Source organism: Spirillospora sp. NPDC052269, assembly GCF_040679435.1.
Taxonomy (GTDB): domain Bacteria; phylum Actinomycetota; class Actinomycetes; order Streptosporangiales; family Streptosporangiaceae; genus Spirillospora.
In genome coordinates this window covers 361448-419118 of sequence record NZ_JBFAUU010000001.1, presented here as the reverse complement: position 1 = coordinate 419118, position 57671 = coordinate 361448, and the positions used below count along the sequence as shown (strand labels likewise).

General features: G+C 73.0%; 50 protein-coding genes (1 of these 50 cut by a window edge). 20 read left to right on the top strand and 30 right to left on the bottom strand.

The window, feature by feature from the left end; genetic code table 11:
• Window positions 1-761, bottom strand: the 5' end (the start) of a protein-coding gene (locus AB0L06_RS02025; protein ID WP_500229024.1) for an ABC transporter ATP-binding protein. It extends 1057 nt beyond the left edge of the window; the window shows 761 of its 1818 coding nt (coding positions 1-761); its start codon is at window positions 759-761; its stop codon lies off the left edge, out of view.
• Between the two features lie 91 nt (window positions 762-852).
• Here AB0L06_RS02025 and AB0L06_RS02020 point away from each other — a divergent pair, with 91 nt between their 5' ends.
• On the top strand, window positions 853-1284 hold the full coding sequence (locus AB0L06_RS02020) for a MarR family winged helix-turn-helix transcriptional regulator (RefSeq protein WP_500229023.1): 432 nt from the start codon (window positions 853-855) through the stop codon (window positions 1282-1284).
• A 77-nt stretch (window positions 1285-1361) separates the two neighbouring features.
• On the opposite strand, the gene AB0L06_RS02015 is transcribed toward AB0L06_RS02020, so the two are convergent.
• Window positions 1362-3020, bottom strand: a complete 1659-nt coding sequence (locus AB0L06_RS02015; protein WP_500229022.1) for a GAF domain-containing sensor histidine kinase — start codon at window positions 3018-3020, stop codon at window positions 1362-1364.
• Between the two features lie 64 nt (window positions 3021-3084).
• Here AB0L06_RS02015 and AB0L06_RS02010 point away from each other — a divergent pair, with 64 nt between their 5' ends.
• A complete protein-coding gene (locus tag AB0L06_RS02010; RefSeq protein WP_500229021.1) occupies window positions 3085-4281 on the top strand; it encodes an 8-amino-7-oxononanoate synthase in 1197 nt (398 codons plus the stop codon).
• Window positions 4282-4375: 94 nt separating this feature from the next.
• The gene (locus AB0L06_RS02005) at window positions 4376-5119 is read left to right on the top strand and encodes a GntR family transcriptional regulator (protein WP_500229299.1); all 744 of its coding nucleotides are present in this window, start codon (window positions 4376-4378) and stop codon (window positions 5117-5119) included.
• Window positions 5120-5123: 4 nt separating this feature from the next.
• Here AB0L06_RS02005 and bioB read toward each other — a convergent pair whose 3' ends face one another.
• Together bioB and bioD are read right to left on the bottom strand one after the other, a co-directional pair.
• Window positions 5124-6119 (bottom strand): biotin synthase BioB, encoded by a 996-nt coding sequence (gene bioB, locus AB0L06_RS02000; protein ID WP_500229020.1) that lies wholly within the window; start codon window positions 6117-6119, stop codon window positions 5124-5126.
• On the bottom strand, window positions 6116-6847 hold the full coding sequence (bioD, locus tag AB0L06_RS01995) for a dethiobiotin synthase (RefSeq protein ID WP_500229019.1): 732 nt from the start codon (window positions 6845-6847) through the stop codon (window positions 6116-6118). The genes bioB and bioD overlap by 4 nt, the downstream gene beginning before the upstream one ends.
• Window positions 6848-7041: 194 nt before the next feature.
• Between bioD and AB0L06_RS01990 the strand changes: the two genes are divergently transcribed.
• A complete protein-coding gene (locus AB0L06_RS01990) occupies window positions 7042-7815 on the top strand; it encodes a hypothetical protein (RefSeq protein WP_500229018.1) in 774 nt (257 codons plus the stop codon).
• A gap of 104 nt (window positions 7816-7919) precedes the next feature.
• On the opposite strand, the gene AB0L06_RS01985 is transcribed toward AB0L06_RS01990, so the two are convergent.
• The 11 genes from AB0L06_RS01985 to AB0L06_RS01935 form a co-directional block, all read right to left on the bottom strand.
• Window positions 7920-10496, bottom strand: coding sequence for a glycosyl hydrolase family 18 protein (locus tag AB0L06_RS01985; RefSeq protein ID WP_500229017.1), 2577 nt, complete (start codon window positions 10494-10496; stop codon window positions 7920-7922).
• Window positions 10497-10502: 6 nt separating this feature from the next.
• A complete protein-coding gene (locus AB0L06_RS01980) occupies window positions 10503-11093 on the bottom strand; it encodes a DUF305 domain-containing protein (protein WP_500229016.1) in 591 nt (196 codons plus the stop codon).
• Window positions 11090-11971, bottom strand: a complete 882-nt coding sequence (locus AB0L06_RS01975) for a lytic polysaccharide monooxygenase auxiliary activity family 9 protein (RefSeq protein ID WP_500229015.1) — start codon at window positions 11969-11971, stop codon at window positions 11090-11092. The genes AB0L06_RS01980 and AB0L06_RS01975 overlap by 4 nt, the downstream gene beginning before the upstream one ends.
• A 30-nt stretch (window positions 11972-12001) precedes the next feature.
• On the bottom strand, window positions 12002-13609 hold the full coding sequence (locus tag AB0L06_RS01970; protein WP_500229014.1) for a chitinase: 1608 nt from the start codon (window positions 13607-13609) through the stop codon (window positions 12002-12004).
• A gap of 287 nt (window positions 13610-13896) precedes the next feature.
• Window positions 13897-14085 (bottom strand): biotin synthase auxiliary protein BsaP, encoded by a 189-nt coding sequence (gene bsaP / locus AB0L06_RS01965; protein ID WP_500229013.1) that lies wholly within the window; start codon window positions 14083-14085, stop codon window positions 13897-13899.
• A gap of 65 nt (window positions 14086-14150) precedes the next feature.
• Window positions 14151-15497 (bottom strand): acetyl-CoA carboxylase biotin carboxylase subunit, encoded by a 1347-nt coding sequence (locus AB0L06_RS01960; protein WP_500229012.1) that lies wholly within the window; start codon window positions 15495-15497, stop codon window positions 14151-14153.
• A gap of 166 nt (window positions 15498-15663) precedes the next feature.
• Window positions 15664-17034, bottom strand: a complete 1371-nt coding sequence (locus AB0L06_RS01955) for an HD-GYP domain-containing protein (RefSeq protein ID WP_500229011.1) — start codon at window positions 17032-17034, stop codon at window positions 15664-15666.
• Window positions 17031-18485 (bottom strand): HD-GYP domain-containing protein, encoded by a 1455-nt coding sequence (locus AB0L06_RS01950; RefSeq protein ID WP_500229010.1) that lies wholly within the window; start codon window positions 18483-18485, stop codon window positions 17031-17033. Before AB0L06_RS01950 ends, AB0L06_RS01955 begins: the two co-directional genes overlap by 4 nt.
• A gap of 561 nt (window positions 18486-19046) precedes the next feature.
• Window positions 19047-19958, bottom strand: coding sequence for an NAD-dependent epimerase/dehydratase family protein (locus AB0L06_RS01945; protein ID WP_500229009.1), 912 nt, complete (start codon window positions 19956-19958; stop codon window positions 19047-19049).
• A 58-nt stretch (window positions 19959-20016) separates the two neighbouring features.
• A complete protein-coding gene (gene rsrA, locus AB0L06_RS01940) occupies window positions 20017-20304 on the bottom strand; it encodes a mycothiol system anti-sigma-R factor (RefSeq protein ID WP_500229008.1) in 288 nt (95 codons plus the stop codon).
• 49 nt (window positions 20305-20353) lie between these two features.
• Complete coding sequence (locus AB0L06_RS01935) at window positions 20354-21028, bottom strand: sigma-70 family RNA polymerase sigma factor (RefSeq protein ID WP_500229007.1); 675 nt, start codon at window positions 21026-21028, stop codon at window positions 20354-20356.
• Window positions 21029-21334: 306 nt separating this feature from the next.
• Between AB0L06_RS01935 and AB0L06_RS01930 the strand changes: the two genes are divergently transcribed.
• The gene (locus AB0L06_RS01930) at window positions 21335-22372 is read left to right on the top strand and encodes a methyltransferase domain-containing protein (RefSeq protein ID WP_500229298.1); all 1038 of its coding nucleotides are present in this window, start codon (window positions 21335-21337) and stop codon (window positions 22370-22372) included.
• Window positions 22373-22516: 144 nt separating this feature from the next.
• Here AB0L06_RS01930 and AB0L06_RS01925 read toward each other — a convergent pair whose 3' ends face one another.
• Window positions 22517-22846 carry a TraR/DksA family transcriptional regulator gene (locus AB0L06_RS01925; RefSeq protein ID WP_500229006.1) on the bottom strand — a complete coding sequence of 110 codons (330 nt, stop codon included), beginning with the start codon at window positions 22844-22846 and terminating at the stop codon, window positions 22517-22519.
• Between the two features lie 66 nt (window positions 22847-22912).
• Window positions 22913-23689, bottom strand: a complete 777-nt coding sequence (locus AB0L06_RS01920) for an SOS response-associated peptidase (RefSeq protein ID WP_500229005.1) — start codon at window positions 23687-23689, stop codon at window positions 22913-22915.
• Window positions 23690-23740: 51 nt separating this feature from the next.
• Here AB0L06_RS01920 and AB0L06_RS01915 point away from each other — a divergent pair, with 51 nt between their 5' ends.
• Complete coding sequence (locus AB0L06_RS01915) at window positions 23741-24505, top strand: DoxX family protein (protein ID WP_500229004.1); 765 nt, start codon at window positions 23741-23743, stop codon at window positions 24503-24505.
• 22 nt (window positions 24506-24527) lie between these two features.
• On the opposite strand, the gene AB0L06_RS01910 is transcribed toward AB0L06_RS01915, so the two are convergent.
• Complete coding sequence (locus tag AB0L06_RS01910) at window positions 24528-25505, bottom strand: cytochrome c oxidase assembly protein (RefSeq protein WP_500229003.1); 978 nt, start codon at window positions 25503-25505, stop codon at window positions 24528-24530.
• Between the two features lie 184 nt (window positions 25506-25689).
• Between AB0L06_RS01910 and AB0L06_RS01905 the strand changes: the two genes are divergently transcribed.
• From AB0L06_RS01905 to AB0L06_RS01890, 4 genes are all read left to right on the top strand, one after another.
• Window positions 25690-26151 carry an NUDIX domain-containing protein gene (locus AB0L06_RS01905; protein ID WP_500229002.1) on the top strand — a complete coding sequence of 154 codons (462 nt, stop codon included), beginning with the start codon at window positions 25690-25692 and terminating at the stop codon, window positions 26149-26151.
• Between the two features lie 97 nt (window positions 26152-26248).
• The gene (locus tag AB0L06_RS01900; protein WP_500229001.1) at window positions 26249-26512 is read left to right on the top strand and encodes a FeoA family protein; all 264 of its coding nucleotides are present in this window, start codon (window positions 26249-26251) and stop codon (window positions 26510-26512) included.
• Window positions 26509-28623: a ferrous iron transport protein B gene (gene feoB, locus AB0L06_RS01895; protein ID WP_500229000.1), complete on the top strand. Its 2115-nt coding sequence runs from the start codon at window positions 26509-26511 to the stop codon at window positions 28621-28623. Before AB0L06_RS01900 ends, feoB begins: the two co-directional genes overlap by 4 nt.
• Entirely contained in the window at window positions 28620-28838 is a 219-nt protein-coding gene (locus AB0L06_RS01890) for a FeoC-like transcriptional regulator (protein WP_500228999.1), read from the top strand. Before feoB ends, AB0L06_RS01890 begins: the two co-directional genes overlap by 4 nt.
• Window positions 28839-28886: 48 nt before the next feature.
• Here AB0L06_RS01890 and cydC read toward each other — a convergent pair whose 3' ends face one another.
• The 4 genes from cydC to AB0L06_RS01870 are packed head-to-tail and all read right to left on the bottom strand — an operon-like array spanning window position 28887 to window position 34584.
• Window positions 28887-30578 (bottom strand): thiol reductant ABC exporter subunit CydC, encoded by a 1692-nt coding sequence (gene cydC / locus AB0L06_RS01885; RefSeq protein ID WP_500228998.1) that lies wholly within the window; start codon window positions 30576-30578, stop codon window positions 28887-28889.
• Window positions 30575-32149 (bottom strand): thiol reductant ABC exporter subunit CydD, encoded by a 1575-nt coding sequence (gene cydD / locus AB0L06_RS01880; RefSeq protein ID WP_500228997.1) that lies wholly within the window; start codon window positions 32147-32149, stop codon window positions 30575-30577. The genes cydC and cydD overlap by 4 nt, the downstream gene beginning before the upstream one ends.
• Window positions 32150-32162: 13 nt before the next feature.
• Window positions 32163-33173: a cytochrome d ubiquinol oxidase subunit II gene (gene cydB, locus AB0L06_RS01875; protein WP_500228996.1), complete on the bottom strand. Its 1011-nt coding sequence runs from the start codon at window positions 33171-33173 to the stop codon at window positions 32163-32165.
• A 13-nt stretch (window positions 33174-33186) separates the two neighbouring features.
• On the bottom strand, window positions 33187-34584 hold the full coding sequence (locus AB0L06_RS01870; RefSeq protein ID WP_500228995.1) for a cytochrome ubiquinol oxidase subunit I: 1398 nt from the start codon (window positions 34582-34584) through the stop codon (window positions 33187-33189).
• Window positions 34585-34759: 175 nt separating this feature from the next.
• Here AB0L06_RS01870 and aroA point away from each other — a divergent pair, with 175 nt between their 5' ends.
• Genes aroA through AB0L06_RS01850 form a run of 4 tightly spaced genes read left to right on the top strand, consistent with a single transcriptional unit; the run spans window position 34760 to window position 40349 of the window.
• Entirely contained in the window at window positions 34760-36070 is a 1311-nt protein-coding gene (aroA, locus tag AB0L06_RS01865) for a 3-phosphoshikimate 1-carboxyvinyltransferase (RefSeq protein WP_500228994.1), read from the top strand.
• Between the two features lie 12 nt (window positions 36071-36082).
• Window positions 36083-37189 (top strand): ribosome small subunit-dependent GTPase A, encoded by a 1107-nt coding sequence (gene rsgA / locus AB0L06_RS01860; RefSeq protein ID WP_500229297.1) that lies wholly within the window; start codon window positions 36083-36085, stop codon window positions 37187-37189.
• 39 nt (window positions 37190-37228) lie between these two features.
• Entirely contained in the window at window positions 37229-38848 is a 1620-nt protein-coding gene (locus tag AB0L06_RS01855) for a serine/threonine-protein kinase (RefSeq protein ID WP_500228993.1), read from the top strand.
• Between the two features lie 7 nt (window positions 38849-38855).
• The gene (locus AB0L06_RS01850) at window positions 38856-40349 is read left to right on the top strand and encodes an FAD-binding oxidoreductase (RefSeq protein WP_500228992.1); all 1494 of its coding nucleotides are present in this window, start codon (window positions 38856-38858) and stop codon (window positions 40347-40349) included.
• A 9-nt stretch (window positions 40350-40358) separates the two neighbouring features.
• Here AB0L06_RS01850 and AB0L06_RS01845 read toward each other — a convergent pair whose 3' ends face one another.
• Complete coding sequence (locus AB0L06_RS01845) at window positions 40359-41213, bottom strand: hypothetical protein (protein WP_500228991.1); 855 nt, start codon at window positions 41211-41213, stop codon at window positions 40359-40361.
• A gap of 111 nt (window positions 41214-41324) precedes the next feature.
• Here AB0L06_RS01845 and hisN point away from each other — a divergent pair, with 111 nt between their 5' ends.
• The 3 genes from hisN (at window position 41325) to lhgD (ending at window position 43752) form a co-directional block, all read left to right on the top strand.
• Window positions 41325-42137: a histidinol-phosphatase gene (hisN, locus tag AB0L06_RS01840; protein WP_500228990.1), complete on the top strand. Its 813-nt coding sequence runs from the start codon at window positions 41325-41327 to the stop codon at window positions 42135-42137.
• Window positions 42138-42269: 132 nt separating this feature from the next.
• Entirely contained in the window at window positions 42270-42461 is a 192-nt protein-coding gene (locus AB0L06_RS01835) for a tail-anchor membrane protein (protein WP_500228989.1), read from the top strand.
• Window positions 42462-42573: 112 nt separating this feature from the next.
• Window positions 42574-43752, top strand: coding sequence for an L-2-hydroxyglutarate dehydrogenase (lhgD, locus tag AB0L06_RS01830; protein WP_500229296.1), 1179 nt, complete (start codon window positions 42574-42576; stop codon window positions 43750-43752).
• Window positions 43753-43826: 74 nt separating this feature from the next.
• Here the strand turns inward: lhgD and AB0L06_RS01825 are convergent, their stop codons facing one another.
• Together AB0L06_RS01825 and AB0L06_RS01820 are read right to left on the bottom strand one after the other, a co-directional pair.
• Window positions 43827-45281 (bottom strand): carboxylesterase/lipase family protein, encoded by a 1455-nt coding sequence (locus AB0L06_RS01825; protein ID WP_500228988.1) that lies wholly within the window; start codon window positions 45279-45281, stop codon window positions 43827-43829.
• Between the two features lie 60 nt (window positions 45282-45341).
• Entirely contained in the window at window positions 45342-45956 is a 615-nt protein-coding gene (locus tag AB0L06_RS01820) for a TetR/AcrR family transcriptional regulator (RefSeq protein WP_500228987.1), read from the bottom strand.
• Window positions 45957-46042: 86 nt separating this feature from the next.
• On the opposite strand from AB0L06_RS01820, the gene AB0L06_RS01815 reads away from it, so the two are divergent.
• Both AB0L06_RS01815 and AB0L06_RS01810 read left to right on the top strand, forming a co-directional pair.
• Window positions 46043-46894 (top strand): oxygenase MpaB family protein, encoded by an 852-nt coding sequence (locus AB0L06_RS01815; protein WP_500228986.1) that lies wholly within the window; start codon window positions 46043-46045, stop codon window positions 46892-46894.
• A 127-nt stretch (window positions 46895-47021) separates the two neighbouring features.
• Window positions 47022-48482 carry an aldehyde dehydrogenase family protein gene (locus tag AB0L06_RS01810; RefSeq protein WP_500228985.1) on the top strand — a complete coding sequence of 487 codons (1461 nt, stop codon included), beginning with the start codon at window positions 47022-47024 and terminating at the stop codon, window positions 48480-48482.
• Window positions 48483-48531: 49 nt separating this feature from the next.
• Here the strand turns inward: AB0L06_RS01810 and AB0L06_RS01805 are convergent, their stop codons facing one another.
• On the bottom strand, window positions 48532-49335 hold the full coding sequence (locus AB0L06_RS01805) for an SDR family oxidoreductase (RefSeq protein WP_500228984.1): 804 nt from the start codon (window positions 49333-49335) through the stop codon (window positions 48532-48534).
• Between the two features lie 31 nt (window positions 49336-49366).
• Window positions 49367-50719: a cytochrome P450 gene (locus AB0L06_RS01800; RefSeq protein WP_500228983.1), complete on the bottom strand. Its 1353-nt coding sequence runs from the start codon at window positions 50717-50719 to the stop codon at window positions 49367-49369.
• A 711-nt stretch (window positions 50720-51430) separates the two neighbouring features.
• On the opposite strand from AB0L06_RS01800, the gene AB0L06_RS01795 reads away from it, so the two are divergent.
• A complete protein-coding gene (locus AB0L06_RS01795; protein ID WP_500228982.1) occupies window positions 51431-52054 on the top strand; it encodes a L,D-transpeptidase family protein in 624 nt (207 codons plus the stop codon).
• Between the two features lie 59 nt (window positions 52055-52113).
• On the opposite strand, the gene AB0L06_RS01790 is transcribed toward AB0L06_RS01795, so the two are convergent.
• The 3 genes from AB0L06_RS01790 to AB0L06_RS01780 form a co-directional block, all read right to left on the bottom strand.
• Window positions 52114-55068 (bottom strand): AMP-binding protein, encoded by a 2955-nt coding sequence (locus AB0L06_RS01790; protein WP_500228981.1) that lies wholly within the window; start codon window positions 55066-55068, stop codon window positions 52114-52116.
• A 239-nt stretch (window positions 55069-55307) separates the two neighbouring features.
• Window positions 55308-56993 (bottom strand): AMP-binding protein, encoded by a 1686-nt coding sequence (locus AB0L06_RS01785; RefSeq protein WP_500228980.1) that lies wholly within the window; start codon window positions 56991-56993, stop codon window positions 55308-55310.
• 217 nt (window positions 56994-57210) lie between these two features.
• Window positions 57211-57576, bottom strand: a complete 366-nt coding sequence (locus tag AB0L06_RS01780) for a DUF3054 domain-containing protein (protein WP_500228979.1) — start codon at window positions 57574-57576, stop codon at window positions 57211-57213.
• Between the last annotated feature and the right edge of the window lie 95 nt (window positions 57577-57671).

Here is a 57671-nt window from a genome sequence, read left to right as displayed (position 1 = left end):
ACCAGGCCCTCGGACTCGGCGGCGAACCGGTCGGTCTGCGCGCGGGAGCGGCCCATGGTGCGGCCGAGCAGGACGCCGCTGACCGACAGGGACTCCTCGACGATCGCCGACATCGCGGCGAGCTGCCTCTGCCGGACCGAGGTGATCCGGCGGCGCTCGTTGCCGACCCGGCGGCTGATCCACACGAAGACCGGCAGGACGAGCAGCGAGACGAGGGTGAGCCGCCAGTCCAGCGCGAGCATGGCGATCAGGCTGGCGACGACCGTGGTCAGGTTGGAGACGAGCTGGGTGGCGGTCTGGGTGACGGTGGACTGCATGCCGCCGATGTCGTTGGCGATGCGGGACTGCACCTCGCCGGTGCGGGTCCGGGTGAAGAACGCCAGCGGCATCCGCTGCAGGTGGGCGTAGACGCCGGTGCGCAGGTCGTGCATGACGCGCTGCCCGACGGCGGTCGAGATGTAGGTCTGCAGGACGCTGAACACGCTGGTCAGCACGGACACGGCGATCATGCCGAGGACGAGCAGGGTGAGCAGGCCGGTGCGGCCGCGGGGCAGCGCCACGTCCACGATCTCGCGCAGCATGAACGGCGAGGCCAGCGCGACCAGCGCGGACAGGCCGACCAGCAGGCCGACGACGGCGAGCCTGGCCCGGTACGGGCGGAACAGGCGGACGATCCGGAGGATCTGGAGGTGGCTCCTCGGTGTGCTCCGCGCGGCGTCCTCTGGGGCGTCCTGCGGGAGGTTCGGTGTCGGGCTCGGCACGGGCGGCTCCTCTCCGGGGGGATTCGGCGTCCCGGATAACTGAGCTTAGCTCACAATTATTCCCCTGTAACGGTGAGCTAGACTCAGAAGTATGGCGGAGAGCACCCCCGGCGACCGCGCCGAACTGGGCGAACTGTTCCTGCGCGCGGCCAAGCGCGTACGCCGCGGGATGGCCGACCGGCTCGCGCCGCTCGGGCTGACGCCCGCCCAGGGGCGTGCGCTGCGGGTGATCGGCAGGCGGGACGAGCCGCCGCGCATGGCCGAGCTGGCCGAGCGGCTCGGGATCGTGCCGCGGTCGGCCACGACGATCGTGGACGCCCTGGAAGGGGACGGCCTCGTCCGGCGCGAGCCCGACGCGGAGAACCGGCGCGCGACCCGGGTCGTCCTGACCGAGGACGGGCGCGCGGTCCTCACGCGCATGCACGAGGCGCACGTCCGCGGCGTCGAGGACCTGTTCGCGCCCCTGTCCCCGGAGCAGCGGGAGACGCTGCGCGTCCTCCTCGCCGCCATCGACTCCGACTAGGGCGTGCCTCAAGGTCGGCGCCCGTGGCGAGCGGCGGCCAGGTGGCTTGAGACGCGCTATGGCCCGCGGGCGGCGTCCTAGCGGCCGATGGGCGGGGACGGCGGGCGCTGGTGATGGTCGAGCGGGACGTCCACGACGACCTCGGTGCCGCCGCCGTCGCGGGCGTGGAACTCCAGCTTGCCGCCCAGCTCGCCGACGATCAGCGTCCGGACGATCTGGAGGCCGAGGCTGTTGCTGGCCTCCATGTCGAAGTCGTCGGGCAGCCCGACGCCGTCGTCCGAGACGGTCACGACGAGGCGGCGGCCGCTCGGCTCGGCTCCGGCGCCCTTGTCGCCGGACGGCGCTTCGGGCTCGTCGTCGGGCCAGTCGCCCCAGACCCGGATGCCGCGCTGCGCGACGTCCGGGACGCCCTCACCGTACCGGCGGACGAGCACCTCCAGCGTGCCGTAGCGGTTGGCGAGGCCGTGCTCCAGCGCGTTCTGCAGCAGTTCGGTCAGCGCCATCGCGAGCGGGGTGGCGATCTCGGCGGGCAGCACCCCGAAGCTGCCGGTGCGGCTCGGCGCGACCTTGGTCTCGGGCGTGGACACCTCCCCGGCCATCGTGATCACCCGGTCGGCGATGTCGTCGAAGTCGATCAGTTCGTCCGGGGTGTGCGACAGGGTCTCGTGGACGATCGCGATCGACCCGACCCGCCGGACGGCCTCGTCCAGCGCGGCGCGGCCCTCGGGGATGCGCAGCCGCCGGGCCTGGAGCCGCAGCAGCGCCGCTACGGTCTGGAGGTTGTTCTTCACCCGGTGGTGGATCTCCCGGATGGTGGCGTCCTTGGTCATCAGCTCGCGGTCGCGCCAGCGCAGCTCGGTGACGTCCCGGCAGAGCACGATCGCGCCGATCCGGTTGCCGCCGACGACCAGCGGGATCGTCCGCAGCTGCATGATCGAGCCGTGCGCCTCGACCTCGACCTCGCGCGGCGCCCGGCCGGACAGGACGACGGTCAGCGCCTCCTCCATCGGCTCGCCGGTGTCGCACAGGTCATGGGTGATCTTGCCGAGGGACTCGCCGACCAGGTCGGTCGCCATGCCGAGCCGCCGGAACGCCGACTGCGCGTTCGGGCTGGCGTAGGTGACGTGCCCGGACCGGTCGAGCCGGATCAGGCCGTCCCCGACCCGCGGCGACCGGACGAGGTTGGGCTCCTCCCCCGGCACCGGGAACCGGCCCTCGGCGATCATCTGGGCGAGGTCGCTGGCGCTCTGCAGGTAGGTCAGCTCGAGCCGGGACGGGGTGCGCGCGGACGACAGGTTCGTGCTGCGCTGGATCACCCCGAGCATCTTCGCGCCGCGCCGGACCGGGATGGACTCCTCCCGGACCGGGATGCCGCTGCCCCACTCCGGGTCGCCCTCCCGGACGATCCGGCGCTCGCGCCAGGCCACGTCGATCAGCCCGCGCCGTCCGGTGCGGACGACCTTGCCGACCAGGTCGTCCGGGTAGGCGGTCGGGCCGGTGGTGGGCCGCATCTGCGCGATCGCGACCCAGCCGGGCACCGATCCGGGCGGCTGCGGACGGGCCCGCCGGTCGGCCGGGGGCAGCACCGCGTCCGACCGCAGCGGCACCCACAGCACCAGGTCGGCGAAGGACAGGTCGGCGAGCAGCTGCCAGTCGGAGACCAGCGCGTGCAGCCACTCCAGGTCCTCGTCGGTCAGGTCGGTTTGATCGCGGACCAGATCGGTCAAGGTAGGCACGCACCAATCATGGCGCACCGATCCTGTGCTCCGGACCGGCCCCTGACCTGGCAGGATGCCGGACATGACCGGGGCCACCATCGAACAGGCGACCACGACCGATCCGCTGGCGCGGCTGCGCGCGGGCGCGCGGCTGCGGGACGCGGCCGGGCTGTCCCGGGCGCTGTCCCCCCGGGACGGTGATCACGACGGGCTGATCGACCTGGCGTCCAACGACTACCTGGGCCTGTGCCGGGACCCGCGGCTCGCGGCGGGCGCGGTCGCGGCCGTCCGGGAGTACGGGACGGGCGCGACCGGATCGCGCCTGGTCACCGGCACCACCGGGCTGCACGCCGAGCTGGACCGCCGCCTCGCCGCGTTCACCGGGACGGCCGCCGGGCTGGTGTACTCGTCCGGCTACCTGGCCAACCTCGGCGCGATCGCCGCGCTCGGCGGACGGGACGTCCTGGTGGTCTCCGACCGGACCAACCACGCCTCGATCGTCGACGCCTGCCGGCTCTCCCGGTCCCGCGTCGTGATCACCCCCCACCGGGACGTGGCGGCCGTCGAGCGGGCGCTCACCGAGCGTGACGAGCCGCACGCGCTGGTCGTCACCGACGCGGTCTTCTCCGTGGACGGCGACGTCGCGCCCCTCGCGGGGCTGCACCGGGTCGTCCGGGCGCACGGCGCGCTGCTGGTGATCGACGAGGCGCACGCGCTCGGCGTGGTCGGCGACGGCGGACGCGGCGCCGCGCACGCCGCCGGGATCGCCGGGGAGCCCGACGTCGTCCTCACCCTCACGCTGTCGAAGTCGCTGGCGTCCCAGGGCGGGGCGGTGCTCGGGGCGCCCGAGGTGATCGCGACGCTGGTGGACGCGAGCCGCGCGTTCATCTTCGACACCGGCCTCAACCCGGCCGCCGCGGGCGCCGCGCTCGCCGCCCTGGACGTCCTGGCGGCCGAACCCGGTCTTCCCGGACGGGCCCGCGACCGCGCCCGCCGCATCGCCGCCCTCGCGTCCGGCCTCGGCCTGGAGACGACCCCGGACCCGGCGGCGGCCGTCGTCCCGGTCGTCCTCGGCGCCCCGGAGGACGCCTTGCACGCCAGGGACCTGTGCCGCAAGAACGGGTTGAAGGTCGGCTGCTTCCGGCCACCCTCGGTGCCGGACGGCCGGTCCTGCCTGCGGCTGACCGCCCGCGCCACCCTGGAGGAGTCGGAACTCACCGCGCTCGGGGCGGCCCTGGAGATGATCGCGCGCTCTACCGGCCGTAGTCTGCACACGTAACATCGGGGACAACCGATGATGAACGTGAGGAGAGGCCGTGACGGAGGTCAGGGGCACGCCGTCCCGCCGCACGGGCGGGTACGAGCGGTCGCCGTTGAGCGACATCGGCCGTCATCATTCGGCCTCCGCCGCTCCGCGCATCCCGAAGTACTACAAGCTGAAGGAACTGCTCGTCGAGCTGATCCTCTCGCTTCCGCCCGGCAGCCCGCTGCCGCCTGAGCGGACGCTCGCCGAGAAGTACGAGACGTCCCGCACGACGGTCCGGCAGGCGCTCGCCGAGCTGGTCGTCGAGGGCCGGCTGCAGCGCATCCAGGGCAAGGGCACCTTCGTCGCCAAGCCGAAGGTCTCGCAGGAGCTCCAGCTCGTCAGTTACACCGAGGACATGCGCCATCACGGTCTGCATCCGGAGACGCGCATCCTGGACGCCGGGTACGTGAGCGCGGACGAGCGGCTCGCGGCGCTGCTGGCGATCCGCCCGGGCGGGCGCGTCCTGCGCATCCACCGGCTCCGGCTGGCGGACGGCGAGCCGATGTCGATCGACACCTCGCACCTGCCCGCCCGCCGCTTCCCCGGCCTGCGCCGCGAGTTCGCCCGGCACCGGTCGCTGTACGAGACCCTCGCCACGGCCTACGACGTGCACCTGGCCGAGGCCGAGGAGACGATCGAGACCGTCCTGGCGACGCCGCACGACGCCCAGCTGCTCGGCGTGGACGTGGGCCTGCCGATGCTGCTGCTGTCCCGGCACGCCTTCGACACCACCGGCCAACCCGTCGAGTGGGCCCAGTCCCTCTACCGCGGCGACCGGTACAAGTTCATCACCCGGCTCAAGCGCGACTGACCCTCTAGAGGGTCTTGGTCAGGGCCTTGATCGGCATCCGCAGCTCGGCGAGCAGCTCCAGGTCCCGCTCGGCCGGGCGGCCGAGGGTGGTCAGGTAGTTGCCGACGATGATCGCGTTGACGCCGCCGAGCATGCCGTCGCGGGTGCCGAGGTCGCCGAGGGTGACCTCGCGTCCGCCCGCGTAGCGCAGGATCGTGCGGGGCAGCGCGAGCCGGAACGCCGCGATCGTCTTCAGCGCCTCGGCGCCCTCGACGACCGGGTAGTCGGCGAACGGCGTGCCCGGACGCGGCGCCAGGAAGTTCAGCGGAACCTCGTCGGGCTCGATGTCTGCGAGCTGGGCGGCGAACTCGGCGCGCTGCCCGACGGTCTCGCCCATCCCGACGATGCCGCCGCAGCAGACCTCCATGCCCGCGTCCTTGACCATGCGCAGGGTGTCCCGGCGCTCCTCCCAGGTGTGGGTGGTGACGACGTCCGGGAAGTGGGAGCGGGCGGTCTCCAGGTTGTGGTTGTAGCGATGCACGCCCATCGCGGCCAGCTCGTCCACCTGCTCCTGGGTGAGCATGCCGAGCGAGCACGCGATGTTGATCTCCACCGCGTCGTTGATCGCCTTCACGCCGTCCCGGACCTGGGACATCAGCCGCTCGTCCGGACCGCGGACGGCCGCGACGATGCAGAACTCGGTCGCGCCGGTCCTCGCGGTCTCCTTCGCCGCCTCGACCAGTTCGGGGATGTTCAGCCACACCGACCGGACGGGGCTGGTGAACTGCCCGGACTGCGAGCAGAAGTGGCAGTCCTCCGGGCAGCCGCCGGTCTTCAGCGACACGATGCCCTCGACCTCGACCTCCGGCCCGCACCAGCGCATCCGGACCTCGTGCGCGAGGGCCAGGGCGTCCTGGACGCGGTCGTCCGGCAGGGTCAGCACCTGGAGGGTCTGCGCCTCGTCCAGGCCGCGCCCCTCCTCGAGGACCTGCCGCCGGGCGATGTCGAGGATGTCGGTCACGGGTTCTCCTTGGTGGGGGCGTGCTCCGCGCGGAACGCGGCGGAGTCGAACGTCCCGCCGAGCACCGGGGCGAGCCCCCGGTGCGCGGCGAGCAGGAACTCGGCGGGGTCGAGCGCGCCCGCTCCGGACGGCAGCGCCCCGGCGAGCGGGCGCGCGGCGAGCGTCTCCAGGTCCTGCAGGTTGCTGCGCATCGCCAGGTCGGGGTCGTCCGGCCAGGAGCCGATCACGACGCCCGCCAGGTTCAGGCCCCGGTGCGCCATCGCCTCCAGCGTGAGCGCGGTGTGGTTGAGCGTGCCGAGGTCCGGCCGGACGACCAGCAGGACGGACGCGCCGAGCCAGCGGGCCAGGTCGGCGACCGTGCTCCCCTCGTCGTCGTACCGGACGAGCAGCCCGCCCGCGCCCTCCACCAGCACGAGGTCGCGCTCCGCGGCGAGGTCGTTGACCCGGCCGACGACGGACGGCAGGTCCACAGGATCGACCCCGGCGCGCCGGGCGGCCGCGGCCGGGGACAGCGGATCCGGAAACCGGGCGTACTCGTGCACATCGGCCACGCCCGCGAGCCGCCGGACGTCGGCCAGGTCGCCGTCCTCGCCGGGCAGCAGGCCGGTCTGGCCCGGTTTGACCACGGCGACCGACGCGCCGCGCGCGGCGGCGAGCGACGCCACCGCCGCGGTCGCCACCGTCTTTCCCACTCCGGTGCAGGTCCCGGTCACCACGAGCACGCTCACGCTCGTGACACTAGCGCGGGGGCCTCGGCGGATCGCTCGGGGAAACCCACAGAGTCCGGACGCCCCGTTTGTATCCGACCTGCGGCGATACCGTCCCCGGCTCCGCGCGCGGGGACGTCCGGAAACTGGCGGAACCGGGCCCTGCGGCGGTGCGTCCAACCGGCATGGCGGTTCCCTCCGCACGATCGGCGGGCATGATGGCCCGCGGCGTGACAACGGTGCTGGTGGGCGCTTCCCTGCTCACCGGTTGCGGATCGAAGGCGGCCTACGTGCACGAACACCCCCCGGCCACCGCGCTCCCTCCGGGGCAGGGCGGCGACCATCTGGTCCTGCGCTGGCAGATGACGGCCGGCATCGGCGGTCTTGGCGGCCCTGGGACGATCCCCGACTTCTCCCTCTACGCGGACGGCACGGCGATCGCTTCCGAAGGTCCCGGGAAGAGCTCGCCGTTGAAGCGGTACCACCTCAAGCAGGCGGCGGCGCAGAAGCTGTTCGACGAAGCGGGAAAGGCCGGCCTCCAGCGGTCCCGGAAAATCCGGTACAACCACCTGATCGCGGACGCGAACGTCCTGGTGATCTGGATGGGCTCGGCGAGGACCGAGGTCGTCATGCCGCAGGAGCAGCACGTCGCGGCCACCGCGATGTGGAAGAAGCTCCAGCCCGAGCAGTGGCCCGCGGCCGATCAGCTGTCCCCTCCGGACGTCTACCGCCCGGAGCGGCTCGCGGCCATCGCGTCCGAGACCAGTGAGCACCCGGCGCCGCCCGGCACCGTCCCGTGGCCGCTGTCCCCGCTCGGCACGAGTCAGCGCGCCGACCAAAGATGCCAGATCTACTCGGGCAAGGACGCGACGCGCCTACGGGAACTGGCGTCGAAGCCCGATACGCGGTTCAGCATCGACGGGAAGGTCTACGTGGTCCGGATCCGTCCGCTGCTCCCGGACGAGAAGTCCTGCGATCCTCTCGGCTGAGCTCTCGGCTGAGCCGCCTCACGGAACGGAGCAGGACCCACCCGACCGCAGGGACATGACGGCCGGGCGGGAACCTCGTTTTCCCACTCTCTTGCGGCGTTCTCCTACTTCTTGGCGGCGGCCTGGTTCAGGCCGGTGTCGAGCGCGGTGGTCAGGGTGCCGGTGTCACCGGACATCTCCCAGATCATCGCGCCGAGCAGGCCCTTGCTCTTCAGCCACGCGGTCTTCTTGCCGATCGACCACGGGTCGTCGAACGACCACCACTGCCCTCCGCTGCCGGTGTAGCAGTAGGAGGCCACGGCCTGTTCGTTGTGGTAGACGGTGCAGTTCGGGACGCTGGCGATGAGGTTGCTGTAGCCGCGCGTCCCGGCCTCCTCCGCGAACTGCCCGGGCGCCGCTCCCTGCGCGGCCTGCCATTCGCCGTGGACGCCGCCGTCGGTGACGCCCTGCCAGCCGCGTCCGTAGTAGGCGAACCCGATGTCCAGCTTGCGCGGGTTCACTCCGGCGCCGAGGTAGGCGTTGACGGCGTTCTCCACGCTGAAGTGGAACGAGTACGGATCGTTGGTGTCGGTGTACAGGTTGCCCGCGTGCCCGGTCCGGTTCGGCTCCCAGGAGTTGTCGCTGCCCGAGCCGTGGAAGTCGTAGCCCTGGACGTTGAAGATGTCGATCGACTTGGCGGCGCCGGGCAGGTCCCAGCCCGCGCTGACCTTCGCGGGGTCGGCGGGCGAGAAGGCGGTGAGCAGGTAGCGCTTGCCGCCCTGCTGCCCAAGTGCGTCCAGCTGGCTGCGGAACTCGGCGAGCAGCAGGGTCAGGTTGGCCTTGTCGTTCGCGCCGACGTGGTTGCCGGGGTGGCCCTCCGCGCCGGGCCACTCCCAGTCGACGTCGATGCCGTCGAAGATCCCTGCGGCCGTGCCCGCTCCGCCCGCGCCGTTGTAGGACGGCAGGTTGCCCTTGATGTAGGTGTCGATGCAGGACGAGACGAACTTCTTGCGGGACGCGTCGGTCGCGGCGACGTCCGAGAAGTACTTGGAGTACGTCCAGCCGCCGAGCGACATCAGGATCTTCAGGTTCGGGTGCTTGGCCTTGAGCTTCCTCAGCTGGTTGAAGTTGCCGCGCAGGGGCTCGTAGCCGGTGTCGGCCTGGCCGTCGACGGACTGCGCCGCCGACATCGGCCGCGCGTAGTCGGCGTCGGCGTCGCCCGCGCCGTCCCCCTGGCTCGGGTCCTCCGGGTCGGACGTGGTGCCCTTGGTGACGCCCTCCAGGCAGGTCAGGTTGGTCGGGTCGATGTTGCCGAACGCGTAGTTGATGTGCGTGAGCTTGGCCGCGTTGCCGGTCGAGTCGAGGTTCTTCACGAAGTACTGGCGTCCGTAGATCCCCCACTGGACGAAGTAGCCGACGCGGGCGTACCCGCTGACCACGTCGTCCGTGGTGACCTGCAAGGGCGTGCTCTGGGCGGACACGTTGTCGTACTGGTCGCGGGCGAGGACGGTGAACGAGTACGCCGTGGACGGCGAGAGGCCGGTGACCGTCGCGCTCGTCCCGGTGACGGTCGTGGCGGTCTTGCCGTTCACGAGGACGTCGTAGTTCGCGACGCCGGTGTTGTCGGTGGACGCGTCCCAGGCGAGCTTGACGCTGCTGGAGTCCTTGCCGGTGCTGTGCAGGTTGCCGGGGACGGACGGCGGGGTCGTGTCGTCCGACGGGTTGTTGGTGGTGACGGACACGGCCGCGCTGGCAGCGGACGCGTTGCCCTTGCGGTCCTTGGCCTTCACGGTGAACGAGTAGGCGGTGTTCGGGGTCAGGCCGCTGACCGTCGCCGTCGTCCCGGAGACGGTCGCGGCGACCGTGGAGCCGTTGTAGATGTCGTAGGCGGTGACCGGGAGGCTCCCGGCCTGCGCCGCGTCCCAGCCGAGCGTGACGGACTTGGTGGTCTTCACGACGACCTTCAGGCCGGTCGGCGCGGACGGCGCCGTGTCCGGGGTCCCGTCGCAGTTGGCGTCGTTCACCCGGCAGGACGTCGGCTCCGCGCCGGACGAGCTGAGCGTGAACGTCGGGCTGTACGGATCGGTCGTCTTCCCCGCCGCGATCGTGGTGTTGAAGTACGCGGGCGTGAGCGTGACGGTGTTGCCGGTCTGGCTGATCGAGCCGTTGCTGGCGTTGCTCGCCGTCACGCCGGACGGGAGCGTGAAGACGACCGTCCAGCCGTTCACGGCGGCCGTGCCGTGATTGGCGACGACGAACGTGCCGGTCGAGCCGCTGACCGAATAGTCGGCGGTGACCCCGGTCAGGGTCGGCGGCGGGGCACCCGAGCCGTCGCAGTTCGCGCCGTTGAGCAGGCACGACGTCGGCTGGACGGCCTGGCTGAGGGTGAACGCCGGGCTGTACGGCTCGGTGGTCTTCCCGCCCTGGAGGGTGTCGATGTAGAAGGCGGGCTTCAGGGTGACCTTCGTGCCGTTCTGGGTGATCGTCGCGTTCTGCGGGTTGGACGCGGTCACCCCGGACGGCAGCTGGAACACCAGCGTCCAGCCGGACACGGCGGTCGTCCCGGGATTGGACACGACGTACTTCCCGGTCGTCCCGGACAGGCTGAACGCGGCGGTCAGGCGTCCGTCCGCGGCGTGCGCCGGAGCGGCGAGCGCGGCGACGAGGAACAGGGGGATGAGGGCGGCGAGCAGTCGGCGCATGGGCCGTCACCTACTTCGGGGGTCGAGGAGCGCCAGCATCGTGGCGATCTCCGCCGAGCGTGAGCGGTCGATGTTCGCGGCGAGGGAGCGCGCCCAGGCGTTCTCGCCGCGCGCGGTCTCCATCCGGGCCATCTGGACGGCGTCGTCCTGGTGGGCGATGAGCAGGTTGAGGAAGGCGCGCTCGAACCCGCCGGCCGGGGCGCGCTCGACGGACCGGACGGCGGCGGCCGAGGTCGCGGGCATCCCGCCGTGCGCGGCGTGCGAACCGGGCGCGGCGGTCGCCGGACGGTGCCAGTAGCGCAGCCGCGCCGACATCGACCGGACCTCGGTGAGCTGCGTACTGGCGATCGCCGCGGCGAGCCGCGCGACCTCCGGACGCACCGGGCGGCCCCGCGAACCGTCCGCGAGCCGGGCCAGGGTCACGCCCTGGCCCTCGTGCGGGGCCATCATCTGCAGGAACATCACGTCGGTGGGGTTGAAGCCGGGACCGCCGCGCGGCGCCGCCGGCGACGTGGAGCCACCGGCCGCCCCACATCGTCCGAGCAGGAGCAGCGCGCACGCGGCGGCCACGGCGAGGACGGCCCACCGCACGGTCACGCGGATCGCCACAACGCCGGAGCGTTCGGCGGTTCCCATCCCGCGATCGCGGTGTGGCCCTGAAGGCAGGTGTAGGTGACGCCGTCGTAGGTGACCTGGTCGCCGGCCGCGTAGGCCTTCCCGGCCGTCCAGGTGCCACCGGGCTGCTGCGTGGGCGGCGGCGTCGTGGGAGGCGGAGTCGTCGGGGGTGTTGTGGGTGGGGGTGTGGTCGGGGGCGGGGTGGGTGTCGTGGAGCCGCCGAAGTCCACGTCCGAGCAGGTGTAGAACGCCTCGTCGCTGCCGACGACCCGCTGCCAGATCGAGTAGATCAGGTGGCGGCCGGTGCGCTGCGGCAGGTTCAGCGTCCACTGCGTGTACGTGGACGGGTTCTGGTGGGTGAACGAGGCGAGCGGCACGAGGTCGGCCCAGCGGAGCGGCTGCGTCGGGTCCCAGCCGTCGCGGGTGATGTAGAACTCGAAGTTGCTGTCCTGATGCGGCGCGGTGGCGTAGTAGGTGACGGTCAGCGGCCCGGGCTGGACGGCCTTGGCGGGCCAGTCGGCGCGCTGCAGGTCCAGGCCGCGGTACTTGGCGCGGCCCGCGCTGCACAGCTGGCCGTCCGGGATGATCTCCCGGGAGTTCCCGGCCGCGTCCAGCCGGGACACCTCGTTCCAGTCGTAGAACGGCTGGGTGCCCGCGACCGCGACGGCGGCCTTGCAGGCGTCGGACGACGGGTTCTCCGGTCCCTCCTGCTTGCAGACGAACACCCGGCTGGGCGGGTCGGACATCGTGCCGTGCGCGGACGCGGTCCCTGCGGACGCGGCCAGCACGGCGACCAAGGACGCCGCGGGGACGGCGGCGACCGCGAGGGCGACCTTCGCGTGGGCAGATCGCGTGGTCATCCTTCTTTCGGGGTGGGAGACGGCGGGGGGCTAGGGAAGGGTGTCGAGGTGTGGCCGGACGGTCTTGGCGAAGCCGCCGCCGTTCGTGACGTCCCAGTTGATGGACCACGTCATCGCGCCGCGGATGTCCGGATAGGTCTGCGAGGGCTTGAACAAGCCGCAGTTCGTCCCGCGCGCGAGGCAGTCCAGTGCGCTGTTCACCAGGCCCGGCGAGACGACGCCGCCGCCCGCCGCGCCCGGCCCGGCGGGCAGACCCAGCGCGACCTGGTCGGGCCGCAGCCCGTTCTGCAGCTGGATGCAGGCGAGCGCGGTCATGAAGTCGACCGTGCCCTGCCCGTACACCTTCTGATCGCAGCCGAGCATGGAGCCGGAGTTGTAGTACTGGGTGTGGACGACGGTCAGGATGTCCTTGATCTTCAGCGCGAGCTGGAAGTAGGACGCGCCGGTGGACTGCATGTCGATGGTCTGCGGCGCCATAGTGATGATCAGATTCGCGCCGACCTGCGAGCGCAGCGCGCGCAGCGCCTGCTCCATGGAGGTCGGGTTGACGCCGTTCTCGAGGTCGATGTCGACCCCGTCGAACCCGTACGCGCTGATGAGCTGGCCCATGCTGGACGCGAAGGTCGCGGCGGACGACGCGTCCCCGACCTGGACCGTCCCGTCCTGGCCGCCGACCGACAGGATCACCTTCTTGCCCTTGGCGTGCAGCGTGGCGATGTCGGCCTTGAACTGCGCGTCCGTGTAACCGCCGAGCGCCGACGACAGGCCGGGGTCGAGGTTGAACGCGACCTCGCCGGGCTTGCTCGTCGCGTCGCCGAACGCGACGGCGACCAGGTCGTACTCGCTCGGGACGTCCGCGAGCCTGAGCGCCTTGGCGGAGTTGACGAAGTCCTGCCAGTAGCCGGTGAGGAAGTGCTTGGGCAGCGGGCCCGTCGCGCATCCGCTGGTGGTTCCGGTGGCGGCGGAGCTCGCCGCGGACTCGCCGTTGGCGTCGTACGCCTTGACCGTGTAGGTGTGCGTCGAGCAGGCGGTGAGGCCGGACAGCGTCGCGGTCGTCCCGGAGACGGTCGCCGCGAGCGTGGAGCCCTCGTAGACGTGGTAGCCGGTGGGGGTGCCGGTCCCGGCCGTCCAGGTCAGGGTGAGGGACGAGTCGGTGCGGCCGCTGACGGACGGCGTGCCGGGCGTGCCGAGCCCGCCGGGCGGGGTCGTCCCGCCGCCGGAGCAGGACGCGCCGTTCAGCGTGCAGTTCGCGGGCGCGCCGGAGCCCGCGCCGAGGAACCCGAACGTGACCGTCCCGCCGGGCGGGATGGACGCGTTGTAGTCCCGGTTCGTGAAGGTGTAGTGGGGCGGGGCCGAGGTGAGCAGGGCGTCCCAGTACGAGCCGACGGTCGTGCCCGAGGGCAGGTCGAACGCGACCTTCCACCCGCTGACGGTCTGGGACGAGCCGTTCGTGAGGGTGAACTGCCCCTGCCACCCCGAGCCCCAGTCGGAGACCTTCGCGAACGCGGCGGTGGGCGTCCCGTCGGCCCGCGCGGGCGCGGGGACGGCGGCGAGCGGCACGAGCAGGGCGGCGAGCAGGGCCGTGAGCACGCTGAGCACGGCGGGCACGCGCGGCGGTGAGCTGGTTCGAGAGCGCAAAGCGACTCCAGAGCACGGTGACGACGGACGGACGCGGACCCCGATCCCCGAACCCCGATGGCGCTGCAGCTGATCAGTTAGGAAAGTTTCTTTTCAATTACCGGGCAACGTAACCAGCCGTCCGCCGCCCGGCAAGACCCGCGCCGCGCCGCCGCCGGGCCGCCTGTCGACCACCCCAGATGGCGCACCGAACCAGCTCGGCGGCCCTTCGAACTTTGGCAGCTTCCGCCAATGCGAACGCCGCCGCCTTGGCGTGATCGCGCAAGACGGCGGCGGAGGGGACCGGGTCAGGAGGTGGTGGTGCCGTGCTCGACGCAGCGGGCCGTCCAGCCGAGCGGCGTCACCTGGACGACCATCCGGCGGCGGCAGCTCCCGCAGTAGCGCGGCGGCTCGAGGACCCGGGCCGTCCGGCACGCGGCATGGTCGCCGGCGCCGAGTTCCTCGCCGCACCGGTCGCAGTAGGCATCGCTGGTCACAGCACGCACCGTACCGTCCCGCACCACACCGTCCCCCGCCACGCCGTCCCCCACCACACCGGCCCTCAGTTCGAGGCCGGACGCATGCGCCCGACGATCCCGGTGTCGTAGCGGCCGGAGACGAACTCGGGGTTGTCCAGCAGCTCGGCCAGGAACGGCAGGTTCGTGGTCAGCGTCCCCTCGATCCGGAACGCCGCGACCGCCGCGCGCGCCCGCGCGAGCGCCGCCTCCCGCGTGTCGGCATGGACGATCAGCTTCGCGAGCAGCGGGTCGTAGTACGGCGTGACGCTGTTGCCCTCGGCGTACCCGGCGTCGATCCGGATGCCCGGCCCGACCGGCTCCTCCCAGACCCGGATCCGCCCCGGACGCGGGGCGAACCGGAACGGGTCCTCGGCGTACACGCGCAGCTCGATCGCGTGCCCCCGGGACAGGACGTTCGCGAACGACACCTGCTCCCCCGCCGCGACCCGCAGCTGCTGCTCGACCAGGTCCAGGCCGGTCAGCATCTCGGTCACCGGGTGCTCGACCTGCAGCCGCGCGTTCATCTCCACGAAATAGAACTCGCCGGACACCGGGTCGATGAGGAACTCGACCGTCCCGGCGCCGCGGTAGCCGACCGCCTCGCCCGCCAGGACCGCCGCCCGGTGCAGCCGCGCGCGCATCGCGTCCGGCAGGCCCGGCGCCGGGCCCTCCTCGACGATCTTCTGGTGCCGCCGCTGCACCGAGCACTCCCGGTCGCCGAGCGCGACGACCGACCCGTCCGGACGGCCGATGACCTGCACCTCGACATGCCGCGCGCCGCGCACGAACCGCTCCAGCAGGACGTCCCCGCTGGCGAAGAACATCTCCGCGCGCGACCGCGCCGCCGGGTACACCGCGCGCAGCCGCGCCTCGTCGTGCGCGACGCCCATCCCGATGCCGCCGCCCCCGGACGCGGCCTTCACCATGACCGGGTAGCCGATCCGGGCGGCCTCCTCCAGCGCGGTCTCGGTGTCCGGGACGGGCTCCCACACACCGGGCGCGACCGGGACCCCGGCCTCCTTCATCAAATTCCGCGCGTTGATCTTGTCTCCGAGCCGCGCGATCGTCAGCGGCGGCGGGCCCACCCAGGCCATCCCCGCCGCCTCCACGGCGCGCGCGAAGCCCGCGTCCTCCGCCAGGAACCCGTACCCCGGGTGGACGGCCCGCGCGTTGTGCCGCCGGGCCGCCTCCAGCACCGAGCGCGCGTGCAGATAGCTCTGCGCGGGGGCCGACGGGCCGATCAGCACCGCCTCGTCCGCCTCGTGCACGAACGGCAGGTCGGCGTCGGCGTCGGAGTGGACGGCGACCGCCTTGAGCCCGAGCCCGCGCACCGTGCGCGTGATCCGGCTGGCGATCTCGCCGCGGTTGGCCACAAGGACCGATTCGAACACCAGCGGACACATCCTTCTTCACTCGGTTCCGGGCCGCAGCACCCAACCTAATGGCGACACGCCCGCGGGTCCGAACCGTCCGCCGACAAATACCGGGCGCTAGGTCTGTCCGTGCGCCGCGTTGGCCTCCCGTTCACCTGCCCTTGTTCAACCAGCTCGCGGGAGGCTAGGTGCGGGGGCGGCGGTCGACGACGCGGCTGAGCGACTCGACCACGGACGGGTCGTACTCGGCGGCCGAGTCGAGCCGCAGGCGCTCCAGGACGGCCGCGCCCCGGTCCCGGTCGTTCGAGTCTCCGACCAGGTCGTCGTAGGCGTTGGCGACCTTGATGATGCGGCTGGCGAGCGGCGGGCCCGGCGGAACCTGCCGGTCGGTCTCGACCCGTCCGTCCGACGGCGGCGCGGCGGGGGCGCGGTACGGGGCCGACGACAGCCGGACGATCCGCGCCACCCCGTCCAGTACCCCGGTCTGCTCGATCACGCCCGCGCCGAGCTCGGCGATGCGCAGCTGCTGCCCCGGTGCGGCCAGGACGGTCGCGCCGCCCGGGATCGGGTCGCCGAGCGACAGCTGCCCGATGTCGTGCATCAGCGCCGCGTACTCCAGCTCCAGCAGCTCGGCCTCGGGCATGCCCAGCTCGCGGCCCATCTCGACGGCCAGCCGCGCCACCCGGCGCGAGTGGTCGCGCTCCACGTACCCGCCGACCTCGGTGACCCGCGACAGCGCCCGGACGGTCTGCAGGTAGGTCGCGCGGATCCCCGCGTACCGGCGGAACGCGACCTGCGTGACCAGGATCGGCGCGGTGAACACCGCCAGCGCCACCGGCCCCAGCGCGGTCGTCGCGACCGCGATCAGCATCGCCGTCGCCGCGGTCGCCGCGCACAGCCCGGCCTTCGCGGTGAACTCGTCCCGGATCGCGATCCCGAACCGGGCCCGGACGGCCTCGGCGCGGATCAGCGCGGCCAGCCCGAGGTCGAGGACGCAGGCCAGGACCGCCGCGACCCCCATCACGACCAGCAGGACCCGCCAGCCGAGGTGCAGGCCGAGCATCGGCCGGAAGCACAGCGCCACCACCCCGACCGAGATCAGCCGCCGCGCCACCGCGTCCGGACGGGGCGGACGCCCCACCGCCAGGTGCGGCAGCGACCCGAGCAGCGCCGCGACCGCCGTCACCGCGACCACCTGGAACGCCGAGTGCGTCGCCGGGACCCCGCCGAACGGCGCGTCCTTCGGCGCGCCGCGCGGACCGACCCCGGCGAGCAGCGCGTACCCGATCGCCCCGGCCGTCGCGATCGGCGCGACCTCCCGGTTCCCGGGCATCATCATGCGGAACAGCTCGCCGAGCGCGATCAGGACGCCGAACACGACCGCGACGTTCGGCTGCCGCAGCCCGGACGCCGCGACCTGCGTCACCGCCCCGATCACCAGCAGCACCGCCGCCGCGACCAGCAGCAGCTGACCCGGATCCACCGCCGGACGGCCCGGCCGCGCCGTCCGCGGGGTGGGCGCGCGCCGCGCCGCTCCCCGCGAGGTCGCGCTCACCGCCGCCACACCCCGTCGCCGGCCGCGGGCCGCTCGGCGCCGGTCCCACCGGTCCCGGTCCCACCGGTCCCGGTCCCACCGGCCGCAGGCCGCGCGGCGCCCTTGCCGGGGACGGGCTCGTCGCCCTCGACCCGGATGGGGACGCTCGGGTCGTCGTGGTCCTGCTGCGTGGTCTCGACGACGTCGTCGTCGGGCGGCGGCTCGGACGCCGGCGGCTCCCAGCCGTCCCGGTCGAGCGCGCGCAGGAACGCCTCGACCATGGCCGGGTCGAAGTGGTCCTCCATGCCCCGGCGCAGTTCGGCGACGGCCTCCTCGATGCTGCGCGCCGCCCGGTACGAGCGGGTGGAGGTCATGGAGTCGAACGCGTCCGCCACCGAGATCACCCGCGCGAACTCGGGGATCTCGTCCCCGGCCAGGCCCATCGGGTAGCCGCGCCCGTTCATCTTCTCGTGGTGGTGCATGATCCCGGCGAGCGCCTCGTCCAGGAACCCGATCTCCCGGACGATCTCCAGCCCGCGCATCGGGTGCAGCTGCACGGCCGCGAACTCCTCCTCGGAGAGCTTGCCGGACTTGCGCAGCACCTTGGTCGGGACGCCGAGCTTGCCGACGTCGTGCAGCATCCCGGCGTACCGGATCGCCTCCACCCGGTCCGGCCGCATCCCGATCTCCTGCGCGATCATCACCGACCCGCGTGACACCCGCTCGGAGTGGCCGCGGGTGTAGTAGTCCTTTGTCTCGACGGCCTGGCAGAGCGCCGCCAGCGTCGCCGCGTGCGCCTTGCGCTGGTCGTGCGCCTGCTCGAACGCCCACCGGGCGATGAACAGCGGCAGCAGCACCAGCACCGCGGCGAACGGCCCGACGCGCGGCCACAGCCCGGCGATGAGCAGCCCGAACATGCCGTAGCCGAGGAACCCGACCACGACCGTCCCGGACTCGCGCACCAGCTCGCGCGGCGCGGCCTGGTGGGACAGCACGAGGATCCCGGCGGTCAGCGCCATGTTCACGAACACGAACGTGACGAGAGCGCCCAGGAACGGGCCGATGACGTGCCCGGCCCACTGCGCCTGCTGAGGTTCGAAGCGGTGCCCGCCGAGGACGGTGAAGACCGTCCCGGCGGTGAACCCGCTCAGCGCGAACTGCGCGCCGTTGAACAGCCGCTTGACCGGCGCGAAGAAGCGCTGCCCGGTGATCAGGGCGGTGCCGCCGAGCAGTGCCGCCCCGGCGGGGCCCACGAGGACGACCGAGGCCAGGCTCGCGGCGAAGCTCAGCGAGACCCTGGCGCCGGCGACGTTCAGCCGCGCGGGAGCGGAGTCGCAGACCAGGAACAGCACGGCCAGCACGGCCAGCGTTCGCCAGTCCACCTCCGCGTAGGACGCCGTCCCGATGAGTCCGACCGCGAGGGCCACCACACCGCAGACGTACGCCCAGGCAGCCAGAGGTAGTCCACGCAATGCCGCCCCCTCCGGGAGTCGACGTTCCCGTCCCCCCGGCGGGGACGGAGGCCCGCGAGAGGAACATCCCCCTCAACGGGTGGGCCGGCGGGCGGGCGCCGCCCGGCCCGGGATCGCGAAGCCGCGTCCCGGGACCCGTGGCATCTTAGGCCCAGGGCGGACGGCCCCAGGGCGCTAGGCCCAGGACACGCCCTTGCGCATGGTCAGCGACGACACCTCGGCGAGCTCGACCGGGCCGTCGCCGGCCCTCTGCGGAGTTGCGCACATCGGCTTTCTTCCTCCCCCGTGATCCGGGATCCACCCGGACCGCGGTCGCGGCCCGGATCCGCCCGGGCGAGCCCGTTCCCGGTGCTTCCCGGGCGTGCACGTGCTCCCGTCGCTGTTTCCGGGCACAAGCCTAACGCGAGAGACCCAGGTCACACAGGCATGCTGAGAATCGTGAGCAAAGCGTGAACTATCTACCACGCAGCGTCGCCGAACGCCCGAGAACCCTCACCCCCAGTACACGCACGAGCCACCTGCACGTGCACGTTTCAGGGCGAGGTCATGAACTCGTGCGGATCAGGTCGAGCGGGCCCATGCGACGGTCTCCGCCAGGCCCTCCGCGAGGGTCGTCCGGGGGCGCCAGCCGAGGGTCTCGGTGGTCCGGGACGGGTCGATCGCCATCGCCGGGAGGTCGCCCAGACGGGGCGGCGCGAAGGCCGGCTCGTCGGGGGCCTCCGCGGCCCGCGCCACGAGGGCGTGCAGGTCGCGGTCGGTCGTCTGCAGGCCGGTGCCGACGTTGAGCCGCAGCCCGGACGCTTCGTGCCCGGCGGCGCGGGCGAAGGCGTCCACGACGTCCAGGACGTAGACGTAGTCGCGGGTCTGCCCACCGTCGCCGAACACCTTGGTCGGCTTCCCGGCCAGCAGGGCGTCGGTGAAGATCGAGACGACCCCGGCCTCGCCCTCGGGCGTCTGCCGCGGGCCGTAGACGTTCGCCAGCGTCAGGATCGTGTGGTCGAGGCCGTGCAGGGCCGTGTACATGCCCGCGTAGACCTCGCCCGCCACCTTGGACGCGGCGTACGGCGAGGCGGGGCGCAGCGCGGCGTCCGGCGGGACGGGGATCGCGTCCGGAACGCCGTAGACGGCGCAGCTGGAGGTGAAGACGATCTTGCGGGCGCCGGCCAGGCGGGCGGCCTCCAGCACGTTCGCGGTGCCGACCACGTTCGTGCGGGCGTCCATCTGCGGGTCGCCGACGCTCACCCGGACGCTGACCTGGGCCGCGAGATGACAGACGACCTCGGGCCGAAAGGCGGCGACCCGGTCCGCGAGGGCCGGGTCGGCGACGTCCATGCGCCACAGTTCGATGGCGTCGTTGCGGTTGCGCCCGGTGGACAGATCGTCCACCCCGGCGACCTCGTGGCCGTCGGCGAGGAGCCGATCGACCAGATGGGAGCCGATGAACCCGGCCGCGCCGGTGACCAGAACGCGCATTCCAGCACCCTACTGGGCACGGATGCCCGCGACGTCCCCGCCCGGCATCCGCCTCCCGTCAGGCGGTGGCGCCGCCGTCGGTCTCCTTGAGCTCGACGCAGATCTGCTCGATCCGGCCGAGGACCTTGGCGCGCAGGTCGTCCGGGGCGGCCTCGGACTCGCAGCCCTTCTTCACCAGGCGCTTCACGGCCTCCTCGAGGCCGTACTCGCGCAGGCAGGGGCCGCACTCGTCGAGATGCTCGCGCACCTCGCCGCACCCGCCATCGTCGAGCTCTCCGTCCAGGTAGCTGTAGACCTGGGCGAGGACCTCACTGCACGAGGTCTCGTGCTCGTCGCCGCAGCTCATCGCTCATTCACCTTCCAGGGGCGGACGCCGGTACGGTCCGGAAGGGGGATCATTTCGACCCCTCCCCCGCGCGGGTCAGGCCACGGCCCTGAGCGTAGTCCTCCAGCATGCCGCGCAGCTGGCGCCGGCCCCGGTGCAGCCGCGACATCACCGTGCCGATCGGGGTGCCCATGATCTCGGCGATCTCCTTGTAGGCGAACCCCTCGACGTCGGCGAGGTACACGGCGATCCGGAACTCCTCCGGCAGGTCCTGCAGGGCGCGCTTGACGTCGGAGTCGGGCAGGTGCTCGAGCGCCTCGGCCTCGGCCGACTTCAGGCCGGACGAGGTGTGCGACTCCGCGCGGGCGAGCTGCCAGTCCTCGATCTCCTCGGTCGCCGACTGCTGCGGCTGCCGCTGCTTCTTGCGGTAGGAGTTGATGAAGGTGTTGGTCAGGATGCGATACAGCCAGGCCTTGAGGTTCGTCCCCTCCTTGAACTGGTGGAAGGACGCGAACGCCTTCGCGAACGTCTCCTGGACGAGGTCCTCGGCATCGGCCGGGTTGCGCGTCATGCGCAGCGCGGCCGAGTACAGCTGGTCCAAGAACGGGAGAACGTCGCGCTGGAAGCGCTGCTGACGCTCCTCGACGGTCTCTGTGGAGCTCGCTACCAGACCCACCCCCTCGGCTGTGGCGACGCCTCCCCTGGCGTCGTACCCAACAGACGATATCGGTCCGGCCGTGCGCATAACGCCGTCGGGGGCCGAGCCCCGTGGCCGCGGAACGGTTTTACCGTTTCGTGCCCCGGCAACGGCTGTGGTCATCAAGCGCCCCTCCGTTGTACTACTGTGCCTCGCTCCGCGACGCGTGCGGACCGTCATGGTGCGTCACAACGCACAGAGGGTCGGTTCGATTCCCTTACCGGGGGTGACGCGGGGAACAAGTTTCCGGACGGTTCGGATCACCTTCCCTAAACCTGCACGGAGGGTGATGTCCGGGGATGGCGGGGAAGAAAGCTCATACACGGCGAGAACAGGAGCAAAGCGTTGCTACCGGTGCCGGCGCAGCCTCCAGAACCCACCATCTCCAGTCTTCGCGAGGCCCCCGGCGCCTCGGGAGAGGAGGCCGACGGCGGTGCCCTCGGCCCCTACTGGACGTTCTACTGGGCGGTAGCCGCCGCCCAGCTCGCTCGGTGGCTTCCCCGCAACCCCGCGCGAGTGCTGGACCTGTCCGGCGGCGGCGGCCGGTTCGCCCGGCAGGCCGCCCGGTCGGGGCACACCGTCCTGGAGGTCCTCGACCATCCTCCGGAGGCGCTCACCCCGGAGGCTCCGGCGTCAGGAACGCCCGCCCGGGCGGTGTCGGCCTCGGAAGTGCCGGCGTCGGAGGTGCCCGCTCCGGCCGCCCCCGCCGACGACCACCCCGCCGGCGGCCACGCCTCGGACGCCCGCGCCGCGAACGGTGTTCGCGGGGGCGGGCGGACGCTCGCGAACGGGCGGACGCTGAACGGGATCGCGCCGGGGCCGCGCAGGCCCGCCGGGCTGCCCCGCATCCCGGGGCTCGGCCCGACGCACCCGGCCCTGCCGCCGGGTGAGGTGCGGCGGGTGGTCGGCGATCCGGGCGCGGCGGCGTTCCTGGCGGACGCGTGCGTGGACGCCGTCATCGCGGAGAACCGGATGCTGTCGCGGCACCTGGTCGCCGAGTCCACGGTCGCCGAGATCGCGCGGGTGCTCCGCCCCGGCGGGCGCGTCCTGCTGACGGTCGACTCGCTGACGCTGGGCATGGCGCTGCTCGCCGAGCAGAACTGCTGGGCGCACCTGTCGGACGTGCCGCGCGCCGAGGTCGTCCTCGTCCCCTGGCCGGACGGCACGATCACGCGCTGCTTCCAGTCCGACGAGCTGCGTGAGCTGCTCACCGACGCGGGCCTGGAGGTGGAGTGGATCCGGCCGCGGACGGCGTTGTCGGCGTCCACGGTCGAGCACGTGATGGCGACGTCGCCCGGCGCGCTGCCCCGGCTCGTCCGGACGGAGCTCAACGTCCCGCCGGGCGACGAGTCGCTGGGCATCCACCTCCTGGCCAGCGCCGTCCGCGTCTGACCGGCACCCGACCACCCGCGGGCCGGTCGGCCGCGGGTGGTCCGCCCGCGTTCGGCTGTCGGCGGCCGACCATCCGTGGGACGAGCGGTCCGCGTCCTACCGTCGGCGGCCGGTCGGGTCACCGTCGGCGGCCGGGCGGCAGGGTCACCGCCTGCGGTCGTGCCTGGCCTGGCAGGGGACGCAGCGGGCGGCCTCGGGACGGGCCTCCAGGCGTCCGGGCGGGACGGGCTTTCCGCAGGTCACGCAGAGGCCGTAGCCGCCCTCGTCGATGCGCTGGAGGGCGGCCTGGACGGCGGCGCACCGGCGGCGCAGGGAGGCGAGGGCGGCCTCGACACCGCCCTCGTCGTCGGCCGAGCCCTCGGTCGAGCCGTCGGCGGCCGAGCGTTCCCCGGTCAGGATCCGAAGGGACCGGTCCAGCTCGGCGCGCTGCTCCTCAAGGCGGGCGCGGGCGGTGACGAGGTCGACGGTGTCCACGGCGCTCCGTTCTCCTTCCGGAGCCCCGGGCGCGGGGGGCCGCGCCTGAACCTCGTGGCGGGGGCGTCAGAACAGGGTTCCGGAAGCGCTGCCTGGACTATCCCCGTTCGTGGCGGGTTCTATGAGTTGCGGGCCGTTGTTTCTCACGTTGCCGACGAGCGGCGCGACCGGGTAGGCGTCCATCGTCCCGGCCATGGCCGGGGTGAGCAGGCTCCGCACCTCGTCGGGCGCGGTGAGGTCGGGGTCGAGCCAGGCGTCCCAGCGGTCCGGAGTGATGATCATCGGCATCCGGTCGTGGATGCGGCCGAGGTCGTCGGGGGCGTCGGTGGTGATGAGGGTGCAGGTCCAGACCCATTCGTCCTCGGGCGACCTCCAGAGCTCGTAGAGCCCGGCCATCGCCATGACCTCGCCGTCCTTGGGGTGGATGTAGAAGGGCTGCTTGCGCGGTTTCCTCTTCCGGCCCTTCTCGTCCACGGCCGGGTCGGCCTCGAGCGTGTACCACTCGTAGTAGCCGTCGGCGGGCAGCAGGCAGCGGCGGCGGGTGAAGGCCCGGCGGTAGGCGGGCTTCTCGGCGACCGTCTCGACGCGCGCGTTGATCATGCGCGCGCCGGCGGACAGGTCCTTGGACCAGGACGGCACCAGACCCCAGCGCAGCATGCGCAGCTGCCGCACCGCCTCCTCCTCGGCGTCCCCGCCGGGATGCCGGATCAGGACGGCCGGGACCGGGTCGGTCGGGGCGACGTTGTAGTCGGGTTCCAGGTCATCGCCGGTCTCGTCCGCCTGGATCGCGAACTGGTCGAGCAGCTCCTGGCGCGCCCTCGTCGTGGCGTAGCGTCCGCACATGGCCCCATCCTGCCGCGCTTGACCGACGAGGTGGTGGGCATGAAGCCCATCATGCGACCCATCACAAGTCCGGTCCGCACCCTGGTGGCGGCCCCTTACATCATCACCGGCCTGGAGGCGCTGCGCGATCCGCGTCCCCGCGCCGACCAGGTCGCGCCCACCGTCAAGCCCATCGCCGACCGGCTGGGCTGGCTGCCGAAGGACCCGGTGACCCTCGTGCGGATCGAGGGCGCGGTGAGCCTCGGCACGGGGGCGCTGCTGCTGAGCGGGCGGGCCCGCCGGTTCGCCACGCTGCTGGCCGCCGTCCAGCTGGTCCCGGCGCTGGCCGCCGAGCACCGCTACTGGACCGAGGACGATCCGGAGCGGCGCGCGAGCGAGCGGTCCCACCTGCTGAAGAACGCGGCGCTGTTCGGGGCGCTGCTCATGGTGTCGGGCGCGCCGTCCCGGGCGCACACCGCGGAGCTGCGCCATCAGCTCCACGATGCGCGGGCCCAGGCCGGAACGAAGACCAAGGAACTGCGCAAACAGGCGGAAGCCGAGATCAAGGCGCAGCGGCGCGAGGCCATGGCGGACGTCATGACCAGGCGCCGGGAGGCCCTCGCCGAGGTGAAGGCCGCGCGCAAGGAGTCCGCGGCCAAGGCGAAGGCGAGGCGGCGCAGGACGGCGGCCGGGCTGATGGCCGCCGCGGCCGCCGCGAAGACCGCCCAGCAGAAGGTCAGGGCCACCCGGAAGAAGGCCACGGGTTCCCAGCGGAAGAAGGCGAGCCCGCCCCAGCTGGTCCGGACCGTGCTGGCCGGCAGAAGGAACGGCCACTGAGCGCGGGACGAGCGAACGTGGATCAGGGGCCGGGGGGCGTTCGGCGTCCTCCGGTCCCGTAACGGCGGGACAGCACGGGGTCGGTCTCCCACCAGGGACGCATCATCTCCGGCTCGTCCACGACGACGCCGGTGGCCGCCTGGTCGGCGACGTGGCGCTCCTGCTCGGCGTCCAGCTCGCGGTCGACGCGTTCGGCCTCGGCGCGGTCCTGGCGCAGCATCCGGATCGCGAGGACGACCAGGAACGGCATCCCGGCGAAGTCCCCGACCATCCAGAGCAGGCCGCCGCCGATCTGCTGGTCCCGGTGGACCGACGGGCCCCACGCGCGGTGGACGCCCTCGTAGTAGGACGCCGCGATCGGGTGGTGCCGCAGCATGATCGTGAGGCCGAGCGCGCCGTCGAACATGGCCTCGGCGAACGTGATGCCCATCGACAGCAGGTGCGGGTACGAGCGCGGCATCGGGTCGACCTGGAGCCGCGCCCAGTAGTAGACGAGGCCGATCAGGACGAGCGCGATCCTGACCGCCTCGTCCGCGACGGCGTTCCGCAGCGTCAGCTCGTAGAGCGGCGTGAAGTAGAGCAGCCAGGGCGTCACGACGAGCGCGGCCGTCCCGGCGGGCGGCGAGGTCAGCACGGCGACGGCGCGGCTCGACAGGACACGCTGGACGCGGTCGCGGCGCGGGCCGTCCGGCAGGGACTCGAGAAGCAGGGTGAAGGGCGCGCCGTTGGCAAGGAAGAGCGGCGAGATCGCCAGGAGGGTGATGACCTGCAGGGCTCGCGGCCAGAAAAGTGTGTCGTCGTAGGCGCCGACGAAGGTGACCGTGACGGCGAGGACGCTGCCGAGGCCGAGGCCGAGGAAGTTCAGCGTCCGGGAGAGCGGCCAGGCGTCCGCGCGGCGGGCCGTCCGGAGGTACCAGGCGCCGAGCGCGACGACCAGGACGACCATCGCGGGGTCGAACGTCCACGCCGTGAAGGCGCTCGTGACCGTCAGCTCTCGCACCTGCCGTCCCCCACAGCAGCCGTCCCCCAGGAAGAAGCCGGGTGGCCGGGTTCCCTCACACCCGCACCGCGAACCCGGCCACCACGTGACTCGCACATTAGGACGGCGACCGTAAGCGCCAGGTGAACGTCCCAGAAACCCCCCGATAGGACATCTTCCGCCCGGGTTCCGGTTGGATGGACGGGTGCGTGCGATCGGAGTCGGGATCTGGCGGAGGTTGAGCGGGCGCTGGCAGTGGCGGCTGGTCCGCTGGCGGCATCACGGGTTCCTCGTGTACGCGGCGGGCGTCCTGCACGACGAGGACGGCCGGGTGCTGCTGCTGCGGCACCGGCTGTGGCCCGAGTCGCGCCCGTGGGGCCTGCCCGGCGGCTACGTCAACGCCGGGGAGCGGCTGGAGGACGCCGCGGCGCGGGAGATCCGCGAGGAGACCGGGCTGGAGGTCGCCGTGTCCGGCCCGCCGGTCGCGGTGTTCAGCGGCTACCGGTACCGCGTCGAGACCTACTGGACGGCCCGGCTGACCGGCGGTGACCTGCGGCTCGACCCGTCGGAGGTGCTGGAGGCCCGGTGGTTCCGGCCGGACGAGCTGCCGCCCGGGCTGTCGGAGAACCACCGCGCCCTGCTGGGCGGCGCGACCGGCCGTCCCTGACCCCGGGAGGGTGGCGCGGGTCACGCGGCCCCCGGATTCCCGCACCGCGCGAGTCGGCGTAGGTTAGCCATACCTAAGCGATTGCGCAGGAGGCGAGATGACGGTGGCGGACTGCGCTCCCGGGTCGGTGGTGCGGCTGCGGCGGATCGCCGCGCGCAACGGCCGGCTGAGGGAGCTCGGGTTCGTGCCCGGCGCGGTGCTGCGGGTGCTCGCCCGCGGCGGCACCGGCGGGCTGATCGTCGCGATCGGGGACGCCCGGATGGCGGTGGACCGCGAGATCGCGCACGTCATCCAGGTCGAGCCGGTGGCCGGCGCCACCCGCCCGGGTGGACGCGCCGCCCGTCCGGCCGCCGCCTCGTGAGCGGGGTCAAGGCGGCGAGCTGCCACGGCGGCTCGACGGCGGTCGCGTCCCCGCCCGGCACCCCGGTCGTGGCGCTCGCGGGCAACCCGAACGTCGGCAAGTCGACGGTGTTCAACGCGCTCACCGGGGCGCGGCAGCACGTCGGCAACTGGCCCGGCAAGACCGTGGACGTGGCGCGCGGCCCGTGGCGGCTGCCGGGTGACCGGCGCGCCGAGGTCGTCGACCTGCCCGGCACCTACAGCCTGGTCCCGTGCTCCCCGGACGAGGAGCTCACCCGCGAGCTGATCGTGACCGGCCAGGTGGACGCCGTCGTCGTCGCCGTGGACGCCGGGAACCTCGCCCGCAACCTGTACCTGCTCGCCCAGCTGCTGGAGACCGGCCGGCCGGTCGTGGTGGCGCTGACCATGGTCGACACGGCCGCCGCGCGCGGCCTGACCGTGGACGCGGCCGCCCTCGCGGAGCGGGCGGGCGTCCCGGTGGTGCCGATCGACGCGCGGTCCGGGCGCGGCATGGACGAGCTGGGCGCGGCCGTCGCAGGGCTGCTCGACCATCCGCACGCGCCCGTCCCGCCGTCCTTGGGACCGGCCGAGCCGATCCTGGCGGAGCTGGAGGCGGCCGTCGCGGACGTCCCGCAGCTGGACGGCCTGCCCGGCCGCTGGCTGGCGACCGCGCTGCTCAGCGGCGACCTCCCCGAGGACACGCCCGAGGCCGTCCAGGCCGCGGCGGCCCGGCTCGGCGAGCGGCTCGCCGCCGAGACCGGCGACGCCGACGACGACCTGTGGGACGCCGACGCCGCGCTCGCCGACCAGCGCTACGTGTGGGCACACGAGGTGCTGGAGGCGTCCGTCCGGCGGGACGCCGCCGCCGATGCCGACACCCGCACCGACAAGGTCGACCGCGTCCTGACCTCGCGGCTGTTCGGCCTGCCCATCCTGCTCGCCGTCATGTGGACGGTCTTCTCCGCGACGACCACCCTCGCCAAGCCGCTCCAGGACGGCCTGGCCTCGCTGTTCGACGGCCCGATCACGTCCGGCGCGAACAGCGCGCTGTCGTGGGCGCCGGGCTGGCTGGACGGGCTGATCGTCCAGGGGCTGATCGGCGGCGTCGGGCAGGTGCTGTCGTTCATCCCGCTGATGGTCATCATGTTCGTCCTGATGACGCTGCTGGAGGACTCCGGCTACCTCGCGCGCGCCGCCTTCCTCGCCGACCGGCTGATGCGGACGATGGGCCTGCCCAGCCGGGCGTTCCTGCCGCTGCTGGTCGGGTTCGGGTGCAACGTCCCGGCGCTGTCGGCGACCCGGATCCTGCCGAACGCGCGGCAGCGGCTGCTGCTCGGCCTGGTGATCCCCTACCTGTCGTGCAGCGCGCGGCTGGTCGTGTACGTCCTGATGGCGTCGATCTTCTTCGGCTCGATGGCCGGGACGGTCGTGTTCGGCATGTACGTCCTGTCGATCGTCATGGTCGTCGCGGTCGGGCTGCTGCTGCGCAAGACGATGTTCAGGGACGTCGTGCACGAGCCGCTCGTCCTGGAGCTGCCGCCGTACCGGGTGCCGACCGTCCGGGTGACGGCGGCGCAGACCTGGGTGCGGCTGCGCGGGTTCCTGCGCACGGCGTCCGGGATCATCGTCGGGACGGTCACGGCGGTGTGGCTGCTGTCGTCGATCTCGCTGAGCGGCCAGGCCTTCGGCAAGGGCCCGATCGACGACAGCGCGATGGCCGGGATCTCCCGCGCCGTCGCGCCGGTGTTCGAGCCGCTCGGCTTCGGCGACTGGCATCCGGCGGCCGCGATGGTCACCGGGTTCGTGGCGAAGGAGGCCGTGGTCGCGACGATGGCGCAGACCTACACGGTCACCGAGCCCGGCGACAACCACAGGCCGGGCGCGCTCGGCGACCGGATCAAGGCGACGTTCGAGAAGACCTCGGGCGGCCATCCGACCCCGGCCGCGCTCGCGTTCCTGGTGTTCCTGCTCGCCTACACGCCCTGCATGACGACCGTCGCGACGCAGTGGCAGACGATCGGCCGCCGCCTCACCCTCTACGGGATCGGCATGCAGCTGGTCATCGCCTGGGTGCTGGCCCTGGGCGTGTTCCAGATAGGGAGGCTCATGTGAAGACCCCTATGCGCGGCGTGATGGACGCGGTGTCCGGCGGCGCGGCGACGCCCGCCGAGATCGCCCGCACCACCGGCCTGGACCGCTCCGAGGTCGAGGCGATCCTCGACCACCTGAGCCGCCGCGGCCGGATCCAGCTGGAGACGCTCGGGTGCGGACCGTCCGCGTGCACCGGCTGCGGCCTCAAGGGCGCGTCCTGCTCCGGCAAGTCCTGATGGCCCCCTGACCGCCTGCAGATCGTTCTACGCGGCCGGGCCCGTCCGCTAGGCGGCCGGAGCCGGTTCGAGGGCCGGGGTCAGGGTGACGACCTCGTCGATGTGGCGGAGGACGGGGTCGCCGCCGGGGATGGCGTCCCGGTGGGTGATGAGGATGACCGTCCGGTCACCCGCGGCCTTCAGCAGGTCGGTCAGTACGGTGACGGCGGTGGCGTCGTCGAGGTGGGCGTCCGGTTCGTCCAGGACGAGGACGGGGACGTCGGCGAGCAGGGCGCGGGCCAGGGCGATGCGCTGGCGCTGGCCGCCGGAGACGGCCGAGCCGTGCTCGCCGACGCGGGTGGCCAGGCCCTCGGGAAGGGTTTCCAGCCAGGGGCCCAGGCCCGCGCGGCGGAGGGCGTCCGCGACGTCGTCGTCGGACGCGCCGGGGCGGGCCAGCCGGACGTTCTCGGCGAGGGTCGTGTCGAAGACGTGGGAGTCCTGGCCGCTGAGGCCGATCACGCGCCGGACGCCGTCGGACGGCAGGTCGCGCAGCTCCACACCGTCCAGGGTGACCGAGCCGTCGTAGTCGAGGAAGCGGGCGAGGACGGCGGCGAGGGTGGACTTGCCGACGCCGCTCTCCCCCATGATCGCGATGTGCCTTCCCGGGGGCAGGTCGAGCTGGAGGAGCGGTGCGCTCAGGGAGTCGGACGGGGCGCCCGGCCAACGTGCGGTCACGCCGTCGATCTGGAGGTGCGGCGGTCCGTCCGGGACGGGCGCGGGGTCGGCGGGCTCGGTGACCGGGTCCGGGAGGGAGAGGACGGCGGCGACGCGGCGGGCGTCCTCCCGCGCGCGCAGGAGGCGCTGGGCGGCCTGGGAGAGTTCGGCGACCGCCTCGAAAGCGGCCAGCGGGGTCAGGACGATCACCGCGAGCAGGACGGACGAGAGGTGCCCGTCGCGGACGGCCGGGACGCCGAGGGCCAGCGCGACCAGCACGGACGCGCCGGTCGCGAGGACGGTGAGGGCCGAGCCGAGGCCGGCCGTCCAGGCGGAGCGGGACGCGGCGCGGGTGACGGCGCGGTCGGCGTCGCCGAGGACGGCCAGACGGTTCGGGAGGGCGCCGAACGCGACGAGCTCGGGCAGGCCGTCGAGGGTCTCGGCGGTGCGCGCGGTGAGCGTGGCGCGCGCGGCGGCGGCGCGGAGCTCGGCGCGGCGGGCGCCGGACGCGGCGAGCAGCGGCGCGACCAGGCCGCCGATCAGCAGGCCTGCCAGCAGGACGGCCCCGGCGGACGGCAGCAGCCACCACTCCAGGACAACGGCCCCGCCGCACGCGATCGCGGCGGACGCCATCGGCAGGACGCCGCGCAGCCAGCGGTCCGCGACGCCCTCGGCGTTGTCGAGGACGACGCCGAGCGGCCCGCCGTCCCCGCTCGGCCGGACGGCCGGGGTCAGATCGGCGAGCCGTTCGAAGACGCGGACGCGCGTGCGCGCGAGGAGCCGCAGGGCGGCGTCGTGGGAGACGAGCCGTTCGGCGTAGCGGAGCACGCCGCGTCCCATGCCGAAGGCCCGGACGGACACGATCGCGACCATCAGGTACAGGACGGGCGGGTGCTGGGACGCGCGCGAGATCAGCCAGGCCGAGGTCGCCATGAGCGCGATGCCGCAGCTCAGGGCCCCCGCTCCGGCGAGCACGGCCAGCCCGAGCCGGAACCCCGGCCGGCGTGTGGTGGAGGGGCTGCTCATGGTGGCCTCCGGGGTGGTCATGCGGGCACCGGCACGGCGTCGAGCCGGACGAGTTGGTCGGCGCGTTCGAGGAGGGCGCTGCGGTGGGTCGTCGCGATGATCGTCCGGCCGCGCAGCGGGCCGTCGAGGAGGTCGAGGATCTCGAGTTCGGTGCGGGGGTCGAGGTGGGCGGTCGGCTCGTCCAGCAGGACGAGCGGGGTGTCGAGCAGGTCGACGCGCAGGACGGCCCGGGCGAGCGCCACGCGCTGCCGCTGGCCCGCGGAGAGCGCCGAGCCCTCGGCGTCGAGCGAGGTGAAGCGGGTGACGCCGACCGCTTCGGCGGCGCGCCGGACGGCCCCGTCGGGAGCGCCGGGGACGGCGAGCGCGATGTTCTCGGCGACGGTCCCGGCGATGAGGAACGTCCGCTGCGGGACCCAGGCGATGCCGCGCCGCCACTCGTCGCCCGGCGTGATCTCCGCGCCGTCCGCGAGGACGCGGCCGGACGCGGCGGGGGTGAACCCGAGCAGGACGTCCAGCAGGGTGGTCTTGCCGAGCCCGGACGGCCCGGCCAGGACGGTCAGCTCCCCGGCCGGGGCGGTGAAGGAGAACGGGCCGACCAGCTCGCGCCGCGCGACCGTGACGTCCTCGAAGCGGATCTCGCCGTGCGGACGCCCCGAGCCGTCCTCGGGGACGGACACGCCGGGCGCGTCCAGGGCGGCGAAGATCTTCTCGGCCGCGGCGACGCCGTCCTGCGCGGCGTGGAACTGCGCGCCCGCCGCGCGCAGCGGCAGGTAGGCCTCCGGCGCGAGGATCAGGACGAACAGGGCGGTCTCGAACGTCAGCGACCCGGACACCAGCCGCAGGCCGACCGAGACCGCGACCAGCGCGACCGACAGCGTGGCCGCGATCTCCAGGACCAGCGCCGACAGGAACGCGATCTTCAGCGTGCCCATCGTCGCCCGGCGGTGCTCGCCGGTGATCCGCTCGATCTGCGCGGCCTGCGCCTTGGCCCGCCCGAACGCCTTCAGCGTGGGCAGGCCGCTGACGACGTCGGTGAAGTGCCCGGCGAGCACCTCCAGGCTGCGCCAGCGGCGGCGCGTCCGGCCGGCGGTGTAGAGGCCGATCAGCGCGCCGAACATCGGGATCAGCGGGAGCGTCACCGCGACGATCAGCGCCGACTGCGGGTCGCTGACCAGCAGCGCGACCACCACGGTCACCGGGACGATCACCGACAGCACCAGCTGCGGCAGGTACCCGGCGAAGTAGGGGTCGAGCGCGTCGACCCCGCGGGTCACCAGGGCGGTGATCTCGCCGGACGAGCCGTCCGGGCGGTTCCGGACGACCTTGTCCAGCACCCGCGCGCGCAGTTGCGCCTTCACCCCGGCGGCGGCGCGGTGGGCGGTGACCTGCTGCCCCCACACCAGCAGCCCCCGGAACGCGACGACGCCGATCAGCGCGAGCGGGACGGTCAGCTTCGCGATCCCGTGGGCGAGGAGCGCCGCCTGCGCCAGGGCGCAGGCGGCGGCCAGACCGCCGGACACGGCGCAGGCGACCAGGAAGGGCGCGGTCGCGCGGGCCTCTCGGACGAGCCTCGGGTCAAGCGGTCTGGGCATCGGGCACCCGTCTCTAGTGGATCTCGTAGGCCGGGATGTCGCGCACGCCGATGCGCTTGCGGAACACCCAGTACGTCCAGCCCTGGTACAGCAGCACCAGCGGCAGGAAGATCACCGCGACCCAGGTCATGATGCCGAGGGTCTTGGGCGTGGCGGACGCGTTGTCCACGGTCAGGCTGTAGGCGTCGTTGATCGTGGACGGCAGCACGTTCGGGTACAGCGACACGAACAGCGTGACCACCGCGAACACGATCGCCGTGCCGGACAGCGCGAACCGCCAGCCGTCCCGGCCCTCGGCCCGGGTGAGGACCCAGGACCCGACGAGCGCGAGCGCGGCGATCACGGCGGTGATCGCGGTCGCGACCGAACCGTGGTTGACCTGCGTCCAGATCAGGAAGAGCGCCGCCAGCACGATGGTCACGACGCCGACCTTCGAGGCCAGGGCGCGGGCCCGGGCCTGGATGTCGCCGTGCGTCTTCAGGGCGGCGTAGACCGCGCCGTGGTAGGTGAACAGCAGCAGCGTGGTGAGGCCGCCGACCAGCGAGTAGACGTTCAGCAGGTCCCAGAACGAGCCGATGTACAGGTGCCGGGAGTCCAGCGCGACGCCGCGCACGATGTTCGCGAACGCCACGCCCCACAGGAACGCGGGCACCAGCGAGCCGTAGAAGATCGCGTGGTCCCAGTTCTTGCGCCAGCGGACCGAGTCCCGCTTGCCGCGGTACTCGAACGCCACGCCGCGCACGATCAGCGCGACCAGGACGAGCAGCAGCGGCAGGTAGAACCCGCTGAACAGGGAGGCGTACCACTCGGGGAAGGCGGCGAAGGTCGCGCCGCCCGCCGTGAGCACCCACACCTCGTTGCCGTCCCAGACCGGCGCGATCGTGTTGATCAGGACGCGCCGCTCGGTCTCGTCCTTCGCCAGGACGCGGGTCAGGACGCCCACGCCGAAGTCGAAGCCCTCGAGGAAGAAGTAGCCGATCCACAGGACGGCGATGGCGATGAACCAGAGGTCTTGGAGATGCATCGTCGCGGTCCCCTCAGTACGCGAAGGCGAGGGGCTTGTCCTCGCCGTCCGACTCGTCCGGCCGGGCGGTCACGTCGGGCGGGTCGGACTTGGCGTACTTCACCATCAGCCCCACCTCCACCACGGCCAGCACCCCGTAGAGCAGCGTGAACACGATCATCGAGGTCAGCACGGTGCCCGCGCCGACGGTCGGGGACACGCCCTGCTTGGTCTGCATCAGCCCGAACACCACCCAGGGCTGCCGCGCCATCTCCGTGAAGATCCATCCGGCGGAGTGCGCGATGAACGGGAGCGCGATGGCCAGCAGGGACGCCCGCCAGAACCAGCGGGACTGCGGGAGCCGTCCGCGGCGGGTCATCCACAGCCCGGCGAGCGCGATCGCGGCCGCCAGCGCGCCCGCGCCGATCATGACGCGGAAGCCCCAGAAGGCGACCGGGATGATCGGCCGGTAGTCGCCCGGCCCGTAGAGCTGCTGGTACTCGGCGTTCAGGTCGTCGATGCCCTTGACCTCGCCGTCCCAGCTGCCGGTCCCCAGGAAGGACAGCAGGTGCGGGACCTGCACCTGGTACAGCGGGCGCGAGCCGTCCAGCGTCCCGATGGTGAAGATCGAGAAGGACGCCGGCTTCTCGGTGTGGTAGAGCGCCTCGGCGGCGGCCATCTTCATCGGCTGCGTCTCGGTCATGACCTTGCCGAGGAAGTCGCCCGAGATCCCCACGCCGATGAACCCGACGAGGGTGGCGACCAGTCCGAGCCGGAAGGAGGTCCGCATGACCTCGGTGTTCCTCTTGCGCGCCAGGTGCCAGGCGGCGATGCCGGAGACCAGGACCCCGGCGGTGACCCAGCACCCGAAGATCGTGTGCGGGAAGGTCGCCAGGGAGACCTTGTTGGTCAGGACCGCCCAGAAGTCGGTCAGCTCGGCCCGGTTCCGCCCCGGGTCGTACCGGTAGCCGACCGGGTGCTGCATGAACGAGTTCGCGATCAGGATGAAGTAGGCCGACAGCATCGTGCCGATGGCCACCGCCCAGATGCACGCCAGGTGCAGCGCCTTGGGCAATCGGTCCCAGCCGAAGATCCACAGCCCCAGGAACGTCGACTCCAGGAAGAACGCCAGCAGCGCCTCGATCGCCAGCGGCGCCCCGAAGATGTCGCCGACGAACCTGGAGTAGTCAGACCAGTTCATCCCGAACTGGAACTCCTGCACGATGCCGGTCACCAGGCCCATGCCGAAGTTGATGAGGAAGAGCTTCCCCCAGAACTTCGTGGCCTTGAGGTAGCGCTCCTTGCCGGTGCGCATCCATGCGGTCTGCAGGATGGCCACCAGGAGCGACATGCCGATCGTGACCGGCACGAACAGGAAGTGGTACACGGTGGTCACACCGAACTGCCACCTCGCGAGAAGCAACTCGTTCACGCCTTGCCTCCTCGATCTACTACAGAGCGTAGATCTACTACACAGCGTAGAACTTAGCCCCACCGCCCCCGCCGAACCGGGGTGTGAATCCGGTCATTGCCCCAAACTTGGCAAGAATTTGCCCATGCCCCTTCCAGGGCCGATCCGGCGGGCCGCGGCCCGATAGCCTGGACTCATGCCGCTCTCCCAACCCGAGCGCGACTGGGTCGCGCCCGTGGCGCACGGCCCGGTGGACGCCGTCGTCCCGCTGCCCGGTTCCAAGTCCATGACGAACCGGGCGATGATCCTGGCCGCGACCGCGAGCGGGTCGTCCCGGATCGGGCACCCCCTGGCCAGCCGCGACACCCGTCTGATGGCGCACGCGCTGCGCGCCCTCGGCGCCGACGTCCTGGAGACCGACACGGCCGCCGAGGACGGGCAGGACTGGCTGGTCGACCCGGGCGAGCGGCTGCGCGGCCCGGCCGAGATCGACGTCGGCCTCGCCGGGACGGTCATGCGGTTCCTGCCGCCCGTCGCGGCCCTCGCCGACGGCGACGTCGCGATCGACGGCGACCCGTACGCCCGCAGGCGTCCCATGGGCCCGATCCTCGACGCGCTGCGCGCGCTCGGCGCCGACATCGACGACGGCGGACGCGGCGCGCTCCCGTTCACCGTGCGCGGGAAGGGCGCCCTGCGCGGCGGCACGGTCACCCTGGACGCGTCGGCGTCGTCCCAGCTCATCTCGGGTCTTCTGCTGTCCGCGCCGCGGTTCGGCGAGGGTGTGGAGGTGCGGCACGAGGGGCCCCCGGTGCCGTCCGCGCCGCACCTGGCGATGACGGTCGCGATGCTGCGCGAGGCCGGGGCCGTCGTCGACGACTCCGAGCCGGACGTGTGGCGCGTCGAGCCCGGCGCGCTCAAGGGCCGCGACTGGGACATCGAACCCGACCTGTCGAACGCGGCGCAGTTCCTCGGCGCGGCGCTGGTGACCGGTGGACGGGTGACCGTCCCGGGCTGGCCGGCCGCGACGACCCAACCCGGCGACGCGCTGCGCGAACTGCTCACCGACATGGGCGCCCAGGTCGACCTGACTCCGGATGGCCTGACCGTCCGCGGCGGCTCGGCCTTCCGCGGCCTGACCGCCGACCTGCGCGACGTGGGCGAGCTCACGCCCGTCCTGGCCGCGCTCGCCGCCCTCGCCGACGGGCCGTCCCGGCTGACCGGGATCGCGCACCTGCGCGGGCATGAGACCGACCGGCTGGCCGCGCTCGTCGCCGAGATCAACGGCCTCGGCGGCGACGTCCGCGAGCTGCCGGACGGCCTGGAGATCCGCCCGCGCCCGCTGCGCGGCGGCGTGTTCCACACCTACGACGACCACCGGATGGTCATGGCGGGCGCGGTGCTCGGCCTCGCCGTCCCGAACGTCCGGGTCGAGAACGTGGGCACCGTGGGCAAGACACTTCCCGACTTCACCGAACGGTGGGCCGCGATGCTGACGACGGCCGGATAGAGGGGCGGACCACTGGCACGCCGAACGCGCGACTACGACGAGGACGACGTCCGGATCCGGCCTGGCAAGGGATCCCGGCCACGCACCCGGATCCGTCCAGCGCACGAGGACGCGGTCACCGCCCTGGTGACCGCCGTCGACCGGGGCCGCTACCGCTGCCTCGTCCAGGACGACTCCGGCGACCGCGAGGTCACGGCCATGCGCGCGCGCGAGCTCGGCCGCAAGAGCGTCGTGGTCGGCGACCGCGTCGACCTGGTCGGGGACGTGTCCGGCAAGACCGACACGCTCGCCCGGATCGTCCGGATCCAGGCGCGCACGTCCACGCTGCGCCGCACCGCCGACGACACCGACCCGTTCGAGCGGGTGATCGTGGCGAACGCCGACCAGCTCGCGATCGTCGCCGCGCTCGCCGACCCCGAGCCGCGGCCGGGGCTGATCGACCGGCAACTCGTCGCCGCCTACGACGCGGGCATGGAGCCGCTGCTCGTCCTCACCAAGGCCGACCTCACGTCCCCGGCGTCGCTGCTGGAGATCTACGCGCCGCTCGGCGTCCCGTACGTCGTCACCGAGCGCGGCGGCGAGCTGACCGAGCTGCGCGAGCTGCTGGCCGGACGGGTCACCGTCCTCGTCGGGCACAGCGGCGTCGGCAAGTCCACGCTGGTCAACGCGCTGGTCCCGGACGCCGACCGGGCCGTCTCGCACGTCAACGCCGTCACCGGGCGCGGTCGGCACACCTCGTCGTCCGCGCTGGCCCTGGAGCTGCCGGACGCGGCGGGCTGGATCATCGACACCCCGGGCGTGCGCAGCTTCGGCCTCGCTCACGTCAAGCCCGAGAACGTCATCGACGCCTTCGAGGACCTCGCCGAGGGCGCGGCCGAGCGCTGCCCGCCGCAGTGCGACCACCTGCAGGCCGACTGCGGCCTCGACTCCTGGGTCGCCGACGGCCACGCCGGGCAGGCTCGGCTCGACTCGCTCCGGCGGCTCCTGCGCACCCGCGAAGGCGAGTCCGACCAGCCGGAACGCTCCGCCGAGGAGCAGCCGATCTGGGCACCCGGCGAACCGCCGCGACAGGCGCCGGACGATCTCGACGAGCCCGACGAGCGGGCAGCGGACGAATAGCCCGGGCAGGTCCCGGGCGAATCGGTATCGTCTGGGGCCATGCCCCCCAAGGTGATCGCAGGGCGGTACGAACTCCTGGAGGTGCTCGGCCGCGGCGGCATGGGCGCCGTGTGGCGCGCCCGCGACCGCACGCTCGACCGCGAGGTCGCGGTCAAGGAGGTCGACCTGCCGCCCGGTCTGGCGGGCGACCAGGTCCGCCGGGTGCACGAGCGGACGTTCCGGGAGGCCCGGTCGGCGGCCCGGCTCGACCATCCGGGCATCGTGACCGTCCACGACGTCGTCGAGGAGGACGGGCGTCCCTGGATCGTCATGAGCCTCGTCCGGGCTCCCGCGCTCGACGCCCACATCAACCGGCAGGGGCATCCGCTGCCGCCCGTCCGCGTCGCCGCGATCGGACTCGACCTGCTGGACGCGCTGCGCCACGCGCACGCCGCCGGGGTCGTCCACCGGGACGTGAAGCCCGGAAACGTGCTGGTCAGGGACGACCGGGCCGTCCTCACCGACTTCGGGATCGCGTCGATCGCGGGCGATGAGACGCTGACGCAGACCGGCGTGGTCGTCGGCTCCCCCGCCTACCTCGCGCCCGAGCAGGCCCGGCACCAGAAGGCCACGCCCGCGTCCGACCTGTGGTCGCTGGGCGCGACCCTGTACGCGGCCGTCGAGGGGCGTCCGCCGTACACGCGCGACGACGTGTGGGGCGTCATGGCCGCCCTCCTCGCGGACGACCCGGACCCGCCGCGGCTCGCGGGCCCGCTCACGCCCGTCCTGACCGGCCTGCTCCAGCGCGACCCGGACCGCCGGATGGGCGCGGACGAGGCCGAGCGGGCCCTGCGCCAGGTCGTCCAGGCGCCCGCGTCCGCCCCGTCGACGCCGCCGGGCGGGTCCGTGATCGAGCCGCCGAAGGACCCGTCGGTGGACGATCTGCCCTACCCGCCGCCGCAGCCTCCCCCGCCCGGTCCCACGCCGGGGTTCGTCGACGTTCAGACCCAGCCGCCACCGGGGCCGGCCAGGCGGGTCCCGTGGCCACTCATCATCCCGGCCGGTGTGTTCGGGGTGTTGCTGCTGGTCGCGGTCATCGTCATGGCCGTCTTCCTGAAGGGCAACGAACGGAACGGCGCCGTGGGCAGCCATCCGCCGACGAGCCCCCAGGGGACGACCGCGGCGAAGACCCCATCGCAGGGAACGTCGTCGCAACCCCGGCCCGTCCCCAGCGGCTACAAGCTCTACAACGGCTCCGACTTCACCGCCGACTACCCCAAGGACTGGATGGTGGACGAGGGCGGCGGCCAACCCACGTTCAAGGACCCGGCGCCCGGCGTCACGCGGGGCATCTCGGCGTTCAAAGCGCCCGGAGTCTTCGTCAGCAACGCGGTGACGCTCGACCAGGTCAGCAAGGCCCTCAAGACCGGCGGCGACTACCACGACTACAACGAGGTCGGACGCAGGAACTCCGTGCCCGTCGGCGGCCACGACGCGGGCGAGTTGGAGTTCACGTTCACCCGGAACTCCAACGGGAAGGACGTCCAGGGCAGGGCCAAGGTCCGGGTCTTCCAGGTCAGCGGCGGCGCGGAGGCCGTCCTGTACGCCGCCGCGCAGAAGGACTGGGACGGCGGCCAGGCCGCGTACGAGGAGTTCTGCAAGTCCTTCCAGCTCAAGTGAGGTGGTCATGGCCTTAGGGCGGCGTACGTTCCTCCTGGCCGCCGGGGCGAGTGCACTGGCCGGATGCTCCACGTCCAAGAAGCCTCCCCGCGCGCGCACGAGCAGTCCCCCGCCGGCCAGCCCTTCGCCCACCGGCCCCGCCGACTGGAACGCGCTCGCGCGCGGACTCCATGGCCGGGTCATACGTCCCGGGGACGCCGACTACGACCGGGCACGGCGGCTCTACATCCCCCGCTTCGACGCCATCCGTCCGGCCGGGATCGCCTACTGCGAGAACGCGTCGGACGTCGCCGAATGCATGGCGTTCGCCACACATCAGCGACTTCCCCTGGCCTTGCGTAGCGGAGGTCACAACTACGCGGGCTGGTCCACCGGGACGGGCCTGGTCGTCGACGTCTCACCGATGGACGTGATCGATATCTCAGGCGGAAGCGTCGCGGTCGGGGCCGGCGTCCGGCTCGTCGACCTGGACGCGCGGCTCGCCCCGCGCGGCCTCGCCGTCCCCGGCGGGACGTGCCCGACGGTCTCGGTCTCCGGCCTCACGCTCGGCGGCGGGCTCGGCGCGACCTCCCGCGCCTTCGGCCTGACCTGCGACAACGTCGAGTCGCTCCGGATCGTCACGCCGGACGGGGTCGTCCGCGAGTGCAGCGCGTCGAGCGAGCCCGACCTGTTCTGGGCCTGCCGGGGCGGTGGCGGCGGCAACTTCGGCGCCGTCGTCGAGTTCACTTACCGGACACACCGGGTCGAGTCCGAAGTCACACCGTTCCGGATGAGCTGGCCGTGGTCGCGGGCCGCCGAGGCGCTGCGCGGCTGGCAGCGCTGGCTGCCGTCCGCCCCCGACGAGGTCTGGACGAGCTTCCAGCTGGACGCCACGCGCGGCGTCTCGGTCGAGGGCCTCGCGCTGTCCGACCCGTCCGGGCCCACGGACGCCCTCGCCGCCGCGATCGGCGGCGCGAGCCCCGCCCTGACCGTCCACCCCCAGCCCTACCTGGACGCCGCGCTGCGCCTCGCCGGATGCACGGGCCAGACCGTGGACGAGTGCCATGAGCAGGGAAGACTCCCCGGGCAGCGGCTCGAGGGCCGGTTCCCGCGCACCGACTACGCCGCCAAGTCGCACATCGCGCGGCGCCCACTCCCGGGCAGCGCGATCGACGCCCTCGTCCCGCGCGTCCGGGGACGCGACGGACGGTCGGTCCTGCTCGACGCGATGGGCGGCGCGATCGGCCGCGTCGCGCCGTCCGCCACGGCCTTCCCCCACCGCGACGCCCTGTTCAGCGTCCAGTACCTCGCACCTAGCGACGACATGACCTGGCTGCGCGGCGTCCACGACGCCATGGACCCGTACCTGCGCGGCGCCGCCTACGTGAACTACATCGACCCGGAGCTGGCGTCCTGGCGCACCGACTACTACGGCGCGAACGCCGACCGCCTGAGTGCCGTGAAGGCGAAGTACGACCCGAACGGCCTGCTCGCCTTCCCGCAGGCGATCACACCGCGCTGACGGGGTCGATCAGGTCTCGTCGAGGTGGTCGAACAGGGTCTCCGCGCGCGCCTCGGTCTCCTGCAGCACCTTGACGTGCTCGGGCGCCAGCTCCTCGACGCAGTCGGTCATCTCCTGCGTGACGTGCGAGAACGCGGTCTCCTCCGCCGCCCGCAGCGCGGCGCGGACGTTCGCCGAGCGGGCCCCGAGCGTGGCCCACTCCAGCTCCAGCCGCGCGACCGCCTCGTCGAACGTCCGGGACAGCTCCGTGCTCTCGCCGCGCAGCTCGTCCGGCACGTCGCCGCGTCCCGCCTGCCGCGCCCGCGTCGACAGCCCCGAGATCCGGCTCGCGAGCGCCAGCCCCTCCCGCGCCATCGGCAGGACGCCGTGGATCAGCTCGGTGACCGCCTTCGCGAGCTCCTCGACCCGCGTCAGCAGCGTCTCCGTGGCCTCCTCCAGCGCCGCCGACGTCCGCCCGGCGACCTTCTCGGCGACCTCCCGCTGCCGCCGGGTCAGCTCCGGGACGATGTCGCCCTCCAGCCGCCGCCGTAGTTCCCGCGCCCGTCCACCCGATTGATCCGTGGCCCGGACGCGCTCCAGCCAGTCGGCCCAGATGCGCTCCACCCGCTCCGCGCCGGACGCCGCGATCTCGGCGGTGATCTCGTCCATCGCCTCGCCGGCCCGGCTCTTCAGCCGGTCGACCCGCCCGTACAGGGCCTCCCGCTTGAAGGGGTCGTTCAGCTCGTTCAGCAAAGCCTGCAGCCGCCGGGACACGTCGATCGCGTGCTCCGCCAGCGGGACGAGCCGATCGGCGAGTTCGTCGAGCGTCGAGGCCCGGCGCGGGTCGGTCAGCTCGGCCACCCACCCGGGAAGGTCGTGCGCCATGCCCGCCATCGTCCCATCCCGACACGCTCCGCCGTCATTTCGCCACGCTCCGGCGGCGACCTTCGGGTATGGCTGTCGCAAGACGCGCAGGTCGCGGTAGCGTGTGCGGCCGTGGCGAGCTATTCCGATGACCTGCGGCTGGCGCATGTGCTGGCGGACGCGGCCGACGACATCACCACCAAGCGGTTCCGCGCCCTGGACCTGGCGATCGAGACCAAGCCGGACCTGACCCCGGTCAGCGACGCCGACCGGAGCGTGGAGGAGCAGATCCGGTCGACGCTGAGCCGGGCGCGTCCGCGCGACGCGGTGCTCGGCGAGGAGTACGGGCGCACCGCCGGCACCGGGGGCGGCAAGCGGTGCTGGGTCGTCGACCCGATCGACGCCACCAAGAACTTCGTCCGGGGCGTCCCGGTGTGGGCGACGCTCATCGCGCTGATGGAGCACGACGAGGTCGTGGTGGGCGTGGTGTCCGCGCCGTCCCTGAACCGGCGCTGGTGGGCGATGCGCGACGGCGGCGCGTGGACGGGCCGCAGCCTGAACCGGGCGCAGCGGATCCAGGTCTCCCAGGTGGCCGACCTGTCGGACGCGTCGCTGTCGTTCTCCTCGCTCAGCGGCTGGGAGGAGCAGGGACGCCTCGACCGGTTCCTCGACCTCACCCGGTCGGTGTGGCGGACGCGGGCGTTCGGCGACTTCTGGTCGCACATGATGGTCGCCGAGGGCGCCGTCGACATCTCCGCCGAACCCGAGGTGTCGCTGTGGGACCTGGCCGCCCTCCAGGTGATCGTCGAGGAGGCCGGCGGCATGTTCACCGACCTGTCCGGCGTGCCCGGACCGGACGGCGGCAGCGTCGTGTGCACCAACGGCCAGGTGCACGCCGAGGTGCTGAAGACCCTCGGCGGCGGCCGCCTCACCCTCCGCGTCTGACCCCTCCGGGGCCGCTGCCTGGGGAATCTCACGGGCCGCCGCGCTCGACCACCGGGGAAACGCGACATATCGTGGAACCGGCGGCCCGCCCCGGCCGTCTGAATAGGTGGGCGGTCGTACGGAGGTTCAGACATGTCATCGCCGGCAAAGTTCGCCATCGGCGGCGTGATCGTCGCGTTGGTGCTCTGGTTCTTCCTGCCGACCTGGGTGGTCGGTCTGCTGGTGCTCGCAGCGATCGGCGTCCCGGTCGCGGGTTACCTGATGCTCGACCCGTCGCAGCGCAAGCGGGTGCGCAACCAGGGACGCAAGCGCCTGGGCAGCTGACCGGCCGGCCTCGTTCGGCCTGACCGGCGTGGCCGGAACCGGGCGTGCGGGGCCGGGCGGCTCAGCCTGGGCAGTGGCCCGGTCCGGGCCGTAGGGTGCCCAGGTGAGCGGAATGCGCATCGGCGTGGTCGGCGCGGGCATCCTCGGCCTGGCCGTGGCGCGCCGCCTGGGGGAGGTCCGCCCGGGCGCGGAGATCATCGTCCTCGACAAGGAGGACCGGGTCGCCGCGCACCAGACCGGGCACAACAGCGGCGTCGCCCACGCGGGCCTGTACTACGCGCCCGGTTCCCTCAAGGCGACGCTGTGTCGGCGCGGGATCGGCCTGCTCAAGGAGTACTGCGCCGAGCGCGGCCTGCCGTACGAGGAGTGCGGCAAGGTCGTCGTCGCGCGGACGACGCGCGAGCTCGAGCCGCTCCTGGAGATCGAGCGGCGCGCGACCGCGAACGGCGTCCCCGGGCTGCGGCGGCTGACGGCGGCGGAGCTGCGCGAGGTCGAGCCGAACGCGCGGGGCGTCGCCGCCCTGCACTCCCCCACGACGGCGATCGTCGACTTCCCGGCGGTCGCCCGTTCGTACGCGCGGGACGTGGTGAAGGCGGGCGGCGAGCTCCGGCTCGGCTTCGAGGTCGTCCGCATCGCGCGGCGGGGCGACCGGGTCGCGGTCGCGTCCCGGGACGAGGAGCTGGTGTTCGACCGGCTGGTGATCTGCGCGGGTCTCCAGTCCGACCGGGTGGCCCGGCTGGCGGGCGACGGCCCGGGCCCGGCGATCATCCCGTTCCGCGGCGAGTACTACCGGCTGACCAGGCCGGATCTGGTGCGCGGGTTGATCTATCCCGTCCCCGACCCGCGCTACCCGTTCCTCGGCGTCCACTTCACGCGGCGGGTGGACGGCGGCGTGGACGTGGGCCCGAACGCCGTCCTGGCGCTGGCCCGCGAGGGCTACCACCGCCGCGACCTGAACCTCCGCGACCTCAGGGAGACCCTGGCCTGGCCCGGTTTCGGCGCGCTCGCCCGGCAGCACTGGCGGACGGGCGCCAAGGAGGTGTACGGGTCGCTGTTCAAGCACGCCTTCGTGAAGGAGGCGCGCTCGTTCGTCCCGTCCCTGCGGACGTTGGACGTGGTGCCCGCCCCGTCCGGCGTGCGCGCGCAGGCCATCGACCCGGACGGCTCGCTCGTGGACGACTTCCGCATCAGCACACTGGGCCCGGTCACGTCCGTCCGAAACGCACCGTCACCAGGCGCGACATCATCCCTGGCCATCGCCCGCCACGTCGTCGCAGAGGCGTTCGAGTAGGAACCCCGCACAGCCCTCAGCCGCGCAAGCGCGACCGCACGGCCGCGAGGACATGGACGCCGAGTTCGCGGGGGTCAGTTGGTCCAGAGGCGGCGGAGGGGGTCGTTGGGGGCGTTGACCAGGGGGTTCTTGGGGTCGCCGAAGCGGCGGGTCTGGCGGGTTCCGGGGGTGTACCGGGGCCAGCCGGGGGTGCCGGTGGTGGCGTAGTCGACCCAGACCTTGTGCATGGTGTCGGCGAGGGGCTGGGGCGGGTTGGGGCCCGCGAGGCCGTCGGGGGTGAGGGTGTCGAAGACGAAGCCCAGTTCCAGGGCGTGGCAGGCGCCGACGTCGTGGACGGGGCTGCGCCAGGCGAACTCGTACATCCAGGTGCGGGCCTGGTGGGCCTGGGCGACGCGGGTGGCCGGGATGCGGAAGAGGGCCTCGCTGATGACGGCCATGAGCTGTTCGCCCGGGGTGGCGTAGAGGTCGCGGTGGGCGTCGACGACGGGCTGCGGGACGCCCAGCGCGGACGCCATGGGGTCCACGAACTCGTCGGTGACCAGGTCGGCCAGGCCGGCCGGCATGAAGAAGAAGCGGAACTCCTCGGAGTTGTAGCCGATGAGGAGGTCGGCGCCCGCGCCCGCGCCGTCCGCGATGGCGTCCTCGGGGAGGCGGGTGAGCAGGTCGCCGTCCAGGACGGGGACGTGGGACATCAGGGTCCGCACGGTCGAGGCGCCCCAGCGGGCGGGGTCGGGGAGCATGGAGACCTCGGCGGCGACGGCCGCCTGGACGGGGATGATCCGGGACGGCGCGATCTGCGCGAAGGACGCCGCGGTGGGCTCCGCGCCGAGGCGGGCGGCGACCTCCTTGATGACGAGCGTGGCGTCGTCGGCGGTCTGGGCGGCGTTGCCCGCGCCGCTCTGCGCGACGGCGCGGCGGAAGAGGCCGAGGTCCAGGGAGAGCAGCGTGGTGACGCTCATGGCGCCCGCGGACTCGCCGAAGACCGTGACGTTGTCCGGGTCCCCGCCGAAGGCGGCGATGTTGTCGCGGACCCAGGTGAGGGCGAAGATCTGGTCGAGCAGGCCGCGGTTGGACGGGGCGTCCGGGAAGTGCGCGAAGCCCTCGACGCCGAGGCGGTAGTTGAAGTTCACGCAGACGACGCCGTCGCGGGCGAAGTTCGCGCCCGAGTAGGTGGGGACGGCCCCGGAGCCGTTGCGGAACGCGCCGCCGTGGATCCAGACCATGACCGGCAGCCCGGAGCGTCCGGGGTCGGGCGTCCAGACGTTGAGGTTGAGGAAGTCGTCGCCCGGAACGACCGGCTCGGGAATCAGGCGGTCGAACGGCCTGGGGTAGCCGGGCTTGGGGGCGGTCGGGCCGTACTCGACGGTGTCGCGGACGCCGTCCCACGGCTGGGGCGGGCGCGGCTCGCGGAAGCGGTTCTCGCCGAGGGGCGGCGCGGCGTACGGGATGCCGAGGTAGGCCGAGACGCCGTTCTCCAGGATCCTGCCGCGGACCTTGCCGTGGCGGGTCGCGACGATCGCCGACTCCATACTCGCCTCCGGTTCTAGAACAAGATTCGGAGGTTGCAGCCTAACCCGGAAGGCCGGGGTCTACCCAGGCAGGAGCCGGGTGAGATGGCCGCGGGCGAAGGCGCGGATCTCGGCCTCGTCGCCGAGCGGGATGCCGCCGTCGGGCAGCAGCAGCACCGACACCGCGACCCGCAGCATCACCTCGGACGCGACGGAGATCTCGGTGGGGTCGACGGCGGGCAGCGCGCGGCGCAGCCGGGCGGCGAGGATGTCGCGGGCGGCCAGCAGCACCGCGCCTCCGTTCATGCCGAGCTGCCGGACGAACACCTCCGGCTCGCTCTGCAGGACGCGGGTGATCAGCGGGTGCGAGCGGGCGGCGGCGAGGCCCGCGACGAAGCCCTCGACGACGGCGTCCGCGGCGTTCTGCTGGCTCGCGGTGGCGTCCGACAGCGCCGTGAGGAAGAGCCGGACCTCGCGCAGGTGGACGGCCTGGAGCAGCTGCTCCTTGTTGGTGAACCGGCGGTAGATGGTCGTGCGGGCGACCCCGGCGCGGCGGGCGACGTCCTCGACGCTGACCCGCCGCAGCCCGTAGGTCACGAACTCGGCGAGCGCCGCGTCCAGGATGCGGGTGTCCAGGTCGTCGGGGTCCGGGGCGGCCTCCAGCAGCCCGGTCAGCCGGATCGCGTCCATCGTCATGACCGCAGCCTATGCTGGCCGTCAGAAAGGAACATAGTTACAATCATGATGCCTTTGTTCCTCCGCGGCACTCCCGGCGGTGACCCATGACGGCCACGACCCCTCCCGCTCCCCTCGGTCCGACCTCGCTGACCTGGACCTACTTCGCCGACACCCGGCTGCTGCTGGTCGGGCCGCGCGCCGCCGTGCTGCAGAACATGCTCCCGGCGCTCGGCCAGGGCGTCCTGGACCACTCGGTCTTCTTCGACGAGACGTTCGCGCGGCTGAAGCGCTCGGCCGGGCCGATCCTGAACACGATCTACGGCGGGACGGACTCGGCCGCGTCCGGACGCCGGGTCCGCGACTTCCACCGCGACATCAAGGGCGTCCTGCCGGACGGCACCCGCTACCACGCGCTCGATCCGGACACCTACTTCTGGGCGCACGCCACGTTCCTCGACCACCTGATCCACGGGATCGAGACATTCGTCCGGCCGCTCACCGTGGCCGACAAGCGGCGTATCTACGCCGAGTCGAAGACCTGGTACCGGATGTACGGGGTCAGCGACCGGATCATGCCCGAGACCTGGGAGGACTTCGAGGCGTACTGGGAGCGGACGCTCGCGGAGGTCCTCGTCGCACACAAGACCGCCCGGTACGGCGTCGGGTACGTGACCAAGGGCCTGCCCGCGCCGCCGAAGGTGCCGAAGGCGCTGTGGCGCGCGGTGTCGCCGCCGCTGAACGCCGTCGCGCGGTTCATCACGGTCGGCGGCTGCCACCCGCGCATGCGCGAGCTGCTGAACCTCCCGTGGGACGAGTCGGACGAACGCCGGTACCAGCGGTTCGCGGCGTTCGTCCGGCGGTTCGGGGTGTTCTGGCCGGTTCTGCCGGAAGCCGTCCGGTACCTTCCACAAGCCAGGCGCGCCTTCGCCCGCGACGGCCGCCCGCGCGTCCGCTGACCACCGGCCGCCGCCGGCCAGGGCGCTTTCCGCTGGGCGGAAAGGCGCGGCGCGCGGACGGCCGTCCAGGGCGGACACTGCGCGGAAGACGACCCGTCGCGACGGCGCGGCCCCTGAAGGAGTCACCATGCCCATCACCCGTGAGCTGCTGATCGGCGGCAAGAACCTGCCGGCCCGCTCAGGGCGGACGACCGACGACGTCTCCCCCTACACCGGCGAGGTGTACGCGACCGTCGCGGCGGCCGGGCCGGAGGACGTCACGGCGGCCGTGGACGCGGCGGACGCGGCGTTCGAGGAGTGGGCTGCGCTGTCCCCGTTCGCCCGCCGCGCGATCTTCCTCCGCGCCGCGGACCTGCTGGACGGGCGGGCGGGCGAGGTGATCGCGCTGATGGCGGCCGAGGTCGGCGGGACGACGCCGTGGGCCGGGTTCAACGTGATGCTCGCCGCGAACATCCTGCGCGAGGCCGCGGCCGCGATCACCGCGCCGCGCGGGGACGTGCTGACCGCACAGCAGGAGGGCGTGCTCGGCCTCGCGATCCGCGAACCGGTCGGCGTGGTCGCCGCGTTCTCCCCGTGGAACGCGCCGGTCATCCTGGGCGTCCGGTCGGTGGCGGCCGCGCTCGCCGCCGGGAACACCGTCGTGATGAAGCCCAGCGAGGACGCCCCGGTCGCCTGCGGCCTGCTCATCGCGGACGTGCTGCACGAGGCGGGCCTGCCGGACGGCGTGCTGAACGTCATCACCAACGACCCCGCGGACGCCGCCGGGATCGCCGAGACCCTGATCGCGGACCCGCGCGTCCGGGCGGTGAACTTCACCGGCTCCACCGGGGTCGGCCGGATCATCGGCACGCACGCGGCCCGGCACCTCAAGCCCGCGCTGCTGGAGCTGGGCGGCAAGAACGCGATCATCGTCCTCGACGACGCGGACCTGGACTACGCCGTCGACGCCGTGACGTTCGGGGTGTTCATGAACGCGGGCCAGATCTGCATGTCCGGCGACCGCGTGCTGGTGCACGAGTCCCTGGCCGCCGCGTTCACCGAGCGGTTCGCCGCCAAGGTCGCGGCGCTGCCGTCCGGGGACCCGTCGGTGCCGTCCACGGTGATCGGGCCGCTGGTCACGCGGACCGCCGCCGAGCGCGTCGCGGCGCTGGTGAAGGACGCCGTGGACCGGGGCGCGACGGTCGTCACGGGCGGGGGCGAGCCGGACGGCGCCGTCCACCCGGCGACCGTCCTCACCGGCCTTCCGCGGGACGCCGAGCTCTACCACGGCGAGGCGTTCGGGCCGGTGTGCGTGATCGACACGTTCGCCACCGACGACGAGGCCGTCGCGAAGGCCAACGACAGCGAGCACGGCCTGACCGCCGGGATCATCACCGAGAACGGCACCCGCGGGCTGCGCGTCGCGCGGCGGCTGCGGACCGGGATCGTGCACGTCAACGACCAGTCCGTGGGCGACGAGCCGCAGGCGCCGTTCGGCGGGTTCGGCGCGTCCGGGCACGGGCGGTTCGGCGGCCGCTGGGGCCTGGAGGCGTTCTCGAACACCCGCTGGGTGACCGTGGCCACCGAGCAGGCGCACTACCCCTTCTGACCGCCGAGGACCCCGGGCCCCTGGGCCCGGGGTCCGTCGGTCGGGGCGGTCAGCTCCGGATGCGGGCGTCGTAGGAGCTGCGGGCCTGGTGGTCCCAGTCCAGGAAGACCTTGTCGAGCCGGTACGTCCGCATGACGGCCTCGCGGACGCGCTCCGGGAACAGCTGGCCGAGCCTCGTCGGGAACGCGAGGCGCGCCGGGACGACGACCTGCGCGCGCGGACGGCCGATCGCCGCGACGACGGCGTCCGCGATGTCCTCGGGCTCGCAGTTCTTCTGCCCGCGCGGCGAGGACGTCCCCGCGATGAGCTCGGTGTTGGTGAAGGACGGCAGGACGGCGGTCACGTGCACGCCGCTCCCCAGCGCCTCCAGCCGGGTGGCCTCGGTGAACACCACGACGGCGGCCTTGCTCGCGTTGTAGAGCGCGAGGCCGGGCGTCGGGAGCAGGCCCGCGAGGGACGCGATGTTCACCACGTGCCCGCGCCCGCGCGGGAGCATCCGCTCGAGCGCGAGCTTGGTGCCGAGCATGACGCCGTGCACGTTGATGTCCATGCAGCGGCGCGCGTCCGCGTCGGATTCCCCGGTCACCGGCCCGATCGGCATGATCCCGGCGTTGTTGACGAGGACGTCGACGGGCCCATGCGCGACCTCGGCCTCCGCGAGGAACGTCTCGAACGACTCGCGCGACGTGACGTCCACCGGGAGCGCCGTGACGCCCAGTTCCTTTCCTGCGGCCTCCACGGCGGACGCGTCGATGTCGCCGATGACGACCGTCCCGCCCTTGGCCTTGCACGCGCGCGCGGTGGCGAAGCCGATGCCGCGCGCCGCACCGGTGATGACGACGACCTTGCTCATGGCAGACGCTCCTGGCTCGCGGCGGACGGGGTCACGGCAGACGCTCCAGATGGACGGGGAGGCCGTCCTTCGGGGACGGCAGGGAGGTGGTGTCGAGCGGCCAGGTGTAGCGTCCGGGCACGCTCCACCGGTACCGCAGCAGCCACTGGTGCATGACGCTCTTGACCTGCATCCCGGCGAAGTGCAGGCCGATGCACTTGTGCGCGCCGCCGCCGAACGGCGACCAGGCGTACTTGTGCGCCTTGTCCTCGCGCCGCTCCGGGGAGAACCGGCCCGGGTCGAACTCGTCAGGATTCGCCCAGACGCTCGCCATGAGGTGGTTGGTCATCTGCGGGACGACCACGGTGGTGCCCGCCGGGATGTGGAAGCCGAGGATCTCGGTGTCCCGGACGGCCTTGCGCGGCAGCGCGGGCACCGGCGACACCAGCCGCAGCGACTCCTTCATGGCCGCGTCGATGCCGGTCATGGCGGGAAGGTCGGCGGAGTCGAGGACGGACTTGCCGAGCGCGAGCGACTCGTCCCGCAGCCGCTCCTGCCACTCGGGGTACTTGGCCAGGTGGTACGCCATGCTCGTGAGCGTGATCGTGGTGGTGTCGTGCGCCGCCATCAGCGCGAAGATCATGTGGTTGACGACGTCCTCGTCGGTGAAGCGGTGGCCGTCGTCGGTCTCGGCCGCGCAGAGGGCGGCGAACAGGTCGTCGCCGCCGTCCCGGCGCTTGGCGGGCAGGTGCGTCCGGAAGAACTCCTCCAGGACCCTCCGCGCCCGCAGGCCCTTCTGCCAGCGCAGTCCCGGCACCGGGAAGCGGACGTAGGCGGTCCCGGCGCGCACGGCGTCGACGAACGCGCCGTTGATCCGGTCGGCCTCCGCGCGGTCGAGGTCGACGCCCATGAACACGTCGGTGGCGAGGTCGAGGGTGAGCTGCTTGACGTGGTCGTAGACCTTGAAGCCTCGTCCGGGGATCCACGCGTCCAGGCCCTTGCCGATGCTCGGCGCCATCGTCTCCTGGTACGCCTGGAGCCGCTGCCGGGTGAACGCCTGCTGCATGATGCGCCGGTGGTGCAGGTGCTCCTCGAAGTCGAGCAGCATGATGCCCCGGGTGAAGAACGGCCCGATGAAGAAGCTCCACGCGGGGCCGTTCGCGAACGCCTTGTCCCGGTTGACCAGCACGGCCTCGGCGGCCTCCGGCCCCTGGACGGTCACCGTCCGCTGTCCGAGCAGCCAGCTCCAGCTGACCGGGCCGAACCGCTCGTACCGCTCCCGCGACAGTTCGACCGGACGCCGCATCGCCTGCAGCGTGCTGCCGACCAGGGGGATTCCGGGTGCACCGACGACGGGCTTGAGGTCGCTGCCCGGGGGCGGGGCGGCGAGGACGCGAGTGGCCATGCGGTACCTCCCTGGCACCCACCGGGACGACCGCTCGCGCGCGGCTGCCCGCGGGGCCGAATGATCCGGCGCGCTACAAAAGGGCGTACTTTGTTCCTCTGTTGTAGCGTGCCGCTTCCCCGCGTGTCCAGAGGTGCGACACTCCCCCCGTCCCGAGGCGCGTGGAGCGTCATCCGGTGGCCATGCCCTCACTTCCAGCGTCGCCCATGGGCGAAGGACCGGCAAAGGTTGGGTCTCGCCCGGGAGTGTCGGCTAACTCCGGCGGCGCGCTTCCGGCTTAACGTCCTGATCATGCTTGCCGGTCTCGCGCTTGTCGCCACCTCAGCCTTCGCCGCTCCGTCCGTGCCCGCGCACGTGGCCGTCCCGGCGAGATCCGCCGCGGTCGTCCCTGCGGACCCCTATCCGGACGACTACGAAGAGAATCCGTTCTTCCACCTCAGACCGACTCCGCGGACGCCGAGGGGCTTCCCTCCGGACTACGGTCCGTCCGCCCCGCCGAGAAGCTTCATACCGCCACCGCCCAGTGAGCACACCGAACAGCACGCGCCGACCCCCGCAAAACCCGTCGCGCCCGCCACCGCACCCGTCACCGCGCCCGCCCCTGCGCCCGTCGTTAAGCCCGCCAAGCCTGCCCCCGCGCTCGTCGCGAAGCCCGCCAGGCCCGCCCCCGGGCCTGTCGCGAAGCCCGTCTGGCCCGCCCCCGGGCCTGTTGTGAAGCCCCCTGCGCAGCCCGCCAAGCCCGTCAAGCGCCACCCCAAGCGCAGGGCCATGGATCTGCGCGCCGTCCAGCTGCGCCTCAAGGAGCTGCACTACGTTCCCGGGCCCGCGAACGGCGCCCGCACCGAATTCACCAAGAACGCCATCTGGGCGTTCCAGAAGGTGAACGGCATGGCGCCCACGGGACGGGTGAACGGCCGCCTCGTGCGCGCGCTCACCCACCCGAGGCACCCGCGGCGGCTGACCGCCGACCGGTCCCCCGACCACGTGGACATCGACCTCCGCCACCAGGTCCTCACCGCGTACCGGGGCGGACGGATCCGGATGATCTCGCACATCTCCACCGGCTCCGGAATGCACTACTGCGAGAACGGGCACTGCGGCGTCGCGCACACGCCGTCCGGCGACTTCCGCGTGATCCGCCGGATCCCCGGCTGGCACCGGTCCCCGCTCGGCTACATGTACCGGCCGCTGTTCTTCCACGAGGGCTTCGCCATGCACGGTTCACTGTCGGTCCCGAACCGGCGGGCGTCGCACGGCTGCGTCCGCCTGCCGATGCTCGCCGGGGACATGCTCCCCGGGATGGTGAGCAACGGCGAGCGCGTCCACGTCCACTAGGAACGCCCGTCACCAACGTCCGCTACCCGGCTCTGACGATCAGCGCCGGATAGCGGTCGCTAGCGCGATAGTCGGCGGCGGGCGGCGGCCGTGAGCGGACGGTACGCGCCCGCCGGGTCGCGGTAGTACGTCTCCCCCGCGTCGGGCTCGGGCACGCCCTCCTCGCGCAGGGCGCGGGGATCGAGCCGGTGGCCGAGCATGACGGGGATGGCGGCCACGACCCGGACGACCGCCGGACGCAGCTCCGGCTCGACCCGCAGCAGCGTCTCGGTCAGGTCCACCGGCTTCAGCTCGGCGCCCGGGCACAGCGTGATCGCGGCGGCGACCAGCTCGGAGTCGCCCGCCGGGACGCCGTAGACGGCGACCGCGTCCACCTGCGGCAGGTCGCCGAGGGCGTCGCGGGCCGGGCCGGGCGGGACGATCCCGGCCGCCGTGCGGATCAGCTCGGCGTCCCGTCCGACCAGCCAGAAGTCGCCGTCCTCGTCGCGGCGGAACAGGTCGCCGGTGACCTTCCAGGCGTCCTCGGGGGCGAACACGCCGCGCAGCGGGCGCCGTCCGAGCTGCACGGTCTCCGGGCGGACGCGGGCCAGCAGCATCCCGATCTCGCCGGGCGCGCTCTCCTCGGCGAACCCGTCCGGGCCCTCGACGAGCCGCCCGTCCTCCAGGTCGTAGCGGGCGAGCCGGACGCCGGTGCTGCCGGGCAGCGGACGTCCCAGCGAGCCCGGCTTCTTGCCGCTGAGGTTGACGAGCACGGCCTCGCCCTCGGTGGACGCGTAGAACTCCAGCACGCGCGCGGGCGCGAAGCGCTCCTCCACGCGCCGCCACAGCCCGCGCGGCATGCCGGACCCGATGAACAGCCGCACCGGGTGGTGCAGCTCGGCCGGGTCCGGCGGGGCGTTGACCAGGTCGCGCAGCAGCGTCCAGGTGTAGGACGCGACGGTCACGCCGTAGCGGCGCGCCTCGTCCCAGAACGTCTCGGGGTCGTAGGCGGACGCGAGCGCCAGCCGCGACCCGGCCGCGGCGGCGCCGCCGAGGCTCATCATCAGCGCGGACGGATGCTGCAGCGGCGTGATCGAGAAGACCGTGTCGGCCGGGGACAGCGCGGCGGACGACGCCGTGCCGAACGCCGACAGCGCCCAGCGCCGGTTCGTGATGCGGTTCGCTCGCATGTGCTCGCCGTCCCCGGCGAACAGGACGAAGGCGACGTCGCCCGCGCGGCCCGGGTTCGGCCGGTACCAGGCGGGTAGCGGAACGGCGTCCGGGTCGATCTCCTCCATGTCGGGGATCTCCGGGCCGTCGCCCCGCGTCTGCACCCCGCCCAGCAGGTGGACGGGCAGCCCGAGCTCCGCGGCGGCCGACGCGTTGTCCGGGTCGGCGATGACGCGCGTGACCCCGGCGAGCGCGGCCTCCCGGGCGGGATCGCCGTCCGGACGCATCAGCACCGCGACCGCGCCGAGCCTGCTCAGCGCGGCGACGAGCGCGAGCGCGGTGGGACGCGTGTGCATGAGGACGCCCACCGGGTCGCCCTGCCGGACGCCGATGTGGATGAGCCCCTTGACCACCGCGTCGATGCGCTTCTTCGCGGCCTCCTGCGTGTGGGCGCGCCCGTGGTAGAGGAAGAAGACGTCGTCCGGGGCGCGGTCGTGCTGCTCGTCCAGGAGGAGGCCGAGCGACATGCGCGTGTCGTGCTGGATGCGTTCCAGGCGCGCGAGCCTCGGCAGGTTCTGCGTCGCCTCGTGCGCGAGCAGGCGGCCGCCGTGGACGGCGCGGGTGGCCGTCCGGACGGCGGACCGCAGCGTGTTCGTGCCGACCCCGAGGGCGAGGTTCAGGCCGTACCCGGCGGCTCCACCGGGCGGGGCGGGCGGGACGGCCTCCTCGTCGCCGTCCACCTTCCGCACCTGGGACGGCAGGTCGGCGGTGCCCGCGCGCCACCGCGCCCACGCGGCGACGGTCGGCCAGGTCTGCGCCATGGCGAGCGATCCGACGACGAGCCCGAAGTGCCCGGCGCGCAGCGCCGTCTCGTACACCTCGGCGCGCGGCGCGGCCCGCCGGATGCCGCGGACCATCGGCGGCGAGGCGATCTCGTCCACCTCGCCGACGAACGTCAGCACCGGGCAGGTGATGTCGGCGAGGGTGACCAGGCGGTCACCAATGACGAAGCCGCCGGTCAGCATCCGGTTGTGCTGGATGAACTGGCGGACGAACTCGTTCAGCGCCGGGCCCGGCCAGGCGACCCAGCCGGTGCGCTCCAGGAACTGGCGCTGGCGCTCGCGCGGCGCGAGCGCCTCGCGGTCGTGCAGCTGGAGCAGGAAGTCGACCCGGCTGCGCACCGACTTCACCGGGCTGAGCAGCTGGAACCCGGTGCGCGTCACCCATCCGGGGACGTCGAAGTTGCGGAGCAGGGCGTCCGGGACGCGTCCGGCCACGTCGGTCGCGAGCCAGCTCGGCAGGCCGAACGGCAGCGCCACGGACACGTCGGCCGGGCTGCCGAACGTCACCAGCGACTCGATGCCGCGGCTGCGCCGGTAGGCGGCCGTCTGGTAGACGAACATGCCGCCCTGCGAGTAGCCGCCGAGGTGGACGTCGCGTCCGGTCGCCGCACGCACCCGGTCGATCGCGTCGCTGACCGCGAGGACGTGGTCGGTGACCGTCCGCTCGAGGCCGCCCGGCTCGCGCTCGGGGGCGCCGAAGTCGACCACCCACGGGTCGACGCCGAGCCGGTGCAGCTCGGCGACCGCGCTCACCCGGGACGAGATGTCGTACACCTCGGCCGTGATCATCAGCGGCGGGACGAGCAGCATCACCGGCCGCTTGTCGTCCTCGAAGAACTGTGCTTCCCCCTCGGCGGGGAAATAGTGGCGGAGCCGATAGGTGCGGCGTTGCGCGACGACCTCGCTGGGCGAGGCGTCCTCGTCGGTGGCCAGGCCGCCGAACCGCGCCACCTCCAGGGAGTTCTGCGCGGTCGACCCCAGCCGCGCGCCGAGCCGGAGCAGGGACCTCGCACCAGAGGGCATCGTCGACCTTCCGCCGGTCACGTCACGTAGACCACCATCAACTGTTTTATCAACAAGTGATGGTGTCCGGACGTGATCTTGTCCTTGACGAAGGTCCAACGTGCCGAAGCTCACCCCCTGTTCCCCGGACGGGCCCACCCGCCCGAGGCACGGAGGCCTCATGGCCCACTCGGCGCGCCCTGCTGCTCGGCGCGCGCCCTGCTACTCGGCGCGGGGCATGCTACTCGGCGCGGAGCGTGCTACTCGGCGAGGCGGGCGTTCGGCAGCCGCCCGGCCTGGAACTGCTCCCACATGTAGCGGCGGCGCGGCTTGCCGCTGGACGTGCGCTGGATCAGCCCGGTCCCGACGATGATCGTGACCTCGACGTCCTCGCCGACGCGGCGGCGCAGCATCTCGCGGACGTCGCCCACCCACGCCTCGTCGTTCGTCTCGGCGAACAGCGCCAGCCCCTTCTGGCCCGCGCCCGGCACGGCCGTGACCGTGATCCGGCCCTTGCCGAGCCTGCTGACCTCGGCGATGCGCGCCTCCAGGTCCTCGACGTAGACGGACCGTCCGCGCACCTTGATGCTGTCGCCCATCCGTCCGAGGACGAACAGCCGTCCCTCATGGAAGAACCCGGCGTCTCCGGTGAAGACGGACCAGCCCCGACCAACCGACCCCGACCGACCTCCCGGCCCATCGGCGAACCGCGTCGACTTGGCCTCGGCGCCCGCGTAGTAACCGGGGCACGCGGACGCGCCGCCGACGACGATCTCGCCCAGCAGCCCCTCGGCCAGCTCGTTCCCGTCGTCGTCCAGGATCTGGACCGGGACGTCCTCCTCGGGCGTGCCGCAGCCGACGATCCAGCCCGACTTCGCGCCGTTGGACTGCGGGCCCAGCTCGTGCTGCTCCAGGATCCGCACCGGCTGCCCGAACGCCAGCGACGCCGGGTCGGGACGGACGGCCAGAGGCAGCCGCCAGGCGTGGTCCATCGTGACCAGCAGCGTCGTCTCGGCCATGCCGTAGGCGGGGAAGAACGCCTCGCGGTGGAACCCGAAGGGCTCCACCAGCTCGGCGAAGATCTCCAGCGAGTGCGGGTCGATCGGCTCGGCGCCGATCAGCGCCATCCGCCAGCCGGACAGGTCGACGCCCTCGAGCTGCTCGGGCTTCACCCGGCGCGCGCAGTAGGCGTAGGCGAACGGCGGCGCGGCGGTGTGCGTCGCGGTCGCGAAGCAGCGGATCCAGCGTGCGGGGTCGCGGATGAAGTGGTCCGGCCGCATCAGCTTCAGGTCGCACTGCAGCGCGATCGGGGTGATGAAACAGCCGATCAGGCCCATGTCGTGGTACAGCGGCAGCCAGGACGCGACCTCGTCGCCGTCCCGGAACCCGGCGGTGCGCGCGATCAGCTCGCAGTTCGCCTCGAGGTTCTCCCACGTGACCATGACGCCGCGCGGCGCGCCGGACGACCCGGAGGTGAACTGCAGGATCGCCAGCTCCCCGGCGGGCTGCACCTCCGCCTCGTGCTCGGCCTGGCGGGGCGCCCACGGCTCGCCGGGAAGGCCGGCGTCGGCCATGGCACGGGCAGCGAGCGGGGCCAGGTCGTCGGACGCGATGGTCAGCACCGGCTTCGCCTGCCGCAGGATCGCGGCGACGTGCGCGACGTAGTCGTCGCCGTCCTGGAACAGCGGCGGGGTGACCAGGCAGACCGTCGCCCCGGCCGCCCACACCCCGAAGTAGGTCTCCACACAGGTGAAGTCGGTCGGCAGGACGACGCAGACCACGTCGCCGGGCCGCACGCCCGCCTCGATCAGCGCACCGGCCGTGCGCCGCGCCGCGGAGGCCAGCCGGCCGTAGTCGTGGTGGTCCCAGCCGCCGTCGTCGGTGGCGAGACTGACCCCGCGTCCGGTGTTCGGCTTGTCCAGCCAGTCCCGCAGTGCGGATGCCATCGGTGTCCCCTTATGCGCTTTCTGTCCCGGTCACTCCCGTGACTCGTGGGTAACTTCACCAGCGTCCGGCCGTCCGCGTCAACAGCCGCCGGACGGCCGCGCGAACCGCCCGCGCGGCCCACGCGTCCGGGCCGCTCAACGCCCTCCAGCGTCCCTTCGGCCGCCCTTCAGAACACCGCGAGGGCCGTCGACTCAGGCCCGCGTGCGGGCCGTTGGTTCAGGCCACCCGGGTGCGGCGGCGGACGAGCGCGGCGACGGCGCGCCAGCCGAGCAGCACCAGCCCGAGGAACAGCGTCGCGACGATCACGAACGCGACGGCGATCCCCTGCCCGGAGACGACGCGCAGCAGCATGCCGACCGCGACGGCCGCGACCCAGATCCCGACACCGGACGGAACCAGCCGCGCCGGATCCCGCCAGGCGCGGGTGGCCAGCCAGCCGATGAGCGCGCCCGTCAGGAACGGCCACGCCGTGTTGAGGAATCCGGTGACGCTGGACGCCTCGTCGTGTGATGCCCGCCCGATGGCCACGAAAACGAGCACGCACACGGCGTCCAGAACCGCCGCTCCCGCCACTTTCCGCATATCCCCAGGCTAATGCGCCCGTCCGGCAGCCCTGACCGGCCCCGGACGCAAGGAGACCCCGACAACGCCGAAGGCCCGATCCGGATTCGGATCGG

Coding starts and splice junctions, on each gene's coding strand:
- AB0L06_RS02020 (WP_500229023.1), top strand. CDS start 853: ATGGCGGAGAGCACCCCCGGCGACCGCGCCGAACTGGGCGAACTGTTC.
- AB0L06_RS02010 (WP_500229021.1), top strand. CDS start 3,085: ATGACCGGGGCCACCATCGAACAGGCGACCACGACCGATCCGCTGGCG.
- AB0L06_RS01990 (WP_500229018.1), top strand. CDS start 7,042: ATGATGGCCCGCGGCGTGACAACGGTGCTGGTGGGCGCTTCCCTGCTC.
- AB0L06_RS01985 (WP_500229017.1), bottom strand. CDS start 10,496: ATGCGCCGACTGCTCGCCGCCCTCATCCCCCTGTTCCTCGTCGCCGCG.
- AB0L06_RS01975 (WP_500229015.1), bottom strand. CDS start 11,971: ATGACCACGCGATCTGCCCACGCGAAGGTCGCCCTCGCGGTCGCCGCC.
- AB0L06_RS01945 (WP_500229009.1), bottom strand. CDS start 19,958: ATGCGCGTTCTGGTCACCGGCGCGGCCGGGTTCATCGGCTCCCATCTG.
- rsrA (WP_500229008.1), bottom strand. CDS start 20,304: ATGAGCTGCGGCGACGAGCACGAGACCTCGTGCAGTGAGGTCCTCGCC.
- AB0L06_RS01935 (WP_500229007.1), bottom strand. CDS start 21,028: ATGCGCACGGCCGGACCGATATCGTCTGTTGGGTACGACGCCAGGGGA.
- AB0L06_RS01920 (WP_500229005.1), bottom strand. CDS start 23,689: ATGTGCGGACGCTACGCCACGACGAGGGCGCGCCAGGAGCTGCTCGAC.
- AB0L06_RS01915 (WP_500229004.1), top strand. CDS start 23,741: ATGCGACCCATCACAAGTCCGGTCCGCACCCTGGTGGCGGCCCCTTAC.
- AB0L06_RS01900 (WP_500229001.1), top strand. CDS start 26,249: ATGACGGTGGCGGACTGCGCTCCCGGGTCGGTGGTGCGGCTGCGGCGG.
- cydC (WP_500228998.1), bottom strand. CDS start 30,578: ATGACCACCCCGGAGGCCACCATGAGCAGCCCCTCCACCACACGCCGG.
- cydD (WP_500228997.1), bottom strand. CDS start 32,149: ATGCCCAGACCGCTTGACCCGAGGCTCGTCCGAGAGGCCCGCGCGACC.
- cydB (WP_500228996.1), bottom strand. CDS start 33,173: ATGCATCTCCAAGACCTCTGGTTCATCGCCATCGCCGTCCTGTGGATC.
- aroA (WP_500228994.1), top strand. CDS start 34,760: ATGCCGCTCTCCCAACCCGAGCGCGACTGGGTCGCGCCCGTGGCGCAC.
- AB0L06_RS01855 (WP_500228993.1), top strand. CDS start 37,229: ATGCCCCCCAAGGTGATCGCAGGGCGGTACGAACTCCTGGAGGTGCTC.
- AB0L06_RS01850 (WP_500228992.1), top strand. CDS start 38,856: ATGGCCTTAGGGCGGCGTACGTTCCTCCTGGCCGCCGGGGCGAGTGCA.
- AB0L06_RS01845 (WP_500228991.1), bottom strand. CDS start 41,213: ATGGCGCACGACCTTCCCGGGTGGGTGGCCGAGCTGACCGACCCGCGC.
- AB0L06_RS01835 (WP_500228989.1), top strand. CDS start 42,270: ATGTCATCGCCGGCAAAGTTCGCCATCGGCGGCGTGATCGTCGCGTTG.
- lhgD (WP_500229296.1), top strand. CDS start 42,574: ATGCGCATCGGCGTGGTCGGCGCGGGCATCCTCGGCCTGGCCGTGGCG.
- AB0L06_RS01825 (WP_500228988.1), bottom strand. CDS start 45,281: ATGGAGTCGGCGATCGTCGCGACCCGCCACGGCAAGGTCCGCGGCAGG.
- AB0L06_RS01820 (WP_500228987.1), bottom strand. CDS start 45,956: ATGACGATGGACGCGATCCGGCTGACCGGGCTGCTGGAGGCCGCCCCG.
- AB0L06_RS01815 (WP_500228986.1), top strand. CDS start 46,043: ATGACGGCCACGACCCCTCCCGCTCCCCTCGGTCCGACCTCGCTGACC.
- AB0L06_RS01810 (WP_500228985.1), top strand. CDS start 47,022: ATGCCCATCACCCGTGAGCTGCTGATCGGCGGCAAGAACCTGCCGGCC.
- AB0L06_RS01805 (WP_500228984.1), bottom strand. CDS start 49,335: ATGAGCAAGGTCGTCGTCATCACCGGTGCGGCGCGCGGCATCGGCTTC.
- AB0L06_RS01800 (WP_500228983.1), bottom strand. CDS start 50,719: ATGGCCACTCGCGTCCTCGCCGCCCCGCCCCCGGGCAGCGACCTCAAG.
- AB0L06_RS01790 (WP_500228981.1), bottom strand. CDS start 55,068: ATGCCCTCTGGTGCGAGGTCCCTGCTCCGGCTCGGCGCGCGGCTGGGG.
- AB0L06_RS01785 (WP_500228980.1), bottom strand. CDS start 56,993: ATGGCATCCGCACTGCGGGACTGGCTGGACAAGCCGAACACCGGACGC.
- AB0L06_RS01780 (WP_500228979.1), bottom strand. CDS start 57,576: ATGCGGAAAGTGGCGGGAGCGGCGGTTCTGGACGCCGTGTGCGTGCTC.